Genomic DNA, 56692 nt, shown 5'->3' with positions numbered 1-56692 from the left:
CGAACCACCGCGCCGCAGGATCTCGTCGGCGCCGAGTTCGGCGGTGAGCTCGTCGATCTCGTCGGTGGCGCGGGTGTCGACGCCGTAGAGGATCGCCGGGCGCAGCGGTTTTCCGCTGCCGTCAGCGGGCAGCAGCACCGGTCCGATGCCGCTGACGCCCAGCCCGGCGAGCTCGTAGCCCTCGGCGGCGGGCAGCAGTTCCCTGGTCAGCTCCAGGAAGTCCGCCCACCACACCGATTCCGCGTCGTGCTCCACCCAGCCGGGGTGCGGGTGCGAGGTCTGGTGCGGTCGGCTCGCACGCGCGACGATCTTGCCCGTGGCGTCGACCAGCACCCCCTTCGAGCTGGAGGTGCCGATGTCGATGCCGAGCAGGACCGCCTGTGAGTGCTGAAGCCGGCCCGCACCGGCTTCAGCACTCACGACCCCGACCCCCGGCTCCACTCGTCCAGGCGGATGTCCAGCTGTTCGGCCACGGCCCGCAGCGCGGCCCGGTGATCACCGGGCACCGCGTGGATGTGGTTCGCCCCGAACTTCGACAGGAACACCTCGCCCGGCGCGTCCAGCCGCGCGAACGCGTGCGGCCACTCCGGTGTGGACTGGTCGACGAGGATCTTGTTCGTCGCCTCGTCGTAGTTCTCGAACTCGCCGAGCATCAGCTGGAGCCGGTACTCGCCGTTCTCCCTGGTCAGACGGCCGAGCGTCATCTCTCCCGGGGCCGCGATGTGCTGCACCGAGGCGCCGCCCGCGGGGAAGAAGAACACCTCCGGGTAGAAGTTGACCTTCGACAGGTTCTCGGCCGGGTCGTCGCTGCGCGCGGCGTACCAGGTGGCGTGCTGGCCGGAGTTGCACAGGTCCCAGATGTCGCGGTCGGCGTGGTAGTGCCGGACGTCGGCGAACAGCACGGGAGTGCCGGAGATGGCCTTGAACAGCTGCATCGTCAGGGCGCCGTCCATGTCGGCCTCGGTGGCGCACACGTGCGGCTGCTTGGGGCCGTTCCAGTCGTAGGGGTCGTTGAGGAACGCCTCGGTGACGTCCATCGTCGCGAAGTTCTCGGTCAGCTCGGGCTGCGCCTTGATCCCGGAGAAGTCCAGGGCGCGCTCGTCGATGATGTCCCGGATCGCCAGGTAGGAGCGGATCTGGCGTTCGAGCAGCTCAGGGGTCAGCTTGTCGCCGTCGTAGTGCACCCCGGCCGCGTGCTGCTCGATCCACTCGCGGGCCTTCTTCGCTTCGGCGCCGTCGGCCTGCTCGGCGCGCAGCACGAGCTCGTACTGGTCGATCTCCTCGACGTCGACGCCGAACTTGCGCATCCACTGGTCGGTGTTGGCGACGGCGGTGTTCATGCCCATCGGACGCCCGCCGAAGCGGCCGAAGGTGGAGCCGTGCAGCGAGCTCACCGCGGCCGATGCCTGCGCGTGCACGCCGATCTTGGCGGCCAGGTCGGCGTCGTCGGGGGCTCCCCAGGCGCGGGTGTGCTTGCGGCCGATCTGGTCCAGCGCGCCACCCGCGGCGAGCATCCCGACCAGGCCGGGCTCGGTGGGGTCGGTGCTGGCCACCAGCACCAGCGGGCTGCGGGTGGCGTCCGCGGCCAGCATCGTGAAGTGCGGGAACGACCAGACCGCGTAGTAGAAGACGGTGACGTCCACGTCGGCCGCCGCGACCTCGCGGGCGACGGAGACGGCCAGGGAGTTGGTGGCGACCAGATCGCCGCCGACGACGACCTCGTGGCCGGCCGCGCGCAGCGAGGCGACCAGAGCGTCCTGTTTGGACTGGATGAACTCGGCGTTGCGGGCGTGCACGTGACCACGCCCGTCCGAGATGCTGACGACACCGATGCGAGCCACAAGTTCCTCCAAGTTCGCTTCACAGACGGCGTTGACTGCTGCTGAACCGGCGGTGCGCAGATGCTCGGCCGAATCACCTGGAAGACCTTGCGAACCAGCGCGAGCAATCGTTTTCTCGGACGCTATTCTGGCCTAATACGGGCTGTCAAGGCGGGTGGCGCACCGTCACTCGCCCAGCGGTGAGGGAGGAAGTCGTGGCGACGATCAGCGACGTGGCGACCCGCGCGGGAGTGTCCACGGCCACCGTCTCCCGGGCGCTCAACGGCAAGGAGACGGTCGATCCGGAGCTCGCCGGGAGGGTGCTCGCCGCAGCCGAAGAGCTCGGGTACCGACCCAACGGACCCGCCCGCAACCTGCGGAAACAGGAAACCGCGGTGCTCGCGTTGATCATCTCCGACGTGGAGAACCCGTTCTTCACCGCGATCGCGCGAGGCGTCGAGGACGTCGCGCACGAGGCCGGCTACTCGCTGGTGCTGTGCAACTCCGACGACACCCCGGAGAAGGAGCGCGAGTACGTCGACGTCGCGCTGCAGGAGCGCGTGGCCGGGGTGCTGCTCTCGCCCACCGGCAGTCCGGGCACGGCCGAGCTGCTGGCCAGGCACAGCACGCCGGTGGTGGCGGTGGACCGACCGCTTCCGGACCGCGCGAGCGACACGGTGCTGGTCGACAACCGGCTGGCGGCCAAGCACGCGACGCTGCACCTGGCCGGGCAGGGCTACGGCCGCATCGGCTGCCTGACCGGCCCCAGCGGCGTGCCCACGGCCGACGACCGGCTGGCCGGCTACCGCGACGGGCTGCGCGCGGCGAAGCTGCCCGGCTCCACCTCGCTGGTGCGGCGGTCGAACTTCAAGGCCGACGGCGCGCAGCAGGCCGCGCACGCGCTGCTCAGGCAGAACGACCCGCCGGACGCGCTGCTGGTCGGCAACAGCGCGATGGCCGTCGGCGTGCTGGAAGCCTTAGCGGCGCTGAAGCTCAAGCCGGGCCGCGACGTCGGAGTCGTCGCCTTCGACGACGCCCCCTGGACCACGCTGCTCGACCCTCCGCTGTCGGTCGTCGCCCAGCCCGCCTACGACATCGGCGCGCTGGCCGCCCGCCTCCTGCTCGACCGCATCTCGGGCGACCGCGAGGAAACCTCCACCACGACCCTGTCCGCCCACCTCGTGGTGCGCGGCAGCTCCTCCCGCTGACGGTCGGTTCTGCTCCGAACCGACCGGAGATCGGTACCCGGGTCTGGGATCCGGGTACCGATCTCGCCGATGATCAGTTCGAGCTCGGCAGGAGACCGTCGTTCTCGCTGGTCGACGGCTCGCTCGTGCCCGGCTCCGGTGGTGCCGAGTCCGTGGGCGTTGGTTCCGCGGGCGTCGAGTCCGTGGGCGTTGGTTCCGCGGAGGTCGGTTCGCCCGGGTCCTGCGGGGCCGTCGGGACCGGCTGCGACGGGGGCTGGCTCGAGGCCGGTGGCTCCGGCGGGAGGGCCGGCGGGACCTCCGGTGGCGGCGGGCCCGTCGGCAGGCTGCGCCCGGCCGGAGCCCCGTACCAGTAGGCCGTGGAGCTGTAGTCGCCCGGTTCGTCGTTGGCCGGGCCGTGCTCGATGCCCGCGACCAGCCCGTTCCGGAAGGACACCGCGTCACCCACCATCAAGCGGTAGGCGCCGGTGCAGTCGAACTGGCAGCCGTCCTGGTTCACCTCGTGTCCGGGGTTGCCCGCCTGCGGCATCGAGAACGTCGTGCCGAACCGGAAGTACCAGCCCGACTCGTAGAAGTCCTCGCTCCCGGTCCCGTGCCACGCGGGTTCCTGGGCTCCGTCCACGTAGAACCGCTCGTCGCCCTCCAGGTAGTTGCGCGGGTTGGACGCCGTCTGCCTTGTGGAGTGCGGCAGCACGCTGTCCTTGGTCTCGTTGAGCGGGATCTGGCCGCGCATGGTGTGGGTGACCCCGTAGAACGTGCCCGCCCCACCGGGGTCGAGGAAGTTCCAGTCCTGCCCGGGAGTCGTGGCGCCGCGCTTGTGCGTGGCGTGGAAGTGGCCGCTGCCCTCGTCGACGCCGCCGGGCCCGGTGACGACCTCGGCCGCGGCCCCCTCGATCGGGATCCCGCCGGCGTTGACGATCTCGACCTTGGCGCTCTCGTTGAACGGCATCGGCCACCACGCCGTGTACCAGCCGTCCTGCCCGGGATCGACCGAACTCATCATGGTGCGCACGTCGTACTCGCCGAGTCCGGTGCCGAAGAACTCGCCGATCGGCGCGTCCACAGTGGTCTCGCCGTCGAAGGTGATGCGCAGGCGCGCGGAGGACAGCACCTCGTCGGAGGCCGCGACCTGCTCGGGCGGGGTCGTGTACCGGCCGAACAGCTGCGAGCGCTCGAAGACCGGGTTGTCGATCTGGTAGTCGTGCGCGCTCTCCTCGCCCGGGTGACCGGGGCCGAGGTCGAGCACGTCGGTGCGCACCCACTCGCCGTTGACCAGGCTCTGCACGTCGTAGCGGAACTCGTTGACGTCCAACGAGGACGAGACGAACCGGTTGTCGACCTCGATCGAGGACTCCCCGGCGGTGACGTCCGCGGGCACGTCGATCGACTGCACGCCCCACTGGCCGGGAGCGGCCGCACCGCTGCGCCACTCGCCCACCACCTCGCCGTTGACGGCCATGCTCGCGGCCTGGTCGGCGACCTGCGGGTCGAACCGCCGGATCACGCGGACGCCCTCGTTGTTCGGGTCCACGCGCATCCGGAACCGGCTGCCGCCGCCCTGCCCGAAGGCCATGCCGTCGTCGACGACCTGAGGCGCCGCCACCACCTGCGGCAAGCGCACCCGCAGCTGGTTGATCCGCGCCGGTCCGCTCACCTCGGCGACGGTGTGCGCACCGCCGGGTGCCAGACCGAAGTCGCTGCGCACCGGCGTTCCGGCGGTGGCGTTCTTCGGGTCGGCCACGCCGAAGCCCTGCATCTTCGTCAGCACGTCGGTGGCCGGGTCCGAGGGATCGAAGGTCTCCACGCCTTCCGCGTCGGGGAAGGTCCGGTAGTTCACGTGGTAGAAGTTCGGGTTGTTGCGCACGGTCACGCGCATCGATTCGCGGAACGGCATCGGCACCTTGCTGACCACACCGCCTGCCGCGTCGTCGGCGTTGCCCACCAGCGGCCACACGAACGGCGCTCCGATCTTGCCGCTGACCACGTCGGCGAACGGCGCGTCGAGCACCGTGCGGCCGTCGAGCTCGACGACGAGGTTGCCGGTGGCCGTCACGTCGCCCATCGGCTCGCGGGTGCTCCACAGGCCGGAGATCTCACCCGGCCCGGTGTGCTCGGCGATCACGCATCCCTGCGCCGATTCGCGCAGGCAGGAGTAGGTGCCCTCGAATCCGTCGTCGTTGCCGCCGGACCGGTCGTAGCTGGAGAACTGCATGGACTGCTCGGCGCCGCGCAGCCGCGGCATCCCGTCGAGGTCTCGGTAGGAGTCCCAGCCGACCTGGCCCTTGCTCGGCGGCGCAGGTTGTTGGGCGTGGGCTCGGACGCTCGCGAACCCGGCGTCGGCGATCACCGCGGCAGCGGCGAGCGAGAAGACACCCAGGTAGGCGGCAAGCCGGCGGGCCCGCCGGCGGGCGTCGCATCGCGACGGTGCGGAGCGTTCTGTCATCGTGCTCGCCCTCCCCATGCGGACAGCGCTGTCCACCGCAGACAGTTCTGCCGCTGATTCCGGTTCCGGTGAATCGTGATGCGCTCTAACTCAGTGGTTTCCAACCGACTCGGACCCGGCAAGATCTCAAAGCGCGATCTAGCGCAGCGTAAGAAATGGCCTCCCGGACGGCAACCAAACAACAGGCACGGAATAGTCATCGATACGCGAATTCACTCAATAAGATGGTCTCTGGTGTGTCGTACTCACGACAGCCGCCAACCAGGTGTTTCTGTTGCCGGGCAGTGGAATTCGGTGTATCGAACCAGTGGTCCGGATTCCGCGGCGCGAAAAGGCCGCAGCACTCGAAACGAGCGCTGCGGCCTGTTTTCGGCCCTGCATGGCGCGGCCCTTTCCGCACCTACTCCTAAAACCCGAAAAATTTCGCGTCCGCTTCGGGCTCTAACCCTGGTTGAGTCGGCCGTACACCTCGGCCGCGTTGTCCTTCGTGATCAGTTCGGTTCCCAGGGTCTGGGTCTTGGGCACCTGCTGGCAGTCGACCAAGATCTTCTTGGCCGCCTCGACCGCCTCCGCGCCACCCGTCGGGTAGAGGTTCGTGGCCTGCAGCCGGCCCTCCTCCACCGCCTTGATGCCGCCGGAGGGGATCGGCAGGCCGTCGATGCCCACGAACTTCAGGTCCGGGCGGTTGGCGGCCTGCGCGGCCAGCCAGGCGCCCTCGGCCATCGGATCGTTCTGCGAGTACACGGCCTTGATGTCCGGGTTGGCCTTGAGCAGCGCGTCCATCTTCTGCTGCCCGACCGAGCGCTCCCACTCGCCGTCGGCGGTGGCCACGACCTCGATCTTGGAGCCCGCGATGCCCTGCTTGAAGCCCTCTTCCCGCTCAGCGGCCGGGGTCGAGCCGGACAGGCCCTTGATCTGCACGATCTTGCCGCCCTGCGGCAGCAGCGTGGTCTTGAAGAACTCGCCCGCCTGCTTGCCGATGGCGACGTTGTCCGCGCCGATGTAGGTCGTGTACGCGTCGCCGTCGACCTTGCGGTCCAGCACCACGACCGGGATGCCCTGGTTGTAGGCCTTGCGCACCACGTCGGTCAGCGGTGCCGCCTCGTTCGGCGAGATCATCAGCAGGTCGACCTGCTTGGTCATGAAGTTCTCGACGTCGGTGACCTGCTTGGAGTTGTCCTTCGCGGCGTCGGAGAACTGCACCTCCTCGAACTGCGGGACCTTCTCCGCGGCCTTGCGGATGTCGTCGTCCATCCGCACCCGGTAGGGCTCGGCCAGGTTCGCCTGGCTCATCCCGATCGTGTACTTGCCGTTGGCGCCCTGGCAGTTCTTCGTCGGGTCCTGGGCCTGGACCTGCCCGGTGTTCTCGCTGGTCGTCCCGCAACCGGCGGCGGCGAACGCGACCGCGGCGCACGTGATTGCGACCAAGGACTTCGTTGTCTTGCGCATCGTGCTCCCTTCGGTAGATCTGCCTCAGGCCGTGGGGCGCAGGCGCTGCAGCGCCGCCGCCGCGACGATCACCAGACCCTTGATCAGCAGTTGCAGATCGGTGTTGACGCTGTTCAGGCTCAGGATGTTGTTGAGGATGCCGAGCAGCAGAGCACCGGCGATGGTGCCGATCACCGAACCCCGGCCGCCGGCCAGGCTGGTGCCGCCGACGACCACCGCGGCGATTCCGTCGAGCTCGTAGGCGGTTCCGTCGTTGGGGCTGCCCGCGTTGAGCTGACCGGCGTGCACGATGCCGGCCAGCGCGGCGCAGAACCCCGCGATGACGAAAGCGATGATCTTGACCCGGTTCACCGGCACGCCCGAAAGCCGAGCCGCCTTCTCGTTTCCGCCGATCGCGTACAGGTGCCGGGAGTAGGCGCTGGAGCGCAGGAACAGGATCGCGATCACGGCCACCGCGGCGAAGATCAGCGCCGGGATCGGTACCACGCCGCCGAAGGTCCGCTCCCCCAGCAGCGAGAACAGCATCGGGGCCTGCCCCGGGCCGTCGCCGTAGGAGATCTGCACGGTCTCGCCGCCGGACCACATGCGCGCGAGCCCGCGCGCGATCTGCAATCCGGCCAGGGTGACGATGAACGCCTGCACCCCCAGCAGCGCGACCGCGGCACCCTGCAGGAAACCGAAGACGATTCCGGCCAGCAGCACGACGGCGACCGTGGCCCACACGCCGTAGCCGCTGTTGACCATGAGCACGGCGGAACCGACCGCCGCCAGCCCCAGCACCGACCCGACCGACAGGTCGATGCCGCCGATGAGGATCACGAAGGTCAACCCGATCGCGATGATCCCGATCTCGGAGACCGCGCGCACGATGTTGAACAGGTTGTCGCTGCTCAGGAACAGGATCTGGCCGTCGTTGCGGGGTGAGAAGATCACCGCCGCGATGAACACCGCGACCAGACCGAAGAAACTCTGGAACTTGAACAGGGTCTCGACGGTGTCGGTCCGCTTGGAACGCTGCGCGGGCAGGTCTCCGGGCACGGGCCGCTGCTCCGTCTGATTGCTCAATTCGCACCTCCCCCGGTGCTCTGCCCGGTGCCGACCGCCGGCCCCGGTGGATTCCCGTTCCGATCGCCCATCGCGGCTGCCAGCAGGTCGGCCTCCCCGGCATGAGCGGTGTCGAACTCGGCGACGCTGCGCCCGGCGCGCAGCACGACCACCCGGTGGCACACCCCCACCAGCTCGGGGAGTTCCGAGGAGGCCAGCAGCACGCCGATGCCACGACCCGCGATGTCCGAGAGCAACTGGTAGATCTCCGCCTTCGCGCCGATGTCCACGCCCCGCGTCGGGTCGTCGAGCAGCAGCAGTCGGGGCTCGGTGAGCAGCATGCGCCCGAAGACGACCTTCTGCTGGTTGCCGCCGGAGAGGGTGCCGACCGCGTCGGAGATCTGGCCGAGCTTGACCTTGAGCTGGTCGACGCTGCGCCGGGTCGCGTCGAGTTCGGACCTGCGGCGCACCATTCCGGCGACACCCAGCCTGTCCAGCACCGACAGCACGGTGTTGGCGGTGACCGAGTGCCCGAGCACCAGCCCGGAGCTGCGCCGGTCCTCCGGCACGAAGGCGATCCCCGAGCGCAGCGCCTGCCTCGGCCCTGCCGGGCGCACCGGCTTCCCGTCGAGCGAGACCTCCCCCTCCCAGGTCCCGGACGAGCCCGCGCCGTAGAGCGATTCGAGCAGTTCGGTCCGCCCGGCTCCGAGCAGTCCGCACAGCCCGACGATCTCGCCGCTGCGGACGGTCAGATCGATGCCGTCGGGTTCCCTCCTGCCGACCCGCGCGCGGCGGGGGTGGACGACGAAGCCCTTGACGCTGAGCAGTTCTTCGCCGATGTCGACGGTCTGCGAGCGGAAGCGGGTCTGCACCGTGCGGCCCACCATCGCTTCGGCGGCTTCCTCGGCGGTCATCGCCTGCGCGTCGAACTCGGCGACCTTGCGGCCGTTGCGCAGCACGGTGGCGCGGTCGGCGACCTGGCCGATCTCGTCCATCCGGTGCGAGATGTAGACGATGCCGGTGCCGGTGCGGCGCAGCTCGCCGATGACGCCGAAGAGCCGGCCGACCTCCGTTGTGGACAGTGCCGAGGTCGGCTCGTCCATGATCAGCACCTTGGCGTCCAGCGACAGCGCGCGGGCGATGGTGACCAGCTGCTGCTCGCCGACCCGCAGTTCGCCGACCGGCCGGTTCGGGTCGAGGTCGATTCCGGTGCGCCGCAACAACTCCCGGGTGCGCTCGGACATCGCGCGCCGGTCCACGGTGCCCAGCCGGGTGCGCGGTTCGCGCCCCAGGTGGAGGTTCTCGGCGACGCTCAGGGCCGGGACGAGGTCGAGCTCCTGGTGGATCATCGCGACCCCGGCGTGTTGGGCGTCCGCGGGTTTTCCGAACTGGACCGGGTGACCCTCGATGGTGATCCCACCTGCGTGGTCGGTGATGTCGCCGGAGAGGACCTTCATCAGGGTGCTCTTGCCCGCCCCGTTCTCGCCGAGCAGAGCGTGCACCTCGCCGCCGCGAACCGTGAGGTCAACCGCATCGCAGGCGAGCACACCGCCGTAACGCTTGGTGATGCCGGTCAGCTCGACCAGCGGTGGCGCCGTGTTCATTCCGACCCCCGTCTCGTCACTCACGCAGGCGAGAAAACGATTGCTCGGACGCTAAGATGGCCGGACTCCCTGTGTCAAGGCTCACATGCTCGACCGAGGGATACGGCATCCATTTGGCTGCACGAAGATCACGTGACGATCACGCCGCGTCGTGTCGAAACCATCACCCGACGTGGGCTAATGCGCCCGTTCCCCGAGAGGGCTCTCGCGGTGAGGTACTGGACCGTTACCGTTGGGGATTGTGACCGCGATCCGCGAGAGCCAGAGCGCTTCAACTTCCGGTAATGGCGCGCCCGAATGGGGTGCGCGCTCCGCGTTCAGCACCAACGGGGTGCCGCTGTGGGGCGCCGTGTTGCTGGCTGCCGTCCCGACCGCGATCGGCACCGTGCTGGACACCCTGATCTGGAAACAGCCCGGATTCATCTTCAAGACCTGCTTCTTCCTCGGTTGTCTGGCTGCGGTGCTGCTGGTGCAGCGGCGAAGCGTGTTCGGTCCGATGGTGCAGCCACCGCTCGTTCTCGGCATCGTGATGCCCGTGCTGGTGCTGATCGCCGGAGCCGGGAGCACGTCGGGCGCGGGCATCATGGGCAAGGCGCTGTCGGTCGCGCGCCCGTTGATCACCAGCTTCCCGATCATGGCCGGGGCCACCGCGGTCGCGCTCGGCATCGGGCTGCTCCGGATGTTCGTCACGCAGAAGGTCGAGACCGACGACGACTTCGACCTCGGCGTCGACCCCGACGCCAAGACGAAGAAGGCCAGACCCGTTCCGCCGCCCAAGAAGTCCGCGCGGGACGAGGCACCGCGCAAGCGCCCGGCCTCGGATCGAGACCGCAAACCCCGCGGCGACCAGCGCAAACCCCGCGACGAGGGCCGCGGTGGCGACCGCCGCGCCGAGCCCCGGCAGCCCCGGGGCACCGGGCCGCGCGAGACCCAGGGACGCCCGAAGGGCGACGCCCCGCGCCGCGGCGACGTGCCCGGACGTCCTCGCCCCAACGACCCGCGCGCGGGAGGACCCCGCCCGCCCCGCCAGGGCGGCCCAGGACGCCCGCGCCCGCCGGAACCGCCACCGGGGGGCCGCCCCCGGCGTCCCGGCCCGTAGAGACGCGAAAAAGCCGCCCGGCTCCAGGAACTCGGAGCCGGGCGGCTTTTTCGCGTGAGGTCAGCTCAGCGGACGCTCCGGGGGTTGTCCTTGTTCTCGTCGAGGTCCTTGCGGAGCTCGCGGGGCAGCGCGAAGGTGACCTTCTCGTTGGCGGTCGTGACCTCTTCGACGTCGCCCCAGCCGCGCTCGGCGAGGTGGTCCAGGACCTGCAGCACCAGCACGTCCGGGACGGACGCGCCGCTGGTGACGCCGACCGTGGTCACCCCGTCCAGCCAAGCGTCGTCGATCTGCGACGCGTAGTCGATCAGGTGCGAGTCCGACGCTCCGGCCTGCAGCGCGACCTCGACCAGCCGCTTGGAGTTCGAGGAGTTCTGCGAGCCCACCACGATCACCAGGTCGCACTGCGGGGCCATCACCTTGACCGCCTGCTGGCGGTTGGAGGTGGCGTAGCAGATGTCGTCGCTGGGCGGGGCCTGCAGGGTCGGGTACTTCTCGGTGAGCTGGTCCACCCGCTCCATCGTCTCGTCGACGCTGAGGGTGGTCTGCGACAGCCAGACGACCTTGCTCGGGTCGCGGACCTGCACCTTGTCGACGTCCTCGGGCTTGTCCACCAGCTGCACGCGATCGGGCGCCTCACCGGCGGTGCCCTCGACCTCCTCGTGGCCCTCGTGGCCGATCAGCAGGATGTCGTAGTCGTCGCGCGCGAAGCGGTTGACCTCCTTGTGCACCTTCGTCACCAGCGGGCAGGTGGCGTCGATCGTGCGGAGCTTGCGCTCCTCGGCCTCCTGGTGGACGGCCGGGGACACGCCGTGCGCGGAGAACACCACGAGCGCGCCCTCGGGCACCTCGTCGGTCTCCTCCACGAAGATCACGCCGCGCTCGGTCAGGGTGTCCACGACGTGCCGGTTGTGCACGATCTCCTTGCGGACGTAGACGGGCGGGCCGTAGGTCTCCAACGCCTTCTCGACGGTGATGACTGCGCGGTCGACACCTGCGCAGTACCCACGGGGCTTGGCCAGCAGGACCCGCTTGGTCCGGCCGGCGTCGTCAACGGGGTCGGGTTCGAGGTCGCGGGCCTCAGGCGTGGTCGTCATGCCGTCAAGGGTACGGATCCGCGCCTGCCCGCTCTGCCTCCGGTCGGTGCTCACTGTCACTCCATCGAGGGGTCTCTCGCGGTTCTGCCGAGCGTCGGTCCTCGGTCACATTCCGGCGTTGAACCGATGGTCTGGCGGCCACTTCTGCGGCAGGCTGGGCGCATGTCAGTGTTCCCCTTCCCGGTGCGGGTGGCGGCCGGTCTCGCGGCGACCGCCGTCGAGCAGGCCCGCGCGCTCCCGGCCACCCTCCTCGGCATGCCCGTGACCGTCGCCAGCCAGGCGTTGCAGGCGTCGATGCGGGTGCAGCAGCACATCACCGAGCTCGCGATCAAGGGCGACGAGGCGCTGTCGGGCCTGCGCACGCCGGAGGAAGAACCGTCGTGGGCGACGTTCGACGAGGACTTCGCCGCGGAACCGGAGGTGGTCGGCGAGCCCGAGGGCGAGGAGAACTCGCTGCTCGCCGACTACGACGCGCTGAGCCTCCCCCAGCTGCGCGGTCGCCTGCGCTCGTTCACCGAAGACGACCTCACCGAACTGCTCGCCCACGAGGAGCGCAACCAGCAACGCCCGGACTACCTCCGGATGCTGCGCAACCGCCTCACCCGCCTCCGCGAGCAGTAGACAAGCACCGAAGGTGCTTTCTCTTTCACCACCTGAGCAGCCGGCACCGCCGCGGGTTCTCAGCGGTTCTCTGGGGAGGACAGCCGCAGCGCCGCGTATCGACATACTCAAGTCGCGGATCCCGGAGCCAGAGGCCCGCTGAGGTTCCGCTACTTGCACCGCCAAGCAGAATGAGCCTGGAAACGATCAATGAGGAGGAACGCTGAGTTCGCCTACTAGTGCTGAGGAACCTTGGCCGGTGCGGACGGTGGCCCGCAAGATCGCCGACTGGATCAACCGGCTCGGGCAGATCTGGGTCGAGGGGCAGATCACCCAGATCTCGATGCGGTCCGGCGCGCAGACGGCGTTCCTGACGCTCCGCGATCCCTCCGCGGACGTGTCGCTGACCTTGACCTGCTCGTCGTCGCTGCTGCGCAAGATGGACCCGCCGCTGACCGATGGCAGCCGGGTCGTGGTGCACGGCAAGCCGACCTTCTTCGTCGGTCGCGGCACGCTGAGCCTGCGGGTCGACGAGATCCGGGCTGTGGGCATCGGCGAGCTGCTCGCCCGCATCGAACGGCTCCGCCAGCTGCTCAAGGCCGAGGGCCTGTTCGACCCGGCGCGCAAGCGGCCGCTGCCGTTCCTGCCCAACCGGGTCGGCCTGATCACCGGCCGCGCCTCGGCCGCCGAGCACGACGTGCTGACCAACGCGCAGCTGCGCTGGCCGGCCGTGCAGTTCGAGATCCGCAACGTCGCCGTGCAGGGCACCAGCGCGGTGCCGCAGATCCTGCCCGCGCTGGAGGAGCTCGACCGGATGCCCGAGGTCGACGTGATCGTGCTGGCGCGCGGCGGCGGCAGCGTCGAGGACCTGCTGCCGTTCTCCGACGAGGCGCTGTGCCGGGCGGTGTCGGCCTGCAAGACCCCGGTGGTCAGCGCGATCGGGCACGAACCGGACTCGCCGCTGCTCGACCACGTCGCCGATGTGCGCTGTTCCACACCGACGGGTGCGGGCAAGCGCGTGGTGCCCGACGTTGCCGAGGAGGGCCAGCGCATCCGGCAGCTGCGCGACCGGGCTCGGCGGGCGCTGCACGGATGGGTGGATCGGGAGCGCAGGCTGCTCGACCAGCTGCGCAGCAGGCCCGCGCTGGCCGACCCGCACCGCCCGCTGCAGCAGCGCTCCGAGCAGGTCGCGATGTTGCGCGAACGCTCCCGGCGGGCGATGAGCACGGTGCTCACCGCGGAGGGCCACGCGTTGAGCGCTACTCGATCACGCTTGACGACCCTGGGCCCTGCGGCCACTCTGGCTCGTGGATACGCGATCGTGCAGCGCATCGAGGAGACCGACGAGGTCGACGGCGTGCTGCGCTCCGTCGATGACGCGCCTCCGGGCACCCGGCTGCGGGTGCGGGTCGCCGACGGCGCGGTCCACGCCGTCGTACCGGACTGACCAAGGAATTCCACGTGCACCCGAAGCAGGAGCCCTCGTTCCTCCCCCTCACCGTGGGCGCGGCGCGCAGCGCGGAGCGGGCGGGCGAGGTCCGGCGCTGCGCCGAGGCCGCCGAGGTCACGGCGGAGGGGACCTGGGCTGCGCTCCTCGGCGGGTGCGATTCGGCCGAGCGCAAGGACCTGCCCGGCAGGCTGCGGGCCTTGATCGACGCGACCTCGGGGTACGTGGGCCCCACCTGGTGGGCTGCGTCGGCCCACCGACGTAGGGTCGCGGAGGCCCAGCTGCGCATCAACGACGCGGTGCGCGAAGGTGACGGCGCGGAGTTCGCCGAGGCCTTCGTCGGCTACGACCAGGCGATCGCCACCGCGGTGGTGTCCGTGCGAGCGAATGTGGAGAGCCCCACCCCGTGACCGAGAACCAGCAGGACGAGCACTTCGACCCGGTCGCCGAGCACCCGGAGGTCGCCGAGCTCGGCTACGAGGACGCCCGCGACCAGCTGGCCGAGGTCGTCAAGCAGCTGGAGGCCGGCGGGCTGTCCCTGGAGGACTCGCTGGCCCTCTGGGAGAAGGGCGAAGCGCTGGCGGCGGTCTGCGAACGCCACCTCGCCGGTGCGCGCGAACGCGTCGAACGCGCCCTCGCCGCGGTCGAAGACGACTCCTGAGGCACCCTCACCAGGCCTTTTCGAATTTCGCGCGAAATTCGAGTCCCGAAGTTCCGACTCGAATTTCGCGCGAAATTCGAAATGAGTCACCCGGCCGCGTGACTACGCAGGGGGCGGAGCCGTTTCAGCTGATCCCCGGCGCCGTCAGCGCCGCTTCGGCCAGGGTGCGGAACTCCGCTTCGCCGGCGTTGCCGGTGATCAGCAGGCGGACTCCGTCGCGCTCGGACACCCACGCCTGCTCGTCGCGAACGCCCTGGTAGCGGACCCACTGGCGGCCACCGGCCTCGACGGCGCCGAGCGCCTGCGGTGCCCGCCGCGTCTCGCCCGCGACCAGCTCCTCCTCGGTGGCGTTGGACTGGGCCAGGCGCAGGTACTGCGCGTCGCCGGTCAGCCAGCCGACCCGGACGACCTCGGTGTGCGAGGGCAGCGTGGTGCTGCTGCTGGAGTTGGCCCGCCAGCTTGCGGGCAGCTTCGGATCGACCACCGGGAAGTCCACTCCGGCGGCGGCGTCGTGCAGCTCGGCCTGAACGTTCACCGTGGGCACCGATCCGTTGTCGACCGTCGGGCCGGTGGGAGTGAACGAGCACTGCGTGAACAGGCCTGCGATGCCGAACGAGACCAGCACCAACGGCAGGATGGCGAAGAGCATCGCCGACATCGTCCGCGGCGGGCGGGACGGAGCCGGTTGCTGGTTGCGGGGTTCAGCCACGGCACCCATGCTCTCACCGGCAGCACCGCAGCTCAGCGGGCAGGGGCAGAGGGAGTGGGCTGCCCCACGCGAGTGATCCCCGAACCCCGATGATCTGGGAAGATCGCAGCCAACAAGCCTGAGCGCGGGGCGTTTTCCCGCCGGACTCGGGCGGTACCGACGATGCCTCACAACGGGGAGGGCGCGATGACGCAACGACACCCGGAAGCACCCGATCGCAACTTGGCGATGGAACTCGTCCGCGTGACCGAAGCCGCGGCGATGGCCGGTGGTCGCTGGGTCGGCCGCGGCGACAAGAACGCGGGTGACGGAGCCGCGGTGGACGCCATGCGCAAACTCATCGGCACCGTGTCGATGCGCGGCACGGTGGTCATCGGCGAGGGCGAGAAGGACGAAGCGCCGATGCTCTACAACGGCGAGGAGGTCGGCAACGGGGAAGGCCCGGAGGTCGACGTCGCCGTGGACCCGATCGACGGTACGACGCTGCTCAGCAAGGGCATGCCGAACGCGCTGGCGGTGCTGGCGGTGTCCGAGCGCGGCACCATGTTCGACCCGTCCGCGGTGTTCTACATGGAGAAGATGGCCGTCGGCCCGGAGGCCGCAGGGGTCATCGACATCAGCGCCCCGATCTCGGAGAACGTCCGCCGGGTCGCCAAGGCCAAGCACGTCGACGTCTCCGACGTGACGGTGTGCGTGCTGGACCGGCCGCGGCACGAGCAGCTGGTCAAGGAGGTCCGCGAGTCCGGTGCCCGCGTGCAGTTCATCTCCGACGGCGACGTGGCGGGCGCGATCGCGGCGGCTCGCCCGAACAGCGGCGTGGACATGCTGCTGGGCATCGGCGGCACCCCGGAGGGCATCATCACCGCGTGCGCGCTGAAGTGCCTCGACGGTGAGATCCAGGGCCGGTTGTGGCCGCGCGACGACGAGGAGCGGGCGAAGCTGCGCGAGGCCGGGCACGACCCGAACCAGGTTCTGACCACTTCGGACCTGGTGCGCGGCGACAACATGTTCTTCGTGGCGACCGGCATCACCGATGGCGCGCTGCTGCGCGGCGTGCACTACCGCGCCGACCGGTGCACCACGCAGTCCATCGTGATGCGGTCGAAGTCGGGCACGACGCGCGTCGTCGACGCCTCGCACAAGCTCACCAAGCTGCGCGAGTACGCCGACGTGGACCTGGGTGAGAGCGACGAGTAGTCACCCTTATCGGGAATCCGGGAAAAACCGGCTCAACCGGTCTTGATCAAGGTGGTGGCCTGCGGATTGTCCGCGGGCCACCACTCTTTCGGTCCGCCTCCTACGACCTTCGTCGGTACGCCAGGAGTCGGGGGCGCCGTTAGCGTCAGCGGCCAGCCGGCCTTCGGAGCCGGGATACCCGGAGGATTCGACACACATGCGCATTCGTTCGGCTCTCATCTCCGCGGTCGCCGCGGTCAGCGCAGTGGGCGCGCTGAGCATGCCCGCCGTCGCCGCCGGTGACGACGTCGACCCGATGATCATCGGTGGTCACGACGCGACCGAGACCTACTCGTTCATGGTTTCGCTGCAGCAGCAGGGCAGCCACGTCTGCGGCGGCGCGCTGATCAAGCCGGACTGGGTGGTGACGGCCGCGCACTGCGTTCAGAGCGGCGGTGACTTCACGGTCCGCGTGGGCAGCAACGACAACACCACCGGTGGCGAGGAAGCCGCCGTGACCAAGACCCAGGTGCACGACACCGCCGACCTCGCGGTGCTGCAGCTGGACAAGCAGCTGTCCGCCGCGCCGATCTCGATCGCCGCCGAGTCGGGTCCGGCCGGCACCCCGAGCCGCATCATCGGCTGGGGCCAGACCTGCCCGGAGACCGGCTGCGGTGAGGTCCCGTCGAACCTGCAGGAGCTCGACACCAGCATCGTCGACGACGCCGGCTGCACCGGCATCGACGGCGCGGGCGAGATCTGCACCGACAACCCGGGCGGCAACTCCGGCGCCTGCTACGGCGACTCGGGCGGCCCGCAGATCAAGGGCACCCAGGGCAGCTGGGAGCTGATCGGCGCCACGAGCCGCTCCGGCAACGGCGACTCCACCTGCGCCACCGGCCCGTCGATCTACACCGACGTGACCGCCTTCGCCGACTGGATCAACCAGAACACCGGCGGCTGACCCGTTCAGCGACACCCTGACGCGGCACCCGGGACGTCGTTCCCGGGTGCCGTTTCCACGTTCGGGCCCAGACGAGGTACTGCCACGCAAGACGAGCCGATCCCTCAACCGAGGTTCGAGGAGTGCCCGGGGAAGAGGTGGGCGTCGGGGTTGAGCTCGACGGCGATGTTGTTGACCGCCGTGGCGGCTTCGCCGAATCCGGTGGCGATGAGCTTGACCTTCCCCGGGTAGGCGGCGACGTCACCTGCGGCGTAGACGCGGGCGCGGCTGGTGCGCATCGTCGTGTCGACCAGGATCGAGCGCTTCTCCAGGTCCAGGCCCCAGGATTCGATCGGGCCGAGATCGGCGGTGAAACCCAGTGCCGCGACGACCGTTTGCGCAGGCAGGACCCGTCGTTGCCCGTCGACGTCGATGGCCACCTCGATGAGTCCGCCCGCGTCGCCGCGGATTTCGGCGACCTCGGCCGGGACGATCAGCGGGACGCCCAGCTGCTCGACCTTGGTGATCAGGCCCTCGTGGGCGCGGAAGCGGGTCCGCCGGTGCACCAGCGTCACGCTGCGGGCCACGGGTTGCAGCGCCAGCGCCCAGTCGAACGCCGAGTCACCGCCGCCGACGACGACCACGTCGTGCCCGGCGTGCGCGGACAGCTCGGGGATGAAGTGCACGACGCCCTTGCCGATCCACTCTCCGCCCGCGGGAAGCGGTCTCGGGGTGAACTCGCCGATCCCGGCCGTGACCAGCACCGCCCCGGCCCGGACCTGCTCGCCCTCGCCGACGTCGACCAGCAAGCCGCCGTCCACATCGGACAACGAGACGGCGGGGCGCCCGAGCAGGTAGCGCGGGCCGTACTGGTCTGCCTGCTCGACCAGCGCGGCGATCAGGTCGCGCCCTCGGATCTCCGGGAAACCCGCCACATCGAAGATCATCTTCTCCGGGTACATCGCGGTCACCTGGCCACCCGGCTCCGGCAGCGCGTCGACCAGCGCCACCGACATCCCGCGAAACCCGGCGTAGTAGGCGGCGAAAAGCCCGGTCGGACCGGCACCCACCACCAGCAGATCGACCTCGTGCGCCATCTCGGCATCCCGTCGCAGGCCTTGTGATACGGATCTCAGGCTAGTCGGATCCGGCCGATGTGTCCGCCCTTCGCCGATGCTGGTCCGATCAGCGCAATTCGCTGCAGCGTGCGGCGGTACCTGGCCCTCCACCCCACCCCTAACTTCCGGGGGTGAGGGGATCACGTCGGGGAGGGAAAGCTCTGTGAAGAAATCATCCGCGCTGCTCAGCGGCATCGCCGCGCTGGCGCTCAGCGCCGGCTTCGCGCCTGCGGCGCAGGCCATCGACAACCCGGGGGCGCTGATCGTCGGCGGTCACGACGCCACCGAGTCCTACGAATGGATGTCCTCGCTGCAACGATCGGGGTCGCACAGCTGCGGCGCCTCCCTGATCGACGAGCAGTGGGTGCTCACCGCGGCGCACTGCGTCGCCGACGCGGCACCGGCCGACCTCGGCCTGCGGATCGGCAGCCCGACCTGGAGCAGCGGCGGCACCGAAGCCGGCGTGTCCGAGGTCGTCGTGCACCCGGACTACGAGACCAACAACCCCAACGGCGACATCGCGCTGCTCAAGCTCGACCAGGCGGTGTCCGAGACGCCGATCGACATCGCCGACGCCTCCGGCGCCGACGGCACGCCGTCGCGGATCATCGGCTGGGGCGTGACCTGCCCGGTGCGCGGCTGCGGCGAACCGCCGGAACAGCTGCAGGAGCTGGAGACCCAGGTCGCCCCTGACGCGGGCTGCACGCTGAGCTCCATCGACGGCCCCACCGAGATCTGCACCTCCAGCCAGGAGCCCCTGGCCAACGCCTGCTTCGGCGACTCCGGCGGCCCGCAGCTGGAGGGCACCCCCGGCGACTGGAAGCTCACCGGCGTGACGAGCCGTCTCGGCAGCCCTGTCCCGGTCTGCGGCACGGCTCCTTCGGTCTACACCGACGCCACCGCCTACAAGGACTGGATCTCCTCCACCATCGGTTGATCTCTGCGACGAAGCCCGCTCCCGCTCTCCGGGAGCGGGCTTTGTCAGATCAGCCACCTAGATCGTTCCAGATCGGTCATTTCCTGGGGGAACGCCCGGCCCGTGGGGCGTGCCACGCTGACCCGGCCGGTTGATCGGCGGGACACTTCGAACATGGCTGAATCCCAGTACCGGATCGAACACGACACGATGGGCGAGGTTCGGGTGCCCGCCGACGCCCTCTACCGGGCGCAGACGCAGCGGGCCGTGGAGAACTTCCCGATCTCCGGCCGGGGCCTGGAGCGCGCGCAGATCCGCGCGCTCGGCCTGCTCAAAGCCGCCACCGCCCGGGTCAACGGCCGGTTGGGGGTGCTCGACGCCGAAATCGCCGAGGCCATCGCCCGCGCCGCCGACGAGGTCGCCGAGGGCGCGCACGACGAGCACTTCCCGATCGACGTCTTCCAGACCGGCTCCGGCACGTCGTCGAACATGAACGCCAACGAGGTCATCGCGACCCTGGCCACCCGCGCTCTCGGCCGCGACGTGCACCCGAACGACGACGTCAACGCCTCGCAGTCGTCCAACGACACGTTCCCGACGACCATCCACGTCGCCGCCACCGAGGCCGTGCTCGCCGACGTCATCCCGGCCCTGGAGCACCTGGCCACGACGATCGAGGGCCGCGCCGCGGGGTGGACCGAGGTCGTCAAGTCCGGCCGCACGCACCTGATGGACGCCGTGCCGATCACCCTCGCCCAGGAGGCGGGCGCGTGGGCGTCGCAGGTCCGCTACGGCGTCGAGCGGCTGCGGACCGGCCTGCCCCGGCTGGGCGAGCTGCCCATCGGCGGCACCGCCGTGGGCTCCGGGCTCAACGCGCCGGAGGGCTTCGGCCGGGCCGTCGCCGAGGAGCTCGCCCGGGTGACCGGTCTGCCGCTGACCGAGGCCCGCGACCACTTCGAGGCGCAGGCCGCGCAGGACTCCGTGGTGGAGACCTCCGGTCACCTGCGCACGGTGGCGGTCAGCCTCACCAAGATCGCCAACGACCTGCGCTGGCTGGGTTCCGGCCCGCGCACCGGCCTCGGCGAGCTGGCCCTGCCGGACCTGCAGCCCGGGTCGTCGATCATGCCGGGCAAGGTCAACCCGGTGATCCCGGAAGCGACGCTGCAGGTCGTCGCCCAGGTCATCGGCAACGACGCGGCGGTGGCCTTCGCCGGATCGCAGGGCAACTTCCAGCTCAACGTGATGCTGCCGGTCATCGCCCGCAACGTGCTGGAATCGTCCCGGCTGCTGGCGGCGGTGTCGCGGCAGCTGGCCGACAAGGTCTTCGCCGACGTGCAGGTCAACACCGAGCAGGCCCGCGCCTACGCCGAGGGCTCGCCGTCGATCGTCACGCCCCTCAACCGCTACATCGGCTACGAGGAGGCCGCCGCGGTCGCCAAGCAGGCGCTCAAGGAGCGCAAGCCCATCCGGGAGGTCGTCCTCGAACGCGGTCACGTCGAGTCCGGCAAGCTCACGATCGAGCAGCTCGACGAAGCCCTGGACGTCCTCCGCATGGCCCACGGCGGCTGACGACCCGCTGGCACTTCCGCGAATTGTCGGAGCGGTGCGCACCATGGAGGCATGGTGCTGCTCTCGGACGTCGTCGCGGCCTCCGCCGAGGTCGCGGCGACGTCCTCGCGCAAGGCGAAGACATCGGCGATCGCCGCGCTGCTGCGGCGGCTGGAGCCCGCGGAGGTCGCCGCGGCCACGGCGCTGCTGGCGGGCGAGCTCCCCGGCGGCCGGGCCGGAGTCGGCTGGTCGACGCTGTCCGCGTTGCGGGTCCCGCCTGCGACCGAACCCGGGTTGACCATCGGCGAGGTCGAAGCGGCGGTCGGCGACGTGCGGACGATCAGCGGCTCGGGGTCAGGGCGACGACGGGCCGACGCGCTGAGCGCGCTGCTCGGGCGGGCCACCGAGGCGGAGCAGTCGTTCCTGCTGCGCCTGCTGGGCGGCGAGCTCCGGCAGGGCGCGCTGGAAGGCGTGATGGTCGAGGCCATCGCCGCGGCGGCCGAGGTGCGCACCGAGGCCGTGCGGCGCGCGTTCATGCTCTCCGGCCGGCTCCCCGCGACCGCCGAGGCAGCGCTGATCGGCGGCGAGTCCGCGCTCGCCGAGTTCCACCTGGAGCTGGGCCGCCCGATCCGCCCGATGCTGGCGTCACCAGCGGAAACCCTGGACGCCGCGCTGGCCGAGCTCGGTGGGTGCAGCGTCGAGCACAAGCTCGACGGCGCCCGCATCCAGGTGCACCGCGACGGCGACGAGGTGCACGTCTACACCCGCACGCTGCGCGAGATCACCCGCAACGTCGCCGAGCTGGTGGAGCTGGTGCGGGGCCTGGACTGCCGCTCGGTGGTGCTCGACGGCGAGACGCTGGCCCTCGACGACGCCGGACGTCCTCGCCCGTTCCAGGAGACGATGGCCCGCTTCGGCGCCCAGGAGCAGCGGGCCGAGCTGCTGCACCCGTACTTCTTCGACTGCCTGCACCTGGACGGGAGCGACCTGCTCGACCGGCCGCTGGCCGACCGGCTGAAGGCGTTGGAGCAGGTCGCGGGCGACCACCGGATCCCGGGCGTCCTGTCGCCCACCCCGGAGGACGCCGCCGCGCTGTTCGACGACGCGCTGGCGCACGGCCACGAGGGCGTGGTGGTCAAGGACCTCGACTCGCCGTACGCGGCGGGCCGGCGCGGCAAGGCGTGGCGCAAGGTCAAGCCCGAGCACACCCTCGACCTGGTCGTGCTGGCCGCCGAGTGGGGCCACGGCCGCCGCCGCGGCTACCTGTCCAACCTGCACCTGGGCGCCCGCGACCCCGACGGCGGCCCGCCGATCATGGTCGGCAAGACCTTCAAGGGCCTCACCGACGAGCTGCTGGCCTGGCAGACGGCCGAGTTCCAGCAGCGGGCCACCGGAGGCGACGACTGGACGGTGCGCGTCGTCCCGGAGCTGGTGGTGGAGGTCGAGCTCGACGGGGTGCAGACCAGCAGCCGGTATCCCGGTGGAGTCGCGCTGCGCTTCGCCCGGGTGCTGCGCTACCGGCCGGACAAGGACGCGGGCGAGGCGGACACCATCGAGGCGGTTCGCGGGATGCTCCGCGGCGGGTGAGATCCTGGGGGCATGAGCAGCGAGGACTTCGACGCCGTCGGTTCGATCGACATCGGACCGGGAACCATCGACCCGCGTGACTTCCAGCAGCGCGCGTCATCGGTCGAGCTCGACCACTACGTCGCCGTGCTCCTGCTGGAGGCCACCAGCGAGGCGACCGGCCACAAGCCGCTCTTCGAGGAGTCGTTCGTCCTGCTCACCGCCGAGTCCGAGGACGAGGCCGCCGAGAAGGCCAGGGAGTGCGGCAAGCAGCAGGAGACCAGCTACCAGAACGAGAACCACGACGTGGTCACCTGGAAGCTCAAGCAGATCGTCGAGGTCAAGCCCCTCGAGGACGCCACGTTCGACGACGGCTCCGAGCTCTACAGCCGCTTCTTCCGCAACTACGACGCCTACCGGTCCCTCGAACCCCTCACCGAAGAGGACGTCTGAGGGCACCGCTCATGGGGCCGTGACCTCGAACGCCCCTTGATCAGGTGATCTGGAGGGCCCGGTGGCCGCTCGGGGCACGTATCGTGGTGCGACGTGCAGTTCTTGAACGGGCAACAGCCCTCTACCGACCTGACCTACGACGACGTCTTCCTGGCGCCCCGGCGCTCCGGAGTCGAGTCGCGCTTCGACGTCGACCTGGCGACCTGTGACGGCACCGGCGCGACCTTGCCGATCGTGGTCGCGAACATGACCGCCGTGGCCGGCAGGCGCATGGCCGAGACCGTCGCGCGACGCGGTGGCCTGGTGATCCTCCCGCAGGACGTCGACCCGAGCGCGGTCGCCGAGATCGTGTCCTGGGTCAAGACCAGGCACCCGCTGTGGGACACGCCGCTGGCGTTGCACACCGACGACGCGGTCGCCGACGCCCTGAACCTGCTGCCCAAGCGCGCCCACGGCGCCCTGGTGGTGGTCGACGACGAGGACAAGCCGCTCGGCGTCGTCGACGAGGCCGCCTGCACCGGCGTGGACCGCTTCGCGCGGGTCGGCGAGGTCGCCGACGCCCACCCCGTGGTGCTGCCGCTGGAGACGGACTCGCGCGAGGTCTTCGAGCAGCTGCACAAGCAGGGCCGCAACGTCGCGATCGCGGTCGACGCCGAAGGCCGGCTCTCCGGGATCATGACCAAGAAGGGCGCCCTGCGCGCCGCCATCTACACCCCCGCTCTCGACGCCGAGGGCCGCCTGCGGGTGGCCGCCGCGATCGGCGTGAACGGTGACGTCGCCGCCAAGGCGTCCGCGCTGCTGGCGGCCGGGGTGGACACGCTGGTCGTGGACACCGCGCACGGTCACCAGGAGAAGATGATCGCCGCGCTCAAGGCCGTCCGCTCCGCGAGCCCCACCGTCCCGGTCGTCGCCGGCAACGTGGTGACCGCCGAGGGCGTGCGCGACCTGGTCGAGGCCGGTGCGGACGTCATCAAGGTCGGCGTCGGGCCGGGTGCGATGTGCACGACCCGGATGATGACCGGTGTCGGCCGCCCGCAGTTCTCCGCCGTCGCCGAGTGCGCCGCGGAAGCGCGCAGGCTCGGCAAGCACGTGTGGGCCGACGGCGGCATCCGCCACCCGCGCGACGTGGCGCTGGCGCTGGCCGCCGGAGCCTCGTCGGTGATGGTCGGATCGTGGTTCGCCGGGACCTACGAGTCCCCCGGTGATCTGCAGCGCGACGAGCACGGCAGGGCTTACAAGGAGTCCTTCGGCATGGCCTCCAAGCGCGCCGTGTCGGCCCGGACCCGCACCGACAGCGCCTACGACCAGGCCCGCAAGGGCCTGTTCGAAGAGGGCATCTCCAGCTCCCGGATGCGCATCGACCCGCAGAACCCGGGCGTCGAGGACCTCCTGGACCAGATCACCTCGGGTGTGCGCTCGTCCTGCACCTACGCGGGCGCGCACACCCTGGAGGAGTTCCACGAGCGCGCCCTGGTCGGCATCCAGTCGGCCGCCGGCTTCGCCGAAGGCCGCCCGCTGCCGTCCGGCTGGTGACGATCTCGCGCGAGGTTCGACCCCGACCGGCGGACTCGAACCTCGCGCGAGCTTCGACCGCGTGACGTGGGGAGGGCGCCTCCGGCGGAGGCGTCCTCCCCACGACCGCGTCAGGGCGTGTGGTCCCCTTCCAGCAGCTCGGTGACCAGGGCCGCGATCGGGCTCCGTTCCGACCGGGTCAGGGTCACGTGGGCGAACAGCGGGTGGCCCTTGAGCTTCTCGATGACCGCCGCGACGCCGTCGTGGCGGCCCACCCGCAGGTTGTCCCGCTGCGCGACGTCGTGGGTGAGCACCACCCGCGAGTTCGCGCCGAGCCGCGACAGGACCGTCAGCAGCACGTTGCGCTCCAGCGACTGGGCCTCGTCGACGATGACGAAGGAGTCGTGCAGCGAACGGCCGCGGATGTGGGTCAGCGGCAGCACCTCGAGCATGCCGCGGTCCATGATCTCTTCCAGCACGTTCTCGCTGGCGTGCGCGCCGAGCGTGTCGAACACGGCCTGCGCCCAGGGCGCCATCTTCTCGCCCTCGGAGCCCGGCAGGTAACCGAGCTCCTGCCCGCCGACGGCGTAGACCGGCCGGAACACCACGACCTTGCGGTGCTGCTGGCGTTCCAGGACCGATTCCAGGCCCGCGCACAGCGCCAGCGCCGACTTGCCGGTTCCGGCGCGGCCGCCGAGCGAGATGATCCCGACGTCGGGATCCATCAGCAGCTCCAGCGCGATCCGCTGCTCCGCCGAACGACCGTGCAGCCCGAAGACCTCGCGGTCGCCGCGCACCAGCCGGACCTGCTTGTCCGCGGTGATCCGGCCCAGCGCGCTCTGCTGTCCGGCGAGCATCCGCACACCGGTGTTCGGCGGCAGGTCCCGCGCCTCCTCCAGGTCGGCGACGCCGTCCTTGAACAGCGAGTCCACCGAGTCCGAACCGACGTCGATGTCCGCCATGCCGCTCCAGCCCGACGACACGACGTCCTGCGCGCGGTACTCCTCGGCGGCCAGGTTCACCGACGCGGCCTTGACCCGCAGTGGCATGTCCTTGGTGACCAGCACGACCTCACGGCCTTCGGCGGCGAGGTTGAGCGAGCAGGCAAGGATGCGGGAGTCGTTGGAGTCCGTGCGGAAGCCCGGCGGGAGCACCGACGGGTCGGAGTGGTTCAACTCCACGTGGACGTTGCCGCCCTCAGGGTTGACCAGCACCGGGTGGTCCAGTCTGCCGTGCTTGATCCGGAGATCGTCGAGCACGCGCAGCGCCTCGCGGGCGAACCAGCCGAGTTCGGGGTGGTGGCGCTTCCCCTCCAGCTCGGAGATGACCACCACCGGGAGCACCACGTCGTGCTCGGCGAACCGGGCCATCGCCCACGGATCGGACAGCAGGACCGAAGTGTCCAGGACGTAGGTGCGGACCTCGGAGTCACCGCCAGGTGCGGTGTGCGCGGGCGCGTCGCTGCGGACGGCTTCGTGCGCCTGAGGCTGGGAACGTCGTGCGGTCACGGCTACTCCCTCGCGGACGTGCCGAACACGCCCGCTCGTCGGTGGGCCGGGCCTGCCCCCGTCGTGCTCCCGCTGGACCGTCCGGTCCACCGACGCCACGCGAGGGCCGGGCACCGACCCCCTCCGCGACCAAGGTGGACGTGTGAACGTCCGCTCCAGCCAACAGCCACGATCAGGGCCTCCCGGACGGGCCGCGTTCGGACGTGCAAGAGAAGAACGGCCCGTCACCAGCGAACGCTACCTTCGAGATCGCTCTTCAGCAGACAGCCACTTAGGTGATTCGAACCATTCCCGCGCTCACCGCGCGCTACTAGCATGTTTTCGCAGGTCAGAAGGTAAATAGAAGGTTTCCAGACGATTCGTCAGCAGGTCAGGAGGCGTCCCTCGGCCGCGACGAGAACGAACTCAATTCAACACTCCCGGTTAGCTTCGCTGCTCTTTTCGGGTGAAATTCAGGTCCGCGCGCGTGCCGCGATCTCCGCACGGAGGACCTCTGGTACAAGCGCCTCGTCAAGCAATCGTCGGTAACGATCGGCGCTCGATGTGCCGTCCGGTTGGTCCGACAGCCACCGCCGCAGCAGGCGGCACCCCTCGACGTAGGTCGTGGTGTAGGACCGCCACAGCGGGTCGCGCATGAACCTCACCAGGTGCCGCGCCCGGCCTTCCGGCATCAGCAGCCAGCGGCGCAGGTGATCGACCGCGTCCTGCTCCGGCCGCCCCCGCGAGTGCAGCATCAGCATCGCGTCCTGGCGCACCGGCAGCAGCCGGACCAGCACCGCTTCCAGCCGCTCGGCGAGCTCGCCGTCCACCGCGATGCCCAGGTCGGCGAAGATCTCCGCCGTCCACGAACCCCAGCCCTCCCCCACCGCCGCGCGCAGTCCCAGGTCGGCGAGACCTTCGGCGAGCACGCACTGCGGGGTGTTGACCAGGAAGATCGCCTGCTCCGGCTGGGTGCGCGCGATCCCGGCGGCCTTGCGGCAGTGCTCGGTGTGGTGACCCGGGTAGGACTCGTGGGCGATCAGCTGCGGCAAGGCCGACGCGCGGTGACCGATGTCGGCGTTGACCGACACCCGCGACCGGAATCCGCCGAGGTACTCGTTGAACCCGCTCCACGGCCGATCGGTGACGATCCGGTACCGCACCCGCTCCTGCACCGGCAGCCCGAATCGGGCGCGCACCCGGGAGCGCAGCGCACCGGACACCGCTTCCAGGCAGACCTCCAGGCGCTCGGGCGGCAGCCGGTCGCGGCGCCGGACGGCCGCGAGCCGATCGGCCAGCGCCCCGGTCCCCGGCAGCAACGCGTCGAGTTCGCGGTGGGCCTCCCGGTACTCGTCGGGATCGCCGAGCTCCGGGCTGACCTGGAAGCACGCCCGCACTTCCGCGGGGAACGACATCTCCTGACCGGCGATCCGCAGACCGATCGCCTCCAGCGCGGTGAGCTGAGCGTCGAGGAACCGCCGCCGGGGTTCGGCCAGCCCGCAACCGCCCAGCTCGTCGCGCAGCTCGCGGGCTCGCGCGACGAGCCGCAGCGGGTCCGGACGCGGTTCGTGGCGCACTCGCAGCCGCAGCCCCGGGTCTCCCGCGTAGGAGTCGACCATGCCCGGTTCGAGCCGGTCGAACCGCAACCCGAGCCGGACGTAGTCGGACACCAACCGCGCTGAGTCCACGCCTGGACGGTACGCGGTCGGACGCGCGCGCCCGATTTCACCGAATTCATCGCCCCTGAAAAGTGCTGGGCTTTTTCGGCGAATACTCGCGAGTACATTAGCCCTGGAAGGGATAGTACACACAATAGTGGTATCCAGGTATCGCGTTCCGCAACCCCTGGTTACGTTTCAAACCAGGTGCTTCACTCGCTCCGGAGTTCACTCTTTCCGGACAGAAGCACGCACTTGCTCAACTCATCTCATCAAGGAGCAAAGCTGTGCTGAAGAAAGCAGTGATTGTCGCCGGTGCCGTCGCCGGCCTGCTGGCCCTGGCCCCCGTCGCCAACGCCGACAGCGAGGACAACGACGGCATCAACGTCCTGAACGACAACAACGTCAGCGTTCTGCCGGTGCAGGCCTGCGGCAACAACGTTGGCGTCCTGGGCGCCGCCATCCCGATCGGCTCGCCGCAGAACGTGGAATGCGTCAACGCCCCGATCCTGGACCACCCGAGCGCGGGCTGACGGCTTCGCCGACGAGGAAGGAGCGCCGGAACGAGCCGGCGCTCCTTTTTCGTGCGCGCGCATTCCGCGTCTACCAGCGATTCATGGATCCGGATTCACACAATGGTGTTACGGAATTTGGGCAACGGGCATGTTCGCTGTAGTTTGCGTCCGGAACACACCACGCTCTGTCTCCCAACCGGGATTTGGACAGAGTCCGTTGGTGTGAACTCCGAATCCCGCGGAATTCCTAAAGGAGAGTGACCCAAGTGCTGAAGAAGGCAGCGATTGTCGCCGGTGCCGCCGCTGGTCTGCTGGCCCTGGCGCCCGTCGCCAACGCCGACAGCGAGGACAACGACGGCGTGAACGTCCTCAACGACAACAACCTCAGCGTCCTGCCGGTGCAGGCCTGCGGCAACAACGTTGCGGTGCTGGGCGCGGTCGTTCCGATCCTGTCCCCGCAGACTGCGGAATGCGTCAACGCCCCGGTTCTGGACCACCCGTCCGCCGGCTGAGCGAGCTGATCGCAACGGAAAGGCCAGGTCGTCACCGACCTGGCCTTTCCGCTCGCTCGAGGTCAGCGGCCCAAGCGGCGGTGGCGCACCGCGTAGTCGCGCAACGCCCGCAGGAAGTCGATGCGGCGGAACTCCGGCCAGTACGCCTCGGTGAACCAGAACTCCGAGTGCGCCGACTGCCAGAGCATGAAGCCCGACAACCGCTGCTCGCCCGAGGTGCGGATGAGCAGGTCCGGGTCCGGCTGGCCGGAGGTGTAGAGGTGCTCGGCGATGTGGTCGACCGTGAGCACCTCGGCGAGCTCTTCGATCGTGGTCCCGGCCTCGGCGTGCTGCTGCAGCAGCTTGCGGACCGCGTCGGCGATCTCCCGCCTGCCGCCGTAGCCGACCGCGACGTTGACCTGCATCCCCGTCCGGCCCTCGGTCCGCAGCGCACCCGCGGTCAGCCTGGCGGCGGTCTCGGTGGGCAGCACGTCCAGCGCACCCACGATCCGCACCCGCCACGACTGGCCCGGACTCGTGAGCTCGTCGACCACCCCGGCGATGATCTCCATCAGGGCGTTGAGCTCGGCTTCGCTGCGGTTGAGGTTGTCGGTCGACAGCAGCCACAGGGTGGCCACCTCGACCTGCGCCTCCTCGCACCAGCCGAGCATCTCCGCGATCTTGAGCGCGCCCGCCCGGTGCCCGTGCGCCGCGTCCAGACCGGCTTCCTTGGCCCATCTGCGGTTGCCGTCCAGGATGACGCCGACGTGCCTGGGATGCTGCAGGCCATCGAGCTTCCGGCTGAGCCGTCGCTCGTAGACCGAGTACATGAGTTCTTTCAACCGAACCTTGAGCGTCACGCCAGATGAGACTACGCGGATGCGGATGACCATCGGCGCCGAGCCCAAGCGGCGCAGCCGCTTTCTCCTCTCACCACCTGAGAGTCCGCACGGCCACTGGTTCGAGGTCTCGACCGGTTGCACCGGACGCCGTGAGACGACCCCGGAAGCCTGGTTTGCAACAGAGGTCACAGCGAGCCAAACCTACGGTCCCGTAACCTTTGTGGCGTGACCAACGCCGTGTCTTCCCGAGTCCCGCACGCGATCGTCAAGCCGCGCATGCGCGGCTGGATCCACTTCTGGTCGCTGCTGGCGTTCTTCGCCGCCGGCGCGACGCTCATCTCGCTGGCCGCCTCGACCGTGTCGGCTGAGGCAGCGCTGGGCACATCCATCTACTCGGCGACCGTGCTCGGCCTGTTCGGCGTGAGCGCGCTGTACCACCGCAAGACCTGGAACTCGGTCGGCGCGCGCACCTGGATGCGACGCCTCGACCACTCGATGATCTTCCTGTTCATCGCAGGCACCTACACGCCGCTGGCGATGATCGCGCTGCAACCGACGACCGGCGCCATCGTGCTCGCCGTGGTGTGGGCGGGCGCGCTCGGCGGCGTGATCCTCAAGCTGGCCTGGCCCAACGCGCCGCGCTGGGTCGGCGTCCCCGTCTACATCGCGCTGGGCTGGGTGGCCGTGTTCGTGCTGCCGGACCTGCTGGAGAGCGCGGGCGCTGCGGTGCTGGTGCTGCTCATCGTCGGCGGCGCGCTCTACACGGTCGGCGCGATCTTCTACGCCACCCGCTGGCCGGACCCGTGGCCGAAGACCTTCGGCTACCACGAGTTCTTCCACTCGACGGTCACCGCGGCGGCCGTCTGCCACCACGTCGCCATCTGGCTCGCGCTCTACGCCTGAGCGAGCTTGTCCGCCAGTTCGGCGGAGGTCGTGACGGGGCGGTCGCACACGTAGCCGTGGCAGACGTAGGCGGCCGCGGCACCGTCGACCAGGGGCCGATCGGCCAGGAGGGGAACTCCGGCCGCTTCCGGCGTCGAGGCGACCACGACCGTGCCGCCCGGGCCCCGGTGGTGGGCCGTCGCGAGGAGTTCGGCCCGCGAGGACTCGTCCGGCCCCACGACGGCGACCTGCATCGGGCCCTGTGCGCGGGCCTCGGCGACCGCCAGCCAGTGGCCCGCGAAGCGGGGCGCGCGCTGGGCCAGCAGTCCCGCACGCGACAGGCCCTGCTCGGCGGCGGTGCGGTAGCGGCCGGTGGACTCCGGCCCGACCAGGGCCGATGCCGTCAGCAGCGCCGAGGTCAGCGCCGCGGCGCCGGACGGGCTGGCGTTGTCGGTCGGATCCGACGGCCTGCGCACCAGCGCCTCCGCGTCGGCGGCGGTGTCGTGGAACGTGCCCGGGTGGTCGGCGTCGGCGAACTGCTCCAGCGCGACGTCGAGGAGCTCGCACGCCTTGGTCAGCCAGCGCGGATCGGCGGTGGCCTGGTGCAGCGACAGCAGTCCGTCGGCGAAGCAGGCGTAGTCCTCCAGCACCCCGGCGGCCGTGCCCGCGACTCCGTGCCGAGAGGTGCGCAGCAACCTGCCGTCGACCAGGTGCTTCGACAGCAGCAACTCGGCGGCAGCCGCGGCGGCCTCGATCCACGACGGTTCTTCCAGCGCGGTCGCGGCTTCCACCAGCGCGGTGATCGCCAAGCCGTTCCAAGCGGTGACGACCTTGTCGTCCTCGCCGGGCTGAGGGCGCTGCTCCCTCGCGGCCAGCAGGCTCTGCCGCACCCGCGCCCAGCGGGCCCGGTCATCGGGGTCGCTGGGCAGCTGGAGCGTCGACGTGCCCTCTTCGAAGGTGCCCTCCGGGGTCACCAGGAACAGCGACGCCGCCCAGTCGCCGTCGGACTCGCCGAGCACCTCCCGCAGCTGCTCCGGCGTCCACACGTAGGTCAGTCCCTCGACGCCCTCGGTGTCGGCGTCCAGCGACGCCGCGAAACCGCCTTCCGGCGTGCGCAGGTCGCGCAGCAGGAAACCGGCGGTCTCCCTGGCCACGCGCGCCGCCAGGTCGTCGCCGAGCCTTCCCAGGTGCGCGTACGCGCGCAGCAACAGGGCGTTGTCGTAGAGCATCTTCTCGAAGTGCGGCACCACCCAGGCGGCGTCGACGCTGTAGCGGGCGAAACCGCCGGCCAGCTGGTCGTAGATGCCTCCGCGAGCCATCGCCGCGCAGCAGTCGCGGGCCAGTTCCAGCGCCTGCTCGGACCCGGTGCGCTCGTGGTGGCGCAGCAGGAACTCCAGCACCATCGACGGCGGGAACTTCGGCGCGTCGCCGAAGCCGCCGCGCTCGTGATCGGATTCGGTGCGCAACCGGCCGACGGCGCCGGTCAGCACCTCGTCGTCCAAGATCGACTCCGGCAGCGGGGAGCGCTGCGCGTTGAGCTGCTCCACGATGCGGCTCGCGGCCTGGCGAACCTCCTCGCCGCGCCCTTCCCACGCCTCCGCGACCGCTGAGAGCAGCTGCTGGAACGACGGCATCCCGGGCATCGGCGACGCCGGGTAGTAGGTGCCGCAGTGGAACGGTTCGCCGTCGGGCGTGAGGAAGCAGGTCATCGGCCACCCGCCCTGGCCGGTCATGGCCTGGGTGGCCTCCATGTAGACGGCGTCGATGTCGGGGCGTTCCTCGCGGTCCACCTTCACGTTGACGAAGCGCTCGTTCATCAGCCGCGCGGTCTCGTCGTCCTCGAACGACTCGTGCGCCATGACGTGGCACCAGTGGCAGGCCGCGTACCCGACCGACAGCAGCACCGGGACGTCCCGGCGGCGCGCCTCGGCGAACGCCTCCGGGCACCACGGCCACCAGTCGACCGGGTTGTCAGCGTGCTGGAGGAGGTACGGACTCGTCGCGTCCGCAAGCCGATTCGCCATACTCCCACCTTCCCATCTCGATCTTCCGAACGCACTGGTGAGGGTGGTGCCGACCGGAACACCGCAGTAATCCACCCGCGGATTACCCCGGTAATCAGGTCCCCGAACACGGCGGTGTTCCGGTCAACAGGTGCAGAACGGGGCCACCCGGTTTCCCAGGTGGCCCCGTTCGGAGTCGGGTCTCAGTCGGTTTTCGCCTGCGAGGGTTTGGAGGGGGTCTCCTCGGGCTCCGGGGTCTCGGTGGCCTCGGAGTCCTCCGCTCGCTTCGCCGCTTCGGCTTCGGCTCGTTTGACGTGGGCCGGGGCCGCGGCGTTGGCCTTCTCCTCGTCGAAGACGACCGGCAGCTTCTTCAAGTGCTTGGTCATCGAGCGGATCAGGAACACCACCGCGATGGCGAACACGATCAGCAGCACCAGGCCGAGCGGCGAGGACTTGCCGAAGTCCTCACCCTGCCCGCCCGGGTCCTGCGGCGGCACCGGCGCCTGGGCCAGCACCAGTGCGACGGTCTCCTGGGCACTCATGCGCACACCTTCTCCTGCACGCCGGCGAACAGGTCGTCCTCCGGCAACGTGGTGTCGACCAGCGAGCGCACCAGCTCGTAGTCCTCGGTCGGCCACAGCTCGCGCTGCACGTCGCACGAGACCGCGAACCAGCGGCTCGTCGGGTCGATCTGGGTCGCGTGGGCGCGCAACGCGTCGTCCCGCTGCTCGAAGTATTCCCCGCACGGCACGCGCGTGGTGACCCGGTCGTCCGGGTCGGGTCGGTCCTGGGAGTCCCAGCGCGCCAGCCAGTCGGTGTAGGGCGATTCCTTGCCGTCGGCCAGCAGCGACTCGTGGAACAGCTGCATGCGCTTGCGGGAGAAACCGTGCGAGTAGTACAGCTTCAGCGGCTGCCACGGCTCGCCCTGGCCCTCGTAGAGGTCGGGGTCACCGGCGGCGTCGAAGGCCGCGACGGAGACCTCGTGGCACCGGATGTGGTCCGGGTGCGGGTATCCGCCGTTCTCGTCGTAGGTGATCACCACGTGCGGGCGGAACTCCCGCATCACCTTCACCAGCTCGCGGGTGGACTCCTCGATGGGCACCGTGGCGAACACGCCCTCCGGCAGCGCCGGCAGCGGGTCGCCCTCCGGGAGCCCGGAGTCGACGTAGCCGAGCCAGCGGTGCTCGACGCCGAGGATCTCGGCGGCCTTGGCCATCTCCTCCCGGCGCACGTCGGTCAGGTTCTCCACGACCTCGGGCCGATCCATGGCCGGGTTGAGGATGCTGCCCGCTTCACCTCCCGTGCAGGTGACCACCATCACGTCGTGGCCCTCGGCCACGTAGCGCGCGGTGGTCGCGGCCCCCTTGCTGGACTCGTCGTCCGGGTGCGCGTGCACCGTCATCAGTCGCAGCTTGTCCGCCATCGCCCGCTTGTTCCTCCCGCTAGTAGCAGCATCCGCCCTGTGCACGGCTCCTCCGCGTCGACGGCCCCGCCGTCTCCTCCGCTGGGCGCTCCAGGGATACTCAACGTGGATGTCGTCCTCCATTGTTCCCGGTGGAGCCGACATCCCGGCCGTCACCCCTTGTGGTTCCGGCCGCAGTTCCACCGCCCGCGTCGAAAGGCCGCCGTGACGCAGCAGCAGGTCCCGCAGGACCGGTACGGCTCGCGCGCTCGCAGCGCGCGCACCCGTCCCGTCCTCCGCTGGGCTCTGCTCGCGGTCGTGCTGCTGGCTCTCGTGGCCGTCTCGCTCATCGGCTACCGCAACCTCGGCTCTGCTCCGATCGAAGGCAAGCAGGTCGCCTTCGAGGTGATCGACGATCACTCCGTTCGGGTCACCCTGGAGGTCCAGCGGGACGACCCGCAGCGGCCCGCCGACTGCGTGGTGCGGGGTCGCGCCGAATCCGGCGAGGAGGTCGGCAGGCGCGAAGTCCTGATCCATCCGGCGAACGGCGTGAGTCGGCAGGACACTGTGCTTCGTACATCCACCCGAGCGACCATCGGGGAGGTGTACGGCTGCACTTACAACGTTCCTGAATATTTGTCCACTCACACGCGGCCAACCGGGTGAAGCGCCCCGCTGCACGTCGGGCGCGAGGAGAATCCGGTCCCTTTGCGTGCTGATTCGTGCTATCGTCGAGCGCAGCACGGCCCCCGCTGAGGGCCGTGTTTTTCCGTTACTTGGCATTGGCTGAGAAAAGGACGGAATTGCAATTTGGCCCGTTGTGAGTGCGGGCCGGAAGTCGACGAGGAGTGGTGACCGTGAGCGAGACCCAGGTGACCTGGCTGACCCAGGATGCTTACGACCGGCTCAAGGGTGAGCTGGACGAGCTCGTGGCCAACCGCCCGGTGATCGCCGCGAAGATCAACGAAGCCCGCGAGGAGGGCGACCTGCGGGAGAACGGCGGGTACCACGCCGCTCGCGAAGAGCAGGGTCAGATCGAGTCTCGCATCCGCCAGCTGCAGGAGCTGCTGCGCACCGCGCAGGTCGGCGACGTGCCCACCGAATCCGGCATCGCCAAGCCCGGTTCTGTGCTGACCGTCCGCTACGACGGCGAGGACGAGACCGAGCAGTTCCTGCTCGCCAACCGCGAAGAGGGCGCGCACGGCGACCTCGAGGTCTACTCCCCCAGTTCCCCGCTGGGCAAGGCTCTGCTGGACGCCAAGGAGGGCGAGAGCCGGGAGTACGAGCTGCCCAACGGCGGCAACATGAAGGTCACGCTCGTCAAGGCCGAGCCCTTCAACGGCTGATCTTTCATTCCGGACTTCTTTCGCGCGCAGCCGCTGAAGTCGCCGCGCGCCTTTGTTGATCTGGCTTCACCTGGCATATGCGGGTGAAACCGTTCCGACGGTTTCACCGCAATTAAGAATCGATACCGGGCTTGTGCGCTCGGTCCGCGGGCGTTCCGGATTCCGGGACGCCCGCTCGCTTTTCCCCGGAAAGTCGGTGCAGCAGCGGACGCACTCTCGGCGGCACGGGCGTGGACAAGGCGATGGACGTCGAAGTGCGCCGAACACCGGGCACTCCGACGACCTCGTCGATCACGCGCTGCAGGTCGTCGTTGGACCGGGCGACCATGCGCACGAACAGGTCTCCCTGGCCGGTGGTGGCGTGCACCTCGCAGACCTCGTCGATGGCGGCCAGCTGCTCGGCGACGATCCCGCGATGCCCCTGCGCGATCTCCAGGACCGCGAAGGCCGTCAGCCCGTAGCCCATCGCCGCCAGGTCCAGTTCGGGCGGGAACCCCTGCAGGACGCCGCGCTCGACGAGCCGGTCCAGCCGGGCCTGGACGGTGCCGCGCGCGACGCCGAGCCGGCGCGAGCACTCCAGCACGCCCAGCCGCGGCTCGTCGGAGAGCAGCAGCAGCAACCGGGCGTCCAGTTCGTCGGGACCGCTGGTGGCAGCCACGTGAGCGCTCCTCTCAGCGACGGGCGAGGATCGTGTGCCCGGCGACTTCGAGCTGGGCGACGACGTACTCGCGGTGCTCCTGACCTCGGGTTTCCAGCGATACCTCGACGTCGACCTCGCCGAGCGCGAGCGCACCGGAGATGCGCGAGTGCTCGATGTCGATGACGTTGGCGTTGAGCTCGCCGAGCTTGGCGAGCAGGCCCGCCAGCGACCCGGGCCGGTCGGGCAGCCGGACGCTCAGCGACAGGTAGCGACCCGCCGAGGTCATGCCGTGCTGGATGAGCTGGAGCAGCAGCAGCGGGTCGATGTTGCCGCCGGAGACCACCGCGGCGGTCGGTGAGACGACCTGCTCGGGGTGTTCCAGCAGGGCCGCGACGGCGGCGACCCCGGCGGGCTCGACGACGAGCTTGGCCCGCTCCAGGCACAGCAGCAGCGCGCGGGACAGCGACTCCTCGCTGACCGTGAGGACCCCGTCGACCAGCTCCGACACGTGCGCGAACGGCACCGCGCCCGGTTCACCCACGGCGATCCCGTCGGCCATCGTCTGGGTGTCGGTCAACGGCACGGGTTTGCCCGCGGCCAGCGAGGGCGGCCACGCGGCGGCCTGCTCGGCCTGCACCGCCAGGACCTTCACCTCGGGGCGGATCGCCTTCACCGCGGCGGCCACGCCCGCGACCAGCCCTCCCCCGCCGGTGGGCACGAGGATCGTGCGCACCTCGGGCAGCTGCTCCAGGATCTCCAGACCCACCGTGCCCTGACCTGCGACGATGTCCGGATGGTCGAAGGGGTGGATGAACTCGGCGCCGGTCCGCTCGGCGTGCTCCTCGGCCGCAGCGAGGGTTTCGGCGAGCACGGCGCCGTGCAGCGTGACGTGGGCGCCGTAGGACTTGGTCGCGGCCAGCTTCGGCAGCGGTGCGCGTTCGGGCATGTAGACGGTGGCGGGGATGCCCAGCAGCTGCGCCGCGAGCGCGACGCCCTGGGCGTGGTTGCCCGCGCTGGCGGCCACCACACCGGCCGCGCGGCGCTCGGCGTCGAGCCCGAGCAGCCGGACGTAGGCGCCCCTGAGCTTGAACGAGCCGGTGCGCTGCAGGTTCTCGCACTTGAGGTGGACTTCGCCGCCGGTGTGCTCGCCGAGCACTCGGGAGTGCTCCATCGGGGTCCGCCGTGCCACCTTGGCGAGCAGGGCGTCCGCTTCGCGGATTCGGTCGAGGTCGACGAGCTTCATGGGCCAATCGTGCCACCGCTGATCTAGGGGTACTAGGCGTGCGCCGAAGTCCCCTCGCGCAGGCGCTGCCCAGGCGTTCGCCGGAGGGGCGAGAGGGCCCTGCCGTTTCGAATCCGACCCCGGCGCGGCACGTTCGGTACGCTCAGTCGGCAGCACGGTCACCGAGCGCGAGGCGCGCACCGACACACCGCCTGGAGGGCAGCATGGCGCAGCCGAGCAACGGCGTGTTCCCGCTGCTCGCCGGCATGATCACTGCGGCGACGCTGTCCGGTGCGGCGGTCCTGGTGGTGCTCAACTCCGGCTGCGAGGACCCGGGCTCCTACCGCGAGCACGACGGGGTCGTGGAGCTCATCGGCGGCTGCTTGCGGCCCAGCGACCTGCCGGTCGCCCCGCGCGAACCCGCCGATTCGACGTCCTCGGGCAACTCGGACCCGTTCGTGGCCAGGTGACGGTCGCGCCCAGGAGCGAATCCCGGGCACGACCGCCCGAGTGATCAGCCGAGCGCGGCCAGCAGGTCCTCGACGAGGTCATCGGCCTCTTCGATGCCCACCGACAGGCGGACCAGGTCCGACGGGACCTGCAGCATCGAACCCGCCGTGCTCGCGTGCGTCATCCGTCCCGGGTGCTCGATCAGCGACTCGACGCCGCCGAGGGACTCGGCGAGGGTGAACAGCCGCGTGCGGGAGCAGACGTCCAGGGCGGCCTGCTCGCCGTCGGCGTGCAGGAACGAGACCATGCCGCCGAAGTGCTTCATCTGCTTGGCGGCGACCTCGTGCCCGGGGTGCTCGGGCAGGCCCGGGTAGAGGACCTTGGCGACCTTGGGGTGACCGCTCAGCGCCGCGACGACCCGCTCGGCGTTCGCGCTGTGCCGCTCCATGCGCACCGCGAGCGTCTTGAGACCGCGCATCGTCAGGAACGCGTCGAACGGGCCGGGCACCGCACCCGCGCCGTTCTGCAGGAACGCCAGCTGCTCGGCCAGCTCGTCGTCGGAGGTGACCGCAGCGCCGCCGACCACGTCGGAGTGCCCGCCGAGGTACTTGGTGGTCGAGTGGACCACCGCGGTCGCGCCGAGCTCCAGCGGCTGCTGCAGGAACGGCGAGGCGAAGGTGTTGTCCACGACGAGCTTCACGCCCGCGTCGGCGGAGATCTGCGCCAGGGCGGCGATGTCGCCGATGTTGAGCAGCGGGTTGGTCGGCGTCTCCAGCCAGACCAGCTTGGTGTTCTCCTGGATCGCCGCGCGAACGGCGTCCACGTCCGACACCGGGGCAGGCGTGTAGGAGATGCCCCAGCCGGAGAGCACCTTGTCGATCAGCCGGAAGGTGCCGCCGTAGGCGTCGTCCGGGATCACCAGGTGGTCACCCGGGCGCAGCACGGACCGCAGCACCGCGTCGGTGGCCGCCATGCCGGAGGCGTAGGCGCGCGCGTTCCTGCCGTTCTCCAGCTCAGCCAGGCAGCGCTCCAACGCGGTCCGGGTCGGGTTGCCGGTGCGGGAGTACTCGTAGCCCGAGCGCATCCCTCCGACGCCGTCCTGCGCGTAGGTCGAGGTGGCGTGGATGGGCACGATCACCGAACCGGTCGTCGGGTCTGCCTCCTGGCCCGCGTGAATCGCGCGGGTGGCGAAGCCGTCACTCATGTGGAGCAGCGTATTACTCCAGCGCCGATCCGCCGACCCGGGCCCGACAAGCGAAGTGCCCCCGGACCTGGGCGGTCCGAGGGCACTTCGACGTTGAGCTCAGCTCACCACTGCGGCGGCTGCGGCGGCTGACCGGGCTGCTGCGGGTAACCGCCCTGCTGCGGGTAGCCACCGGACTGCGGGTAGCCCTGCGGGGGCTGCTGCTGGCCGTAGCCCTGCTGCGGCGCCTGCTGGCCGTAGCCCTGCTGCGGCTGGCCGAACTGCTGCGGCGGTCCGGGCTGACCGAACTGCTGCGGCGGCTGCTGCTGACCGAAGCCCTGCTGGCCGTAGCCGCCCTGCGGCTGGCCGTAGCCACCGGCCTGCGGCGCCGGGGCGCCCGCGAGGGCGTTCATCCCCGCGGTGGTGGACGGCAGCCACCACAGCACCAGGATCGCGATTCCGACCAGCAGACCGACGATCCCGGCGACCGGGCTGACGAACAGGTTGATCAGACCACCGATGAGGCCCAGACCGGCGAAGACGGTGACGAGGATCCGGCCCCACTGCTTGCCCTGACCGCCCGAGTAGGCGGCGAAGATCCACACACCGCAGAAGATCAGCGCCACGACGATCGTGGCGATCCCGACGCCCGGGACGTAGGACATGGTCATGATGCCGCTGATGATCGAGCCGATGAGGCCCAGCGCGGCGAGACCGATCGTGACCCACTGCGCGATTGGCAGGGTCGAGGGACCGCCCTGAGCCGACCCGTCCTGACCCGGGAAGCCGCCGGCCTGCGGGGGCGGGAAACCGCCCTGGGCCTGCGGAGCCGGGAAGCCGCTGCCGGGAGTGCCCGGCTGCTGCTGCGGCTGCGCGGGGAATCCGCCGGGCTGGCTCTGCGTGCCGGGCTGCTGGTACATCGGCTGCGGGGGCTGCATCGACGGCGGCACCATGGCCGTCGCGTCCGCACCGCCCTGCTGCTGACCACCGAGGCCGGGCTGCTGGTACATCGGCTGCGGCGGCTGCATCGACGGCGGCACCACCTGGGTGGAGTCACCGCCCTGCGGCTGGCCTGCGGGCCGGACGACCTGCGTCGACTCCGACGGAGGCTGCTGCCCCTGCGACTGGACGGGCCGGACGACCTGGGTCGAGTCACCGCCCGCCTGGTTCTCGTCCTGGGGGTCCATCCGGTTCGAGATCGGATCCGAACCCTGCTGACCGCCGTCCGGCGGCTGCGGAGAGCTCATCGGGTACTACTCCCTTGCGGCGTCCAAAGTCCTGGGCATACTTCGGCCCTACGCTATCTGATCAGGCCCGAGCGCAGGTGTTGTTTCAGCACCAACTCGTCATCGACCCGCGATGAATCCGAGCACATCCTGACGGGTCACGACCCCGGCGGGCTTGCCGTCGATGAGCACCATCGCACCGTCCGCGCCGGTCAGCGCCGACATGGCCGAGCTGATCTCCTCACCTGCGCCGATGGTCGGCAGCGGCGGCGACATGTGCTGCTCGACGGTGTCGGCGAGTTGCGCGCGGCCCGCGAACAGCGCGTCCAGCAGGTCCCGCTCGTTGACCGCGCCCGCGATCTCGGCGGCCATGATGGGCGGCTCGGCGCGCACGACCGGCATCTGCGAGACGCCGAACTCGCGCAGGATCGCCACGGCCTCCGCGACGGTCTCGCTGGGATGGGTGTGCACCAGCTCGGGGATGGTGCCGTCCTTGCGGCGCAGCACGTCACCGACCCGGCCACCGCCGACGTCGGGCGAGAGGAAGCCGTAGGAGGCCATCCAGGAGTCGTTGAAGATCTTGCCGAGGTAGCCGCGACCGCCGTCGGGCAGCAGCACCACGATCACGTCGTCCGGGCTCGCGGTCTCGGCGATCTTGAGCGCCGCGGCGACCGCCATGCCGCAAGAACCGCCGACCAGCAGCGCTTCCTCGTTGGCCAGGCGGCGGGTCATCTGGAAGGACTCGGCGTCGGAGACCGGCACGATCTCGTCGCAGATCCCGTTGTCGTAGGTGGTCGGCCAGAAGTCCTCACCGACGCCCTCGACCAGGTAAGGACGGCCGTGACCGCCGGAGTACACCGAGCCCTCCGGGTCCGCGCCGATGATCTTGATCTTGCCGCCGGAGACCTTCTTGAGGTACTCGCCGGTGCCGGAGATCGTGCCGCCGGTGCCGATGCCGGCGACGAAGTGCGTCACCTTGCCCTCGGTCTGCTCCCAGACCTCCGGACCCGTGGAGTGCACGTGGGACTCGGGGTTCTGCGGGTTGGCGTACTGGTTGGGCTTCCAGGCGCCTTCGATCTCCTCGACCAGGCGGTCCGAGACGCTGTAGTAGGACTCCGGGTGCTCGGGCTCCACAGCGGTCGGGCACACCACGACCTCGGCTCCGTAGGCCTTGAGGACGTTGCGCTTGTCCTCGCTGACCTTGTCCGGGCAGACGAACACGCAGCGGTAGCCCCTGCGCTGGGCGACCATGGCAAGTCCGACACCGGTGTTCCCGGACGTCGGCTCCACGATCGTGCCGCCTGACTTGAGTTCGCCGGAAGCCTCCGCGGCTTCGATCATGCGCAGCGCGATGCGGTCCTTCACGCTGCCGCCGGGATTGAGGTACTCCACCTTCGCCAGCACCGGGGTCTTGCCGGTGGCCACCGCGTTCAGCCGGACCAGCGGAGTGTTGCCCACCAGTTCGGTGACGTGCTCGACGTAGTCCACGCCTCGTCCTCAGTCGTCGGTCGGTCCCGCCCGGCGGGTCTCCGGCGCGGGTGTGATGCCGAGCGTAATCGCCTGTTCAGGCGCTAACCCAGGGGACCTTCCGGACGACACACGGTCAGGGAAGTTTTTTCGGGTCGGTGGCGTCTATCCAGTAGCGGGGTGTAGGCGTTTCGCCGAGCGCATTCCTGGTGGGAGGGGTCTACATTCCCAGTCCCCGGGGTGGTGTGGAGGGAGGGGCCGAGATGATCGCGACGAAGGCTTTGCGGCTCGCACTGCTGGCCGCAGGTACCGCGGGTGGCCTGTCCGGAGCGGCCTACGGCCTGCTCAACGGTCAGGCGGGGCACGCGCGAAGGGTCATCGGACCGCCGATCGCCGATCCGCTCCGCGCCGACGGCGTGCACCTGCCCACCGGTGTCGGTCCGGTGCCGCGCAGCGAGGCCCCCGAGGGCGTTCGGCCGCTGGAGATGGCGGTGCTCGGAGATTCCTCCGCGGCGGGACTGGGTGCGAACTTCCCGAGCGAGCTGCCCGGTGTCCGGGTGGCGCAGGGCTTGGCCGAAGAGCTGGACGGACCGGTCGCGCTGACCACGCACGCCATCGTCGGGGCGACGACGCGGGAGCTGTCCGCGCAGGTCGACGCGGCCCTGCGGCAACCGCCTGAGGTGGTGCTGATCATCATCGGCGCCAACGACGTGACCTCGAAGATGCCGATCTCCCGGTGCGCGGAGCTGCTCGCCGAGCAGGTCCGGCGGCTGGTCGAAGCGGACGTGAAGGTGGTCGTGGGCACCTGCCCGGACCTCGGTTCGATCCGGCCGATCCCGCAGCCGCTGCGCTCGGTGGCCAGCCGCTGGAGCATCGCGCTGGCTCGCGCGCAGCGCCGCAGCGTGGAGACCTCCGGCGGCTACGCGGTCCCGCTCGCCGACCTGCTCTCACCGGAGTTCTTGACCCGGCCCGCGGAGTTCTTCAGCCCGGACCGGTTCCACCCGTCCGGCGCGGGCTACGAGGCCGCCGCGGAAATCCTGCTCCCGGTCATGTGCATGGCCATCGGCGCCTGGCAGGGCGGCCCGCTGCCGCCGGCCCCGACACGGTCGGAAACGGCCGAGGCTCGCAGGCCCACCAGCCGCATCGTCGCCCACCTCAACCGCCACCTCCACCTCCGAGCACCCGACCGCGGCCTGGGTTGATCGGACTTCAGTGGAAATCGGGTTCCTGATTTCCACTGAAATCCTGTTGCACGTGAGGTACCGACCGGTTGGTATGGGGGTTGTCGGTGAGTGGCGTCACGGCCAAGATGGACTCAACGCCCTTAAAGTGACTCGTCAGTAACGAACTTTCGCGCCCCGGCGAACGAAGGAGTTCCCCATGCCCGAAGCAGTCATCGTCTCCGCCGCGCGGTCCCCGATCGGGCGCGCCGGCAAGGGATCGCTGAAGGACATCCGCCCGGACGACCTGACCGCCCAGATCATCAAGGCCGCCCTGGACAAGGTCCCCGAGCTCAACCCCGCCGAGATCGACGACCTGATGCTGGGCTGCGGTCTGCCCGGCGGTGAGCAGGGCTTCAACATGGCCCGCGTGGTCGCCGTTCAGCTCGGCTACGACCAGCTGCCCGGCACCACCATCACCCGCTACTGCTCGTCGAGCCTGCAGACCACCCGGATGGCGCTGCACGCCATCAAGGCCGGTGAGGGCGACGTGTTCATCAGCGCCGGTGTCGAAGCGGTGTCGCGCTTCGCCAAGGGCTCCTCCGACTCGCTGCCCGACACCCACAACCCGCTGTTCGCCGACGCCGAGGCCCGCACCCAGCAGACCGCCGAGCAGGGCGCGGAGAACTGGACCGACCCGCGCGAGCTCGACCTCGTGCCGGACGTCTACATCCCGATGGGCCAGACCGCGGAGAACCTCGCTCGCCTCAAGGGGGTCACCCGGGACGAGATGGACGAGTTCGGCGTCCGCTCGCAGAACCTCGCCGAGAAGGCCATCGCCAACGGCTTCTGGTCCCGCGAGATCACCCCGGTCACCACCCCGGACGGCACCGTCGTCTCCACCGACGACGGCCCGCGCGCGGGCGTGACCAAGGAGGGCGTGGCCGGTCTCAAGCCGGTGTTCCGCCCCGACGGCCGGATCACCGCCGCCAACTGCTGCCCGCTCAACGACGGCGCCGCGGCGCTGGTCATCATGAGCGACACCAAGGCCAAGGAGCTCGGGCTGACCCCGCTGGCTCGTGTCGTGTCGACCGGCGTGTCCGGCCTGTCGCCGGAGATCATGGGCCTGGGCCCGGTGGAGGCGTCGAAGCAGGCCCTCAAGCGCGCGGGCATGGGCATCGACGACATCGACCTGGTGGAGATCAACGAGGCGTTCGCCGCGCAGGTCATCCCGTCCTACAAGGACCTGGGCATCCCGCTGGAGAAGCTGAACGTCAACGGTGGCGCGATCGCCGTCGGCCACCCCTTCGGCATGACCGGCGCCCGCATCACCACGACGCTCATCAACTCCCTCCAGTTCCACGACAAGCAGTTCGGCCTGGAGACGATGTGCGTCGGCGGCGGCCAGGGCATGGCCATGGTCCTCGAACGCCTCAGCTGATCCCACGCGGTTGACGGATTTCAGTGGAAATCGGGGTTCTGATTTCCACTGAAATCCGGTCCCGCGAGCGGAGCGAGCATCGAAATGGCCGCCACCCCTGAGGGTGGCGGCCATTTTCGGGTCTTGCGGGCTCCGCGTCAGTCGCTGCTGGAGAAGTAGGACAGCAGGCGGAGCATCTCGAGGTACAGCCAGACCAGGGTGGTCATCAGGCCGAAGGCGATGTACCAGGCGAACTTGGCGTCCACACCGCTGCGGATCGCCTTGTCGGCGGCGTCGAAGTCCAGCAGGAAGCTGAACGCCGCGATGCCGATGCACAGCAGGCTGAAGCCGATGCCCAGCGGGCCCGCCTCGCGCAGGCCCAGACCTCCCTGCATGAAGAAGCCGGCGACCAGGTTGACCAGCATCAGGACCGCCGCACCCGCGATAGCACCGATGATCCACTTGGTCAGCTTCGGCGTCACCCGGATCGCGCCGGTCTTGTAGACGACCAGCATCGCGGCGAAGACACCGAGGGTCCCGATGATCGCCTGCGTGATGATGCCCGGGTTGAACATCGACGCGAACAGGTAGCTGATGCCGCCGAGGAACACGCCTTCCAGCGCCGAGTAGGCCACGACCAGAGCCGGCCGGACCTTCTTGGTGAAGACGATGACCAGCGAGATCACCAGGGCGACCAGCGCCGCGGGCAGCGCCAGAACGACCGCGGGCGGACCGACCAGGAAGGTCAGCGTCGCCGTGATCACCGCCAGCACGAGGGTGATCGCGGTCTTGGTGACCACGTCGTCGATCGTCATCGGTCGCGCGGCCTGCGGGGGAGCAGCCGGCGCCTGGCCGTAGGACGACTGCTGTCCCTGGCCGTAGTTGAAGTTCGCGTAGCCACCGGCCATTTCCGGCAGCTTGCGGAACGCGGGGTTGCTCGTTGTGCGCAACTCATCCTCCTGGGCGTTCTTGCGCCGTCTCCAGATCAAACGACCGGCGGTCCCGATCGGTTCCCGGTTCGGTAAAACCGGACTTTACCGGACGCGAAAGGCCGGTGGACACAAGATCCACCGGCCTTTGCTCACACGTTGCCTAACGCCGCTTCTTGGCTCTGGACGCCTGCTTGCCAGGGCGGTTCTTCGGCTGGCTCTTCTTCCCGCCGGGTTTGCCACCGGGTCGCTGGCCGGGGGCGGGCTTGGCCGGCTTGGCCTCGGTCGCGGTGGCCGTGGCCGACTCGCCCTCCGAGGAGGTCTCGGCCTTGTCGTCGCGGACCGGCTTCTGCCCCGGCTTGGGACGAGGCGTGGCCTTCTTCGCCTCGATCTCCTTCTGCCGCTCGCGCTCCTGCTCGGCGTCGATCTTCTTGGTCAGGAAGTGCTGCTGGCCCAGCGTCCAGACGTTGTTGGCCAGCCAGTACAGCAGGACGGCGATCGGCAGGAACCAGCCGGAGACGATCGCACCGATCGGCGCGATGTACATCATGAACTTGGCCATCATCGCCGACTGCGGGTTGGCCATCGAGGCGTCCGTCTGCTTCTTCACCGACAACCGCATGGTGAAGTAGGTGGCGACCGAGGCGATCAGCATCAGCGGGATGCCGACGATCATCATCGAGGTCCGGTCGGTGCCGAACAGCGCCAGTTCCGACGCGGGCTGGGTGATCCAGTTCGACAGCTTCGCGCCGAAGATGTCGGCCTGGATGAACGAGTCGACGCCCGCCTTGTCGAAGATGAAGTTGCTCTGCGCGCCCGGGTGGAAGTTCCGCAGCACGTGGAACAGGCTCAGGAAGACCGGGATCTGCAGCAGCGCGGGCAGGCAGCCGCCGAGCGGGTTGACCCCGTGCTCGGACTGGAGCTTCTGCATCTCCTGCGCCATGCGCTGGCGGTCGTTCTTGTACTTCTCGCGCAGCTTCTGGATGTGCGGCGCGAACTTGGCCATCTTGCGGCCTGCGCGCATCTGGCTCAGCGCAGGCTTGATGAGGACCACGCGCAGCGTGAAGACCAGGAAGAACACGGCCAGGGCCCAGGCGAAGCCGTTGTCCGGGCCGAGCACGGTGCCGAAGACCTTGTGCCAGAACCACAAGATCGCCGATACCGGGTAGAGGATGAAGGAGAAGAAACTTTCCACTCAGCTACTCCTGGTCATGGGCCGCTGGGGGCGAGCGCCCGACGTCGTTTCCATCCGGCGCAACCCGGGCCGTACGTGCGCGGCTGAACCCGCCTGAAACGCAGGTCCGGCCAGTTCAAGGGTGCCATGCCCGGCCACCGGACGGCTGTCGCCCCCTGGCAGTCCACCGCTACCGAGCCCGATCACGGAACGTTTTCCCTGGTCACGCTGACAGGTGACATGAGCGATACCGGACCCGGCGCAGACCGGGCCCGGTTCGACCCAGCGTCACCGCCGCAGTGCTCGCGCGATGATCCGACCGGCGAACAGGTAGATCAGCGCGGCCAGCCCGTAGTTGAGCACCAGACCGATCGTCGCGTCACCCGGGGTGAACACGTCACCGAGGCCGAGCACGAAGAACTTCGCGGTGCCGTAGGTGAAGGCGACGAAGTCGTTGCCCTGGTTCGCGCCCGTCACCGAGAAGATGATGTGCAGCACGAACACCAGAGCGATCAGGGCGCTGAGCACCTGGACCGTGCGGCCGATGGCGTCCGCGCTGGGCCCGCGGAACCCGTCCCGGTCCCGCCGGTCGTAATCGCGGTCGCGGTCCCGCTCGCGGCGGTCGTAGTCGCGATCGCGGCGGTCGTAGTCGTCGCGGTACCGGTCCCGCTCGGGCTCGCGGTAGTCGTACCGGTCGTCGCGGTAGTCGTAGGGGTCGGCGTACGGATCGTCCCGATAGCCGTCGACGCGCTGGTCGACGCGGGTCTCCGGGTACGGGTTGTTCGCCGGCGGCTGGTAGCCGGGCACCCCGCCCGGCGGCGGCTGCTGGGGTGGCATCGGCTGCTGAGGCGGCATGGGCTGCCCGCCCATCGGCGGCTGCCCCGGCGGACCGGGCTGGTATCCCGGGGGCATCTGCTGCGGAGCCGGTCCGGGCGGCATCTGCCCCGGCGGGGCCTGCTGCGGCCTCGGCTGACCGCCCGGCGGTGGTCCCGGCGGCGGGCCGGGAGGCGGTCCGGGCTGCTGAGGGCCGCCTTGCGGCGGCCCCGGCTGCTGCGGTCCCTGCTGCCCCGGTCCCGGCCGTCCGGCCCGGGGGTCTCGCTCGTAGGCCATGAGGGCGCATTGTCGCTGCTGACCCGGCCGGGGCGAAACCCCCGCGGGGTAATCGCCACCCCACCGCGTCCTGATCGAGCGTCGAGCGCAGCCCGGTGTTCACCGAACCGAAACCGGAACGGCATCGCCCCCAGCACGAAAAGCCCTCACCAACAAGCCGAACCGCGAAGATCACCCGAACGAGTCGCCCGAAATGCGCAGATGAAGGAGGTGAGAGAGGGGATGACCCGTTAGATTGGAAAAGTGCCCCCGGTCGGGTTCGAACCGACACTCTGACGATTTTAAGTCGTCTGCCTCTGCCAATTGGGCTACGGGGGCCAGCCTTGAGACCGGCACGTGTGCCGGTTCGCCACTACGACGCGACGAGACCGCCTAAGGTTCCCGCGCCCGGGCAGATTCCACACCCTCGTGATCTGGTCACCAGCTGCCCCATTCACCCACCGCCGCCGACTCCGCCAGCTCGTCGAACCGCGAACGCACCCAGTCGTGCACCGCGCCCGAGACGTCCTTGCTGTCGGCGCGCTGCTCGAACCAACGCCAGTCGCAGTTGACGTTGACCTCCAGGAACACCCACTCGTCACCCACCCGAAGCAGGTCGAAGCCCGCCACGTCCAGGCGCCAGCGCTCGCACAGGCGCAGCAGCCGTTCGACCAGCCCGCCGGGCACGTCCACGGGCTCCACCACGACCGATTCCGGGTCGACCCACAGCTGAGCCGGGTCGAGCTTGTGCACCCGGAAGCCGATCGCGCGCTCCCCCACCACGAACACCCGCAGCTCCTCGTCCGCGTCGAGGTACTGCTGGACGAGCACAGGGGCCGGCTCGCGCGACTCGCCACCGGTGCGGCGGATGTCCAACGGCTGCGGGAAGAGCCCGCGCAGCGCGCCGGGTTCGGGTTCGAGCATGTGATGACCTGCGGTCTTGACGATGCACTGCGCGCCACCGGGGCGGCTGCGTCCGGGCATCGTGGTCACGGAGGTGCGCGGCACGCGCAAGCCGACCGACGCCGCGCCCTGAAGCTGCGTCAGCCGGTCGAGCACTCCACCGGACGGCCCCGTGTTCACCTGGTCCCAATCGTCCCTCGTGGTCAGCCAGTTGCCGACCGCGTGCCACTGCTCACGAACATAGGCCCCGTAGACCGTTGCGGGATCAACGGGTACGGCGGTCATGTCGAAGTGTCGCCGCCAGATGAGTACCGGGCGCAAGAGCCAGCGGTGGAATTCGATCAGAGGAGTATCAGCGTGCACCGTCAGTGGTAGGTCCAGGCAGCGGTCCGCGTCGATGCGCACCATGCGGACGTCGTGCTCGGCCAGCGCGAGGGAGAGCTCGTTCATCTCCATGTCGGTGGCGCGGGAGAGCACGAGCACGCAGGGCACCGGGTCGCCGGGCTCCTCCTCGACGAGGCCGGCCTGGTACATGCGTTCCTGGAAGTCCAGCGGGGTGCCGGGCGCGCGGACGAAGTAGTCCTGTCCTTGCAGCAGCACCGGCGTCGGGCGGAGCTCAGGCTCGGCCCGTTCCTCCTGGTCAGCGGGCCGGTCCTCGGCCGCGCTCATGATCAGTCGTCCTTCTTCCGGAACACCTTCGACGCTTCGGCGTAATCCGCTTCGAAATCCGCGATCGGGCCGTCCTGCGCGTCCCCGCTGCGCAGGATCGCTGCCAGCTCTTTCAGCGTCAAGGGATTCACCCCTTCCCCCGCGTGACGCATCCTTTCAGGTGAAGACCCGAAGCGAGTCTTCGTTTTCCCGCTACTGATTGTCAAGGATACCGGGGTCCTTGTCCACCGCTTGGACGAGGATCTTGGAAACATGAAGGCCGCGCGTCATCGTCGACGCGCGGCCTGAGTGTCGTTCGGCTCGGTGAGGTCAGCTCGCGGCGGCCCGCTCGAAGGCGGCCCGCGGGTTCTCGATCTGGCCCATCGACACGGCTTCCCGCTTGAACAGGAAGGCCAGCGTCCAGTCGATGACGATCCGCATCTTCCGGTTGAACGTGGGCATCCGGCTTACGTGGTAGCTGCGGTGCATGAACCAGGCCACGAAGCCCTTGGCCTTGAAGCCGTAGACGTCCGCGACACCCTTGTACAGACCCAGCCCGGCGACCGAGCCGGCGTACGCGTGCCGGTACTCCTTGGTCGCCTTGCCCCGCAGGGAGGCCAGCACGTTCTTGGCGAGCTGGTCGGCCTGGCGGACCGCGTGCTGCGCGGACGGGGCGCAGGTCGCGGCCGGGTCCTCGTCGGTCTTGGACAGGTCCGGCACCGCGGCGACGTCACCGGCTGCCCAGACCCCGGGCAGACCCTCGACCTGCATGTGCGCCGAAGCCTTGACCCGGCCTCGCTCGTCCAGCGGCAGGTCGCTGTTCTTGACCACCGGGTTGGCCTTCACACCCGCGTTCCACACCAGCGTGTCGGTGTCGAACTCCGTGCCGTCGGACAGGACCGCGTGACCGCCCTCGACCGACTTCAGGAAGGTGTTCAGGTAGACCTTGATGCCGCGCTCTTCGAGGGCCTTGACGACGTAGACGCCCATCTTCTCGCTGACCTCGGGCATCACCCGGCCAGCGGCTTCGACGAGCACCCAGGACATGTCGTCCGGCTTCACGTTGGGGTAGTCACGGCTCGCGTAGCGGGCCATGTCCTCCAGCTCGGCCAGCGCCTCGACGCCCGCGAACCCGCCACCGACGAAGGTGAAGGTGAGCAGCCGCTTGCGCAGCTCCTCGTCGTCGGTGTTGGCCGCGGCGTCCATCTTGGCCATCACGTGGTTGCGCAGGTACGTCGCTTCGCCCACGGTCTTGAGCCCGATGCCTTCCTCGGCGAGGCCGGGGATCGGCAGCAGCCGGGAGACCGAGCCCAGCGCCACGACGAGCACGTCGTAGGCGAGCGTCTCGGTCCCGCTCTGCGGGTTCTCGATCGTGACGAGCTTGTCGTCGTGTTTGATCTCGGTGACAGATGCGGTGATCACATGGCACCGCTTCAACACTCGTCGCAGTGGCGCTACCACGTGGCGGGGTTCAACCGAACCCGCGGCCGCTTCCGGTAGGAAGGGCTGGTAGGTCATGTGCGGCTGAGGATCGACGACCGTCACGGATGCCTCACGACGCCCCAGCTTCTTCTGCAGCTGAAGTGCCGTGTACATGCCGACGTAACCGCCGCCGAGGATGAGAATCCGCGTGGGATCGGATTTACCAGCCATGACTTTATCGTCGCACCACATACCGTGACCGCGCTGCAGCTACCCCCCTTAATGTGACGCCAGTCGCGAGTGGCATCGATCACGATCAACGCGCGGTAGGCGACCATACGCGCTGCGTACGCGCTCTGTAACGAACAAGCGCGGAGGGCGACATCGACCAGACGTCGCCTCTGGTGTCAGGGGGTCTGGTTCCGCTCACCCTACCGAATCTTCGGCGAGAGCCACCAAGCCCGCACCATTTCTTGATCAAGTTGACCTTCACCTGCGCGGACTTGTCAAAGAACGGCAACATCCCAGAAATCCTTCTTGTTGATCAAGCCTACAGCCCGCGTGCGCGCACGTGCGGCGGTAGAGATCGAGTACCCACTCGCTCGACTCGTCGGCCGGGGCCCGATGCCGCCTTGGCGTCAGGTCCCGTCATGAGGCCTGAATCTTCCACGCCGCACCGAAACCGCGCCGCACGTGTTCCGTTCCGCTCGAACGGGTAGGCAAGTGGCGTCATGCCTTCTGACTGAACGGAGCAATGGCCATGGGATCGGCAGCGCACTACATGGAGATCCAAGCCCCGGCGCAGCGGTGCTACGACTGGTGGCGGCCGTTGACGCACGTTCCAGAGATCTTCCCCGATGTGCAGCAGGTGGAGCCGCTCAGCGAACAGGCCAGCACCACGCACTGGGTGGTGTCGGGGCCCGCCGGCAAGAGGCTCGAGTGGGACGCGAAGATCGTGGAGGACGAGCCGGGACGCAAGGTCGCGTGGAAATCTGTGGAGGAGGACGAGAAGAAGGGCCTCACCGTGGCCAACGCGGGGGCCGTTCGCTTCGACGATCACGGCGACTCGACCGGCGTCGAAGTCAGCTTGCAGTACGACGTCCCCGGTGGGGCGTTGGGTGAGGCGGCAGCAACGCTGTTCTCCGACCCGCAGAAGAAGGTTGAAAGGGCGCTCGACTCGTTCAAGCAACTCATGGAGAGCCAGCCGCGGTGACTGGAACCCCGGCCGAGAAGCCGTCACCGTTCTTCGGTCATCCGCTCGTGCCCGGATCACGTCGGTAGGAGTCCGGAGAGGTAACGACGACCTGCGTGAACACGCGGGTCAGGTGGGCTTGGTCGCTGAAGCCGAGTTCGGCGGCGAGCTCGGCCCAGTCGATCGGCTCGCCGGAGTGCGCCGCGGTGGTGGGGTCGAACGGTTCGCGGGAGACCTCGTGGACGAAGAGCCTGCCGTCAGGCGTCCCTGGCGATCCGCTCCAGCCGGTCGCGGTGATCCCGCCACTGCTGCTGGTCGTCGGTGGTCATGTTGTCGTTGCCCGGTCCGCGGCCGACGGCCCCGTCGATGAGTTCGCGGACGATGTCGAGATGGCCCGCGTGCCTGCCGGTCTCCTGGATCATGTGCACGAGGATCCGGTGCAGCGTGACGCCGCCGCTCGGCCACCAGGGCACCGATCCCCGCGAGTCGAGGTCCAGGGCGTCGATCGTGCTGTCCGCGTGCGCGCAGGCGCGGCGGTAGAGGTCGAGCACCCAGGCGCTCGACTCGTCCGGGGCGGCCCACAGATCGGCGTTGAACTCGGCGCCCGGCTCCATCCACGGCGTCGGGATGCCCGACGGGCGCCCGAAGACGTCCCCGAAGTAGCCCAGCTCCATCGTCGCCAGGTGCTTGACCACGCCCAGGACGTTGGTGCCGGTCGGCGTCATCGGACGCCGCAGGTCGTACTCGGAGAGCTCCTCCACCTTCCACAGCACGGCTTCCCGGCCTTCTCGGACGTAGTGCTGCAGAGCGGCTTTCTCATCGGTCATGGCGCCGAAACTCCCACATCCCACCGACGTTCACCGGCCTTCGGAGCGCCCTCGACGCCTCACCCCGCTGTGCCGGGGTCTCGGCGGTAGGTGGCCGGGGAGGTGCCGACGACCTGGGTGAACACGCGGGTCAGGTGGGCCTGATCGCTGAAGCCGAGCTCAGCGGCGAGCTCGGCCCAGTCGACCGGTTCGCCGGAGTGCGCCGCGGCGGTCGCGTCGAGGATGCGGGACCGCTGGATGACCCACTTCGGGCCGACTCCGACGTGATCGGCGAAGAGGCGCTGGAGGCTGCGCAAGCTGAGCCCGGCGCGCTGGGCGAGCTGTTCGGCGCGCACGATGTCGGACCGCCGTTGCACCTCGTTGACCAGGTCGGTCGCTTCACGGCCGGTGGGATCGGGTTCGGGTTCGCAGGCGAGCAGGTAGGTGTCGAGGACCGGGACGATCTCGGCGGTTTCGCTGGTGGCCAGGATCCGCTCGGCCGCCGCGCGGTCGTCGTGGCCGAGGACGTCCTCAGCGGTTCGGACGGTTCCCGAGATGGCCCCGACGCTGCTCTTCAGCAGCGCCCGGAACCCGCCGGGGTGGAAGGCCGCGCCGAGCACGTGACCGACTCCGGTCAAGGTCCGGAAGAACGGTTCGCGGGAGACCCCGTGGACGAAGAGCCTGCCGTCCTCCGCCGCGACGTGGATTCGCGGCTGCGGCACCACCTGCTGCCGGTGCTCACCGGTGACGTTCCAGCGGACGAGCCAGTAGTAGTCGACGAACTCGGCCAGCGCGGGATCCGGTTCGAGGCGTTCCACCTCGAACGCCCGCTCCCCCGCCTTCGGGCGCACGATCGCCTCGGGCCTCCCGGCTTTCGACATGGGCTCAGCGTAAGCCGTCGCGTTTGTTCAAGACCGGCAGAACGACGCGACCTAGCGTCGTGCGCATGACCTACCAGCACAAAGCCGCAGCCCGCTTCAACGTCACCGCGTGGTCGGAACACCTCGTCGTCGACATCGACGGCGAAGGCACCGAGTCCGGCGACGCCTACTACCCGAACCGCGGCATCACCCGCGCCGAGGTCCAGTACACCTACGCCGGGGAGATCGAGGGCACGAGCACCCTGACGTACCTGATCGCCTACAAGGCCGATGCGGCGCCGATCCTCTGCTTCGAGCGCTTCGAAGGCTCCATCGCAGGTCACGAAGGCACCTGCGTCTTCCAGCACACGGGCAGCCAGGACAAGAGCTCGGTCTCGGCCCACCTCCAGGTCGTCCCCGGCATGGGCACCGGCGGCCTCGAAACCCTCCGAGGCGAAGCCGACGTCTCCATCGCAGGCCACTCCGACGACGGCTACGAGCTGGCCCTCACCTACTCGCTGGAGTGAGGTCGGAGGAGCCGGTCACCAGACGAGCGGGATCAACCTGGACCTGACCTCGTTCATGTAGTCGGGGTAGCCGACGAGTTCCTGCCGGAGCATCCGCTCCTCGTCTCGGATGCGGATCACCAACGCGATCACGGCGAGGACGACGAAGCACAGCGCCCACCACGACCCGAGCGCGAGCGGCATCCCCAAGGTCGCCAGGAGCGAGACCGTGTACATCGGATGCCGAACGATCCCGTAGAGCCCGGTGGAGATGACCCGCTGCTCGCCCTCGACGGTGACGTTGGCGGCGGCGTACTCGTTCTGCGCGACCACGAGGATCGACAGCGCCATGCCGACGACCACCAGGATGTCTCCGAGCAGCACCACTGCGAGAGGCATCGACGACAAGGCGAAGCGGTGGTCGATCCCGCCGATCACCATCACCGCAGCGAACGACGTCAGCAGCAGCACGAGGGCGACCCGCTGCGCCGGACGGTCCTCCTGCCCCACCTGCATCCGGCGGTCCAGGGCCTCCGGGTGCTTGCGAAACACGTAGAGGCTGGGCAGGCCCGTCGAGAGCAGCATGGCGGCGAGGAACACCCACGCCTGCCAATAGGCGAGGGTCCCGGCGGGGACGAAAAGCATCGCCCCGAACACGATCAACCCGAACAGCGTCATGAACGACGCCCGCACCTTGGTGGACACGGCCTTCTCCCTCCCACTCGGAGACAGCTCAGGCTTAGCACTGCCACCCCCGCTCAACAAGGAGGAACCGCTCGAACCCCGGATCCCCGCGGCCGGTGGCGGTTTTGGTCCGAACTGACCGGGCACAACGGACATGATCACGGCGCGGTTCGGACCAAAACCGCCCACTTCCGAACCTCGCACCGAAGCCGCTCGAACTCCCGCACGAACCGAACCGCGGAGCCGTCAGGTCGTAGCGCGACCGGAGGTCGAGCCGGAACCTCCCCTCACGCCACCAGCTCCTGCGCGCGTTGGAAGACTTCCCGGAGCATGGCCGGCGTGAGTCTTCCGGTGAAGGTGTTCTGCTGGCTGACGTGGTAGCAGCCGAGGAGGTGGAGCGGGGGTCCTCCGTCGGTCGCGGGCAGTTCGACGTGGGCGAGGTGGCCGAACTTGGGTCTGGGGCGCGGGACCTGCCAGACGGCGTCGGCGAGGACCGGCAGGAGGGATTGCCAGCCGAAGCCGCCGAGGACCACGACGACTCGGAGGGTCGGGCGCAGCAGGTCCAGCTCGCGCACCAGCCAGGGGCGGCAGGTGTCGCGTTCGGCCGGGGTGGGTTTGTTGGCCGGTGGGGCGCAGTGGACCGGGGCCGTGATGCGGGTGTTGCGCAAGGTCAGGCCGTCGTCCTGGGAGACCGACTCCGGTTGGGAGGCCAGGCCGACGTCGTGGAGCGCCTGGAAGAGGACGTCGCCGGAGCGGTCTCCGGTGAACATCCGGCCGGTGCGGTTGCCGCCGTGGGCCGCCGGGGCGAGGCCGACGATCGCGATCTCCGCGTCGGGCGGGCCGAAACCGGGAACCGGGCGGCCCCAGTAGTCCTCGTCGCGGAACGCGGCGCGCTTGACCCTGGCGACCTCCTCGCGCCATTCGACCAGGCGCGGGCAGGCCGTGCAGCGGCTGACCAGTTCGTCCAGTTCCGCCAGATCGCCCGCGCCCGGGGCCGCGTCGGCGGGTTCTCCGGACGGGTCGGTGATCAACTCCGAGGGCTTCTCCACCCCGCAAAACTGACAGAAAACGCCTCTCGTGGCACGTAATGTGGGCGGCATGGCAGACGAGAAGGCCGACGAGGCGACGCAGCAGGACACCACCCCCGCCGAGCCGGTGGACGATCTGGTCAGCACGCATCACGCGATCACCGTGGACGGCACCGAGCTGTCCTACACCGCGACCACGGGACGCGTCGTGCTGCGCGACGAGGTCTACTCCGACGGGAAGTTCGACGGGCACAAGGCCAAGGCCGAGGTCTTCCTGACCTCCTACGTCCTCGACGCCGCACCGGACAGCAACCGCCCGGTGACCTTCGCGTTCAACGGCGGCCCGGGTTCGGCGAGCGTGTGGCTGCACCTCGGCGTGCTGGGCCCGCGCCGGGTCCTGTCCGGCGATGCCGGGGACCTCGCCCCGCCGCCCTACGGGCTCGCCGACAACCCCGAGACGCTGCTCAAGCACAGCGACCTGGTGTTCATCGACCCCGTCTCCACGGGCTACTCGCGTGCGATCGAGGGCGGAAAGCCCGGTGACTTCCACGGTTTCCAGGGCGACGTCGAGTCGATCGCCGAGGTCATCCGGTTGTGGACGACCCGCAACAGCCGGTGGATGTCGCCGAAGTACCTCGCGGGCGAGTCCTACGGGACGCTGCGCGCGGCGGCACTGGCCGACCACCTCCAGTCGCGGCACGGGCTGTACCCGAACGGGCTGCTGCTGATCTCGTCCGTGCTGGACATGGGCACGATCCGGTTCACCGAGGGCAACGACCTGCCGTACTCGCTGTACCTGCCGACCTACGCGGCCATCGCCCACCACCACGGCAAGCACGGCGACCGCCCGCTGCGCGACGTCCTCGACGAGGCCGAGAAGTTCGCCGCCGAGGACTACCCGTGGGCGCTGGCGCGAGGTGCTCGGCTGACCGCCGAGGAGCGGGCCGACGTGGTGCGCAAGGTCGCCGAGCTGTCCGGGCTGTCCGAGGACTACGTGGACCGCGTCAACATGCGCATCGAGCACATCCGGTTCTTCACCGAGCTGCTGCGCGACGAGCGCAAGACCGTCGGCCGGATGGACGGGCGGTTCACCGGCTGGGAGCCCGACGCCGCGGTGGAGCGCTTCACCGACGACCCGAGCATCTCCGGCATCCGCGGCGCCTACTCGGCGGCCATCAACCACTACCTGCGCGAAGAGCTCGACTACCGCAGCGACCTGCCCTACGAGACCCTGACCGGCCGGGTGCAGCCCTGGTCGTACAAGGAGTTCGAGGGCGCGGCGGTGTCCGTCGTGGACCGGCTCGGGGCGGCGATGCAGGCCAACCCGCACCTGCGGGTGCACGTGGGCTGCGGCTACACCGACGGCGCGACGCCGTACTTCGCCGCCGAGCACGTCCTGGCGCGGCTGCCGGTCCCGGAGGAGCTTCGGGAGAACATCGACGTCCGCTACTACCCGGCGGGCCACATGATGTACGTCCACGAGCCGTCCCGGATCCAGCAGTCCGAAGACCTGGCGACCTTCATCACCCGCTCCTAGCAGGAATCCCCGGCCGAGCGCGTTTTCGCAGTTCAGGAGCGTGCTCGGCTCGGGGGATTCGAATTTCGCGCGAAATTCGACGACGGAACGCGGCGTTCAAATTTCGCGCGAAA

At 69.7% G+C, this 56692-nt stretch carries 53 protein-coding genes and 1 tRNA gene (1 of these 54 cut by a window edge); 24 read left to right on the top strand and 30 right to left on the bottom strand.

Translation table 11 applies throughout. The features are described from left to right. Together AB0J91_RS18310 and AB0J91_RS18305 are read right to left on the bottom strand one after the other, a co-directional pair. Positions 1-420, bottom strand: partial view of an FGGY-family carbohydrate kinase gene (locus tag AB0J91_RS18310; protein ID WP_363870127.1) — the 5' end (the start) only. 1113 nt of this gene lie to the left of the window's left edge; the window shows 420 of its 1533 coding nt (coding positions 1-420); its start codon is at positions 418-420; its stop codon lies off the left edge, out of view. After that, complete coding sequence (locus tag AB0J91_RS18305) at positions 417-1841, bottom strand: L-fucose/L-arabinose isomerase family protein (RefSeq protein WP_363870124.1); 1425 nt, start codon at positions 1839-1841, stop codon at positions 417-419. The genes AB0J91_RS18310 and AB0J91_RS18305 overlap by 4 nt, the downstream gene beginning before the upstream one ends. A 194-nt stretch (positions 1842-2035) precedes the next feature. Between AB0J91_RS18305 and AB0J91_RS18300 the strand changes: the two genes are divergently transcribed. Beyond that, the gene (locus AB0J91_RS18300; protein WP_363870121.1) at positions 2036-3028 is read left to right on the top strand and encodes a LacI family DNA-binding transcriptional regulator; all 993 of its coding nucleotides are present in this window, start codon (positions 2036-2038) and stop codon (positions 3026-3028) included. A gap of 73 nt (positions 3029-3101) precedes the next feature. Here the strand turns inward: AB0J91_RS18300 and AB0J91_RS18295 are convergent, their stop codons facing one another. From AB0J91_RS18295 to AB0J91_RS18280, 4 genes are all read right to left on the bottom strand, one after another. Further along, complete coding sequence (locus tag AB0J91_RS18295) at positions 3102-5468, bottom strand: DUF2961 domain-containing protein (protein ID WP_363870118.1); 2367 nt, start codon at positions 5466-5468, stop codon at positions 3102-3104. 441 nt (positions 5469-5909) lie between these two features. Then, positions 5910-6917 carry a substrate-binding domain-containing protein gene (locus tag AB0J91_RS18290; RefSeq protein WP_363870115.1) on the bottom strand — a complete coding sequence of 336 codons (1008 nt, stop codon included), beginning with the start codon at positions 6915-6917 and terminating at the stop codon, positions 5910-5912. A gap of 24 nt (positions 6918-6941) precedes the next feature. Beyond that, the gene (locus AB0J91_RS18285; protein ID WP_363870266.1) at positions 6942-7955 is read right to left on the bottom strand and encodes an ABC transporter permease; all 1014 of its coding nucleotides are present in this window, start codon (positions 7953-7955) and stop codon (positions 6942-6944) included. Positions 7956-7978: 23 nt separating this feature from the next. After that, positions 7979-9565, bottom strand: coding sequence for a sugar ABC transporter ATP-binding protein (locus AB0J91_RS18280; RefSeq protein ID WP_363870264.1), 1587 nt, complete (start codon positions 9563-9565; stop codon positions 7979-7981). Between the two features lie 241 nt (positions 9566-9806). Here AB0J91_RS18280 and AB0J91_RS18275 point away from each other — a divergent pair, with 241 nt between their 5' ends. Beyond that, positions 9807-10664 carry a DUF6542 domain-containing protein gene (locus tag AB0J91_RS18275; RefSeq protein WP_363870112.1) on the top strand — a complete coding sequence of 286 codons (858 nt, stop codon included), beginning with the start codon at positions 9807-9809 and terminating at the stop codon, positions 10662-10664. 65 nt (positions 10665-10729) lie between these two features. On the opposite strand, the gene AB0J91_RS18270 is transcribed toward AB0J91_RS18275, so the two are convergent. Next, positions 10730-11758: a 4-hydroxy-3-methylbut-2-enyl diphosphate reductase gene (locus tag AB0J91_RS18270; RefSeq protein ID WP_363870110.1), complete on the bottom strand. Its 1029-nt coding sequence runs from the start codon at positions 11756-11758 to the stop codon at positions 10730-10732. A 162-nt stretch (positions 11759-11920) separates the two neighbouring features. Here AB0J91_RS18270 and AB0J91_RS18265 point away from each other — a divergent pair, with 162 nt between their 5' ends. The 4 genes from AB0J91_RS18265 to AB0J91_RS18250 all read left to right on the top strand — a co-directional run bounded on the left by AB0J91_RS18265 (position 11921) and on the right by AB0J91_RS18250 (position 14466). Further along, entirely contained in the window at positions 11921-12379 is a 459-nt protein-coding gene (locus AB0J91_RS18265) for a lipid droplet-associated protein (RefSeq protein WP_363870107.1), read from the top strand. A 202-nt stretch (positions 12380-12581) separates the two neighbouring features. Continuing rightward, entirely contained in the window at positions 12582-13805 is a 1224-nt protein-coding gene (xseA, locus tag AB0J91_RS18260; RefSeq protein ID WP_363870261.1) for an exodeoxyribonuclease VII large subunit, read from the top strand. A gap of 14 nt (positions 13806-13819) precedes the next feature. Next, positions 13820-14215: a hypothetical protein gene (locus AB0J91_RS18255; protein WP_363789460.1), complete on the top strand. Its 396-nt coding sequence runs from the start codon at positions 13820-13822 to the stop codon at positions 14213-14215. Next, positions 14212-14466, top strand: coding sequence for an exodeoxyribonuclease VII small subunit (locus AB0J91_RS18250; protein ID WP_210971012.1), 255 nt, complete (start codon positions 14212-14214; stop codon positions 14464-14466). Before AB0J91_RS18255 ends, AB0J91_RS18250 begins: the two co-directional genes overlap by 4 nt. A 124-nt stretch (positions 14467-14590) precedes the next feature. Here the strand turns inward: AB0J91_RS18250 and AB0J91_RS18245 are convergent, their stop codons facing one another. Further along, positions 14591-15184, bottom strand: coding sequence for a DUF4245 domain-containing protein (locus AB0J91_RS18245; protein ID WP_363870104.1), 594 nt, complete (start codon positions 15182-15184; stop codon positions 14591-14593). A gap of 177 nt (positions 15185-15361) precedes the next feature. Between AB0J91_RS18245 and glpX the strand changes: the two genes are divergently transcribed. Next, positions 15362-16372 carry a class II fructose-bisphosphatase gene (gene glpX, locus AB0J91_RS18240; RefSeq protein ID WP_363789458.1) on the top strand — a complete coding sequence of 337 codons (1011 nt, stop codon included), beginning with the start codon at positions 15362-15364 and terminating at the stop codon, positions 16370-16372. A 196-nt stretch (positions 16373-16568) separates the two neighbouring features. Continuing rightward, entirely contained in the window at positions 16569-17315 is a 747-nt protein-coding gene (locus tag AB0J91_RS18235; RefSeq protein ID WP_363789457.1) for a serine protease, read from the top strand. A 104-nt stretch (positions 17316-17419) separates the two neighbouring features. On the opposite strand, the gene AB0J91_RS18230 is transcribed toward AB0J91_RS18235, so the two are convergent. After that, complete coding sequence (locus tag AB0J91_RS18230) at positions 17420-18391, bottom strand: NAD(P)/FAD-dependent oxidoreductase (RefSeq protein ID WP_363870102.1); 972 nt, start codon at positions 18389-18391, stop codon at positions 17420-17422. 184 nt (positions 18392-18575) lie between these two features. Here AB0J91_RS18230 and AB0J91_RS18225 point away from each other — a divergent pair, with 184 nt between their 5' ends. From AB0J91_RS18225 to AB0J91_RS18205, 5 genes are all read left to right on the top strand, one after another. Continuing rightward, positions 18576-19349, top strand: coding sequence for a serine protease (locus AB0J91_RS18225; protein WP_363870099.1), 774 nt, complete (start codon positions 18576-18578; stop codon positions 19347-19349). 153 nt (positions 19350-19502) lie between these two features. Continuing rightward, positions 19503-20897: a class II fumarate hydratase gene (locus tag AB0J91_RS18220; RefSeq protein ID WP_363870097.1), complete on the top strand. Its 1395-nt coding sequence runs from the start codon at positions 19503-19505 to the stop codon at positions 20895-20897. A 51-nt stretch (positions 20898-20948) separates the two neighbouring features. Next, on the top strand, positions 20949-22463 hold the full coding sequence (locus AB0J91_RS18215) for an ATP-dependent DNA ligase (RefSeq protein WP_363870094.1): 1515 nt from the start codon (positions 20949-20951) through the stop codon (positions 22461-22463). Positions 22464-22475: 12 nt separating this feature from the next. Continuing rightward, positions 22476-22895: a DUF4288 domain-containing protein gene (locus tag AB0J91_RS18210; protein WP_363870090.1), complete on the top strand. Its 420-nt coding sequence runs from the start codon at positions 22476-22478 to the stop codon at positions 22893-22895. A 93-nt stretch (positions 22896-22988) separates the two neighbouring features. Then, positions 22989-24428: a GuaB1 family IMP dehydrogenase-related protein gene (locus AB0J91_RS18205; RefSeq protein ID WP_363789451.1), complete on the top strand. Its 1440-nt coding sequence runs from the start codon at positions 22989-22991 to the stop codon at positions 24426-24428. Positions 24429-24538: 110 nt separating this feature from the next. On the opposite strand, the gene AB0J91_RS18200 is transcribed toward AB0J91_RS18205, so the two are convergent. Beyond that, entirely contained in the window at positions 24539-25813 is a 1275-nt protein-coding gene (locus AB0J91_RS18200; RefSeq protein WP_363789744.1) for a PhoH family protein, read from the bottom strand. A gap of 554 nt (positions 25814-26367) precedes the next feature. Then, a complete protein-coding gene (locus tag AB0J91_RS18195; RefSeq protein ID WP_363870087.1) occupies positions 26368-27582 on the bottom strand; it encodes a DUF885 domain-containing protein in 1215 nt (404 codons plus the stop codon). A gap of 257 nt (positions 27583-27839) precedes the next feature. Here AB0J91_RS18195 and AB0J91_RS18190 point away from each other — a divergent pair, with 257 nt between their 5' ends. Then, the gene (locus AB0J91_RS18190; protein WP_363789449.1) at positions 27840-28085 is read left to right on the top strand and encodes a hypothetical protein; all 246 of its coding nucleotides are present in this window, start codon (positions 27840-27842) and stop codon (positions 28083-28085) included. Between the two features lie 248 nt (positions 28086-28333). Further along, positions 28334-28579 (top strand): hypothetical protein, encoded by a 246-nt coding sequence (locus AB0J91_RS18185; protein WP_363870084.1) that lies wholly within the window; start codon positions 28334-28336, stop codon positions 28577-28579. A 62-nt stretch (positions 28580-28641) separates the two neighbouring features. Here AB0J91_RS18185 and AB0J91_RS18180 read toward each other — a convergent pair whose 3' ends face one another. Then, positions 28642-29418, bottom strand: coding sequence for an isoprenyl transferase (locus tag AB0J91_RS18180; protein WP_363789447.1), 777 nt, complete (start codon positions 29416-29418; stop codon positions 28642-28644). A gap of 207 nt (positions 29419-29625) precedes the next feature. On the opposite strand from AB0J91_RS18180, the gene AB0J91_RS18175 reads away from it, so the two are divergent. Beyond that, complete coding sequence (locus tag AB0J91_RS18175) at positions 29626-30303, top strand: hemolysin III family protein (protein ID WP_363870081.1); 678 nt, start codon at positions 29626-29628, stop codon at positions 30301-30303. Here the strand turns inward: AB0J91_RS18175 and AB0J91_RS18170 are convergent. The 3 genes from AB0J91_RS18170 to mca form a co-directional block, all read right to left on the bottom strand. Continuing rightward, positions 30294-32306 (bottom strand): thioredoxin domain-containing protein, encoded by a 2013-nt coding sequence (locus tag AB0J91_RS18170; RefSeq protein WP_363870079.1) that lies wholly within the window; start codon positions 32304-32306, stop codon positions 30294-30296. The genes AB0J91_RS18175 and AB0J91_RS18170 overlap by 10 nt on opposite strands. Before the next feature lie 182 nt (positions 32307-32488). Next, positions 32489-32827 (bottom strand): hypothetical protein, encoded by a 339-nt coding sequence (locus tag AB0J91_RS18165; RefSeq protein WP_363870076.1) that lies wholly within the window; start codon positions 32825-32827, stop codon positions 32489-32491. Next, the gene (mca, locus tag AB0J91_RS18160) at positions 32824-33708 is read right to left on the bottom strand and encodes a mycothiol conjugate amidase Mca (protein WP_363870072.1); all 885 of its coding nucleotides are present in this window, start codon (positions 33706-33708) and stop codon (positions 32824-32826) included. Before mca ends, AB0J91_RS18165 begins: the two co-directional genes overlap by 4 nt. A gap of 204 nt (positions 33709-33912) precedes the next feature. Here mca and AB0J91_RS18155 point away from each other — a divergent pair, with 204 nt between their 5' ends. After that, positions 33913-34353 carry a DUF4307 domain-containing protein gene (locus AB0J91_RS18155; protein WP_363789442.1) on the top strand — a complete coding sequence of 147 codons (441 nt, stop codon included), beginning with the start codon at positions 33913-33915 and terminating at the stop codon, positions 34351-34353. Between the two features lie 191 nt (positions 34354-34544). Beyond that, positions 34545-35033 (top strand): transcription elongation factor GreA, encoded by a 489-nt coding sequence (greA, locus tag AB0J91_RS18150; RefSeq protein ID WP_207918450.1) that lies wholly within the window; start codon positions 34545-34547, stop codon positions 35031-35033. A 112-nt stretch (positions 35034-35145) separates the two neighbouring features. Here greA and AB0J91_RS18145 read toward each other — a convergent pair whose 3' ends face one another. Together AB0J91_RS18145 and ilvA are read right to left on the bottom strand one after the other, a co-directional pair. After that, positions 35146-35691, bottom strand: a complete 546-nt coding sequence (locus tag AB0J91_RS18145) for an Lrp/AsnC family transcriptional regulator (protein WP_363870069.1) — start codon at positions 35689-35691, stop codon at positions 35146-35148. A gap of 13 nt (positions 35692-35704) precedes the next feature. Continuing rightward, positions 35705-36916 carry a threonine ammonia-lyase gene (gene ilvA / locus AB0J91_RS18140; RefSeq protein ID WP_363870066.1) on the bottom strand — a complete coding sequence of 404 codons (1212 nt, stop codon included), beginning with the start codon at positions 36914-36916 and terminating at the stop codon, positions 35705-35707. Between the two features lie 203 nt (positions 36917-37119). On the opposite strand from ilvA, the gene AB0J91_RS18135 reads away from it, so the two are divergent. Then, positions 37120-37365 (top strand): hypothetical protein, encoded by a 246-nt coding sequence (locus tag AB0J91_RS18135; RefSeq protein ID WP_363789438.1) that lies wholly within the window; start codon positions 37120-37122, stop codon positions 37363-37365. 44 nt (positions 37366-37409) lie between these two features. Here AB0J91_RS18135 and AB0J91_RS18130 read toward each other — a convergent pair whose 3' ends face one another. The 3 genes from AB0J91_RS18130 to AB0J91_RS18120 all read right to left on the bottom strand — a co-directional run bounded on the left by AB0J91_RS18130 (position 37410) and on the right by AB0J91_RS18120 (position 41242). After that, a complete protein-coding gene (locus AB0J91_RS18130; protein WP_363870064.1) occupies positions 37410-38549 on the bottom strand; it encodes a cystathionine gamma-synthase in 1140 nt (379 codons plus the stop codon). Positions 38550-38653: 104 nt separating this feature from the next. Beyond that, the gene (locus AB0J91_RS18125) at positions 38654-39775 is read right to left on the bottom strand and encodes a hypothetical protein (RefSeq protein WP_363870062.1); all 1122 of its coding nucleotides are present in this window, start codon (positions 39773-39775) and stop codon (positions 38654-38656) included. Positions 39776-39874: 99 nt separating this feature from the next. Then, positions 39875-41242: a cystathionine beta-synthase gene (locus tag AB0J91_RS18120; protein ID WP_363870059.1), complete on the bottom strand. Its 1368-nt coding sequence runs from the start codon at positions 41240-41242 to the stop codon at positions 39875-39877. Positions 41243-41484: 242 nt separating this feature from the next. Between AB0J91_RS18120 and AB0J91_RS18115 the strand changes: the two genes are divergently transcribed. Together AB0J91_RS18115 and AB0J91_RS18110 are read left to right on the top strand one after the other, a co-directional pair. Then, positions 41485-42423 carry an SGNH/GDSL hydrolase family protein gene (locus AB0J91_RS18115; RefSeq protein ID WP_363870056.1) on the top strand — a complete coding sequence of 313 codons (939 nt, stop codon included), beginning with the start codon at positions 41485-41487 and terminating at the stop codon, positions 42421-42423. A 178-nt stretch (positions 42424-42601) separates the two neighbouring features. Then, positions 42602-43822 (top strand): acetyl-CoA C-acetyltransferase, encoded by a 1221-nt coding sequence (locus AB0J91_RS18110; protein ID WP_363870053.1) that lies wholly within the window; start codon positions 42602-42604, stop codon positions 43820-43822. 137 nt (positions 43823-43959) lie between these two features. On the opposite strand, the gene AB0J91_RS18105 is transcribed toward AB0J91_RS18110, so the two are convergent. The 6 genes from AB0J91_RS18105 to AB0J91_RS18080 form a co-directional block, all read right to left on the bottom strand. After that, positions 43960-44751, bottom strand: a complete 792-nt coding sequence (locus tag AB0J91_RS18105) for a Bax inhibitor-1/YccA family protein (RefSeq protein WP_363870051.1) — start codon at positions 44749-44751, stop codon at positions 43960-43962. Between the two features lie 142 nt (positions 44752-44893). Continuing rightward, complete coding sequence (gene yidC, locus AB0J91_RS18100) at positions 44894-45925, bottom strand: membrane protein insertase YidC (RefSeq protein WP_363870049.1); 1032 nt, start codon at positions 45923-45925, stop codon at positions 44894-44896. A 267-nt stretch (positions 45926-46192) separates the two neighbouring features. Further along, a complete protein-coding gene (locus AB0J91_RS18095) occupies positions 46193-47014 on the bottom strand; it encodes a hypothetical protein (protein ID WP_363870046.1) in 822 nt (273 codons plus the stop codon). Positions 47015-47258: 244 nt separating this feature from the next. Continuing rightward, positions 47259-47332, bottom strand: a tRNA-Leu gene (locus AB0J91_RS18090). Positions 47333-47431: 99 nt separating this feature from the next. Then, positions 47432-48565 carry a hypothetical protein gene (locus AB0J91_RS18085; RefSeq protein ID WP_363870043.1) on the bottom strand — a complete coding sequence of 378 codons (1134 nt, stop codon included), beginning with the start codon at positions 48563-48565 and terminating at the stop codon, positions 47432-47434. A gap of 309 nt (positions 48566-48874) precedes the next feature. Next, a complete protein-coding gene (locus tag AB0J91_RS18080) occupies positions 48875-50197 on the bottom strand; it encodes an NAD(P)/FAD-dependent oxidoreductase (RefSeq protein ID WP_363789428.1) in 1323 nt (440 codons plus the stop codon). A 529-nt stretch (positions 50198-50726) separates the two neighbouring features. On the opposite strand from AB0J91_RS18080, the gene AB0J91_RS18075 reads away from it, so the two are divergent. Further along, positions 50727-51179, top strand: a complete 453-nt coding sequence (locus AB0J91_RS18075; protein WP_363870039.1) for an SRPBCC family protein — start codon at positions 50727-50729, stop codon at positions 51177-51179. A 236-nt stretch (positions 51180-51415) separates the two neighbouring features. Here the strand turns inward: AB0J91_RS18075 and AB0J91_RS18070 are convergent, their stop codons facing one another. Together AB0J91_RS18070 and AB0J91_RS18065 are read right to left on the bottom strand one after the other, a co-directional pair. Beyond that, positions 51416-51985, bottom strand: coding sequence for a DinB family protein (locus AB0J91_RS18070; RefSeq protein ID WP_363870036.1), 570 nt, complete (start codon positions 51983-51985; stop codon positions 51416-51418). 59 nt (positions 51986-52044) lie between these two features. Beyond that, complete coding sequence (locus AB0J91_RS18065) at positions 52045-52845, bottom strand: helix-turn-helix domain-containing protein (RefSeq protein WP_363870033.1); 801 nt, start codon at positions 52843-52845, stop codon at positions 52045-52047. A 65-nt stretch (positions 52846-52910) separates the two neighbouring features. On the opposite strand from AB0J91_RS18065, the gene AB0J91_RS18060 reads away from it, so the two are divergent. Continuing rightward, positions 52911-53351 carry a DUF3224 domain-containing protein gene (locus AB0J91_RS18060; RefSeq protein WP_363870031.1) on the top strand — a complete coding sequence of 147 codons (441 nt, stop codon included), beginning with the start codon at positions 52911-52913 and terminating at the stop codon, positions 53349-53351. 15 nt (positions 53352-53366) lie between these two features. Here the strand turns inward: AB0J91_RS18060 and AB0J91_RS18055 are convergent, their stop codons facing one another. Beyond that, positions 53367-54035, bottom strand: a complete 669-nt coding sequence (locus AB0J91_RS18055; RefSeq protein WP_363870028.1) for an isoprenylcysteine carboxylmethyltransferase family protein — start codon at positions 54033-54035, stop codon at positions 53367-53369. A gap of 266 nt (positions 54036-54301) precedes the next feature. Next, on the bottom strand, positions 54302-55042 hold the full coding sequence (locus AB0J91_RS18050; protein WP_363870258.1) for a uracil-DNA glycosylase: 741 nt from the start codon (positions 55040-55042) through the stop codon (positions 54302-54304). Positions 55043-55112: 70 nt separating this feature from the next. On the opposite strand from AB0J91_RS18050, the gene AB0J91_RS18045 reads away from it, so the two are divergent. Beyond that, positions 55113-56579, top strand: a complete 1467-nt coding sequence (locus tag AB0J91_RS18045) for a peptidase S10 (protein ID WP_363870026.1) — start codon at positions 55113-55115, stop codon at positions 56577-56579. Positions 56580-56692 lie beyond the last annotated feature (113 nt).

The organism is Saccharopolyspora sp. NPDC049357 (genome assembly GCF_040677225.1).
Taxonomy (GTDB): Bacteria; Actinomycetota; Actinomycetes; order Mycobacteriales; family Pseudonocardiaceae; genus Saccharopolyspora.
Note: the sequence above shows the minus strand (reverse complement) of the source record. Positions and strands in the feature narration are given on the sequence as shown.

Excerpts from the sequence above, each read along its gene's own strand:
- AB0J91_RS18295 (WP_363870118.1), bottom strand. The coding sequence starts at position 5,468 with ATGACAGAACGCTCCGCACCGTCGCGATGCGACGCCCGCCGGCGGGCC.
- AB0J91_RS18290 (WP_363870115.1), bottom strand. The coding sequence starts at position 6,917 with ATGCGCAAGACAACGAAGTCCTTGGTCGCAATCACGTGCGCCGCGGTC.
- AB0J91_RS18280 (WP_363870264.1), bottom strand. The coding sequence starts at position 9,565 with ATGAACACGGCGCCACCGCTGGTCGAGCTGACCGGCATCACCAAGCGT.
- AB0J91_RS18270 (WP_363870110.1), bottom strand. The coding sequence starts at position 11,758 with ATGACGACCACGCCTGAGGCCCGCGACCTCGAACCCGACCCCGTTGAC.
- AB0J91_RS18265 (WP_363870107.1), top strand. The coding sequence starts at position 11,921 with ATGTCAGTGTTCCCCTTCCCGGTGCGGGTGGCGGCCGGTCTCGCGGCG.
- AB0J91_RS18245 (WP_363870104.1), bottom strand. The coding sequence starts at position 15,184 with ATGGGTGCCGTGGCTGAACCCCGCAACCAGCAACCGGCTCCGTCCCGC.
- glpX (WP_363789458.1), top strand. The coding sequence starts at position 15,362 with ATGACGCAACGACACCCGGAAGCACCCGATCGCAACTTGGCGATGGAA.
- AB0J91_RS18235 (WP_363789457.1), top strand. The coding sequence starts at position 16,569 with ATGCGCATTCGTTCGGCTCTCATCTCCGCGGTCGCCGCGGTCAGCGCA.
- AB0J91_RS18230 (WP_363870102.1), bottom strand. The coding sequence starts at position 18,391 with ATGGCGCACGAGGTCGATCTGCTGGTGGTGGGTGCCGGTCCGACCGGG.
- AB0J91_RS18220 (WP_363870097.1), top strand. The coding sequence starts at position 19,503 with ATGGCTGAATCCCAGTACCGGATCGAACACGACACGATGGGCGAGGTT.
- AB0J91_RS18215 (WP_363870094.1), top strand. The coding sequence starts at position 20,949 with ATGGTGCTGCTCTCGGACGTCGTCGCGGCCTCCGCCGAGGTCGCGGCG.
- AB0J91_RS18210 (WP_363870090.1), top strand. The coding sequence starts at position 22,476 with ATGAGCAGCGAGGACTTCGACGCCGTCGGTTCGATCGACATCGGACCG.
- AB0J91_RS18170 (WP_363870079.1), bottom strand. The coding sequence starts at position 32,306 with ATGGCGAATCGGCTTGCGGACGCGACGAGTCCGTACCTCCTCCAGCAC.
- AB0J91_RS18165 (WP_363870076.1), bottom strand. The coding sequence starts at position 32,827 with ATGAGTGCCCAGGAGACCGTCGCACTGGTGCTGGCCCAGGCGCCGGTG.
- mca (WP_363870072.1), bottom strand. The coding sequence starts at position 33,708 with ATGGCGGACAAGCTGCGACTGATGACGGTGCACGCGCACCCGGACGAC.
- ilvA (WP_363870066.1), bottom strand. The coding sequence starts at position 36,916 with ATGAAGCTCGTCGACCTCGACCGAATCCGCGAAGCGGACGCCCTGCTC.
- AB0J91_RS18135 (WP_363789438.1), top strand. The coding sequence starts at position 37,120 with ATGGCGCAGCCGAGCAACGGCGTGTTCCCGCTGCTCGCCGGCATGATC.
- AB0J91_RS18130 (WP_363870064.1), bottom strand. The coding sequence starts at position 38,549 with ATGAGTGACGGCTTCGCCACCCGCGCGATTCACGCGGGCCAGGAGGCA.
- AB0J91_RS18125 (WP_363870062.1), bottom strand. The coding sequence starts at position 39,775 with ATGAGCTCTCCGCAGCCGCCGGACGGCGGTCAGCAGGGTTCGGATCCG.
- AB0J91_RS18115 (WP_363870056.1), top strand. The coding sequence starts at position 41,485 with ATGATCGCGACGAAGGCTTTGCGGCTCGCACTGCTGGCCGCAGGTACC.
- AB0J91_RS18110 (WP_363870053.1), top strand. The coding sequence starts at position 42,602 with ATGCCCGAAGCAGTCATCGTCTCCGCCGCGCGGTCCCCGATCGGGCGC.
- AB0J91_RS18095 (WP_363870046.1), bottom strand. The coding sequence starts at position 47,014 with ATGGCCTACGAGCGAGACCCCCGGGCCGGACGGCCGGGACCGGGGCAG.
- AB0J91_RS18085 (WP_363870043.1), bottom strand. The coding sequence starts at position 48,565 with ATGAGCGCGGCCGAGGACCGGCCCGCTGACCAGGAGGAACGGGCCGAG.
- AB0J91_RS18080 (WP_363789428.1), bottom strand. The coding sequence starts at position 50,197 with ATGGCTGGTAAATCCGATCCCACGCGGATTCTCATCCTCGGCGGCGGT.
- AB0J91_RS18075 (WP_363870039.1), top strand. The coding sequence starts at position 50,727 with ATGGGATCGGCAGCGCACTACATGGAGATCCAAGCCCCGGCGCAGCGG.
- AB0J91_RS18070 (WP_363870036.1), bottom strand. The coding sequence starts at position 51,985 with ATGACCGATGAGAAAGCCGCTCTGCAGCACTACGTCCGAGAAGGCCGG.
- AB0J91_RS18065 (WP_363870033.1), bottom strand. The coding sequence starts at position 52,845 with ATGTCGAAAGCCGGGAGGCCCGAGGCGATCGTGCGCCCGAAGGCGGGG.
- AB0J91_RS18060 (WP_363870031.1), top strand. The coding sequence starts at position 52,911 with ATGACCTACCAGCACAAAGCCGCAGCCCGCTTCAACGTCACCGCGTGG.
- AB0J91_RS18045 (WP_363870026.1), top strand. The coding sequence starts at position 55,113 with ATGGCAGACGAGAAGGCCGACGAGGCGACGCAGCAGGACACCACCCCC.